Raw genomic sequence first — 57,671 nt, 5'->3', positions numbered from 1 at the left:
CTTGGCCACGTTGCGCGGCTGCCAGTTGACCGCGCTGGTGGAGTGCTCCATGAGCAGCCACGGGTCACCGCCGGCGACGCCCCGGGTGTGGTCGGCGGCGAAGGCCAGCCCGAGGTGCGCCTGCGGGTTGGCGGCGGTCAGGTAATGGTCGTTGGACACCAGGTCCACATCGGACGCCCAGGAGTGGTAGTCCATGTGCTTGACGCCCATGCCGATCATGAAGTTGGTGGTGATCGGCTGGCGGACCACTGCCGCCAGCACCTCGCGTTCGGCGCGCAGTTGGGCGCGCTGCTCGTCGGAGGAGAAGCGCAGGAAGTCGAGCTGCTGCGTGGGGTTGGCGAAGGTCGGCGCGGTGCGCGGCGGGTTGATCTCTGCCCAGTCGCCGTAACGCTGGCTCCAGAAGGCCGTGCCCCAGGCGTCGTTGAGCCGGTCCAGGTCGCCGTATCGCTCCCGCAGCCACCCCCGGAACGCCTCGGCGCTGACGTCGCAGTAGCAGTGCACGTTGTGGCAGCCCAGCTCGTTCGAGATGTGCCACATGACCACTGCGGGATGCTCGGCGTAGCGGCCGGCGACCGCCCGCACCAGCTCCAGGGAGTGCTCGCGGAACACCGGGGAGCTGGGGCAGTACGCCTGCCGCCCACCCGGCCAGAGGATCGCGCCATCGGCCCGGCGAGGCAGCGTCTCCGGGTGCGCGCGGGCCAGCCAGGGTGGCGGGCTGGCGGTGGCGGTGGCCAGGTCGACCTGGATGCCACCGTCGTGCAGCAGATCCAGGACCCGGTCCAGCCAGCCGAACTCGAACCGGCCCGGGGCGGGCTGCAGCAGGGCCCAGGAGAAGATGCCGACGGAGACCAGGTTGACCCCGGCCCGGCGCATCAGCTCGATGTCCTCCGACCAGGTCTGCTCGGGCCACTGCTCGGGGTTGTAGTCGCCGCCGAAATAGATGCCGTTCCCCTGCCATCGCCGCATGACAGCTGAGGGTGCACCCGCCGCCGCACGGAAGTCAACAGGTTCCAACATCGACTTCGTTTCCAACGTTTACCACGTAACAGCCGTATCACGACTGGGTTATCGGAGGCGAACAGACCTCTTGACAGCGGCCTATGGAGGGGTAGCTTGAGGCCCCACTGGCCGATCGTGTTCGCCAATGTGGATTCTCGGTGGATCACGATGTGTATTCACAAGGTCGGACCGCTCTTCACCTCTGACGGCCCTTGGGCGTAGCACCTCTTCATCCGCAGGAGGCACAGATGTCCCGTCCCCGATCCCAAGCCGAGTATCTGGCTCGGCTCGTACCGCCCTCCGTCGCCGGCATCAACCGACGGTCACTGCTGGCCGGCGCGGCCGGCACGGGCGCGCTGCTCGGCACCGGCCTGCTCGCCGGCTGCGGCGACGACGACTCCGGCTCCGGCGGGTCCAGCAAGGACGTCACGCTCGGGTCCAACCAGTCCGACCCGAAGCCCAAGGACGTCCTCGCCAAGGTCACCGACGGGTTCAAGACCTCGTCCGGCGTGCAGGTCGCGACCAACACGGTCGACCACAACACGTTCCAGGAGAACATCAACAACTACCTCCAGGGCAAGCCGGACGACGTCTTCACCTGGTTCGCCGGCTACCGGATGCGCTTCTTCGCGCAGAAGGGCCTGGCCAGCGACATCAGCGACGTGTGGGGCAAGCTCTCCGGCTACTCCGATGCCTTCAAGAAGGCGTCCACCGGGGACGACGGCAAGCAGTACTTCGTCCCCGCGACGTACTACCCGTGGGCCGTCTTCTACCGCAAGTCGGTGTGGCAGCAGCACGGCTACCAGGTGCCCACCACACTGGACCAGTTCACCGCGCTCGGCGCGCAGATGAAGAAGGACGGCCTCACCCCGATCGCGTTCGCCGACAAGGACGGCTGGCCGGCGATGGGCACCTTCGACATCCTCAACCTGCGGATCAACGGCTACCAGTTCCACGTCGACCTGATGGCCGGCAAGGAGGCCTGGACCTCCGACAAGGTCAAGAAGGTCTTCGACACCTGGGCCGGCCTGCTCCCCCTGCACCAGCCGGACAGCCTCGGCCGCACCTGGCAGGAGGCCGCACAGTCGTTGCAGCAGAAGAAGAGCGGCATGTACCTGCTCGGTCTCTTCGTCGGCCAGCAGTTCAGCAACGACGAGCAGGACGACCTCGACTTCTTCACCTTCCCCGAGATCGACCCGGCAATCGGCGCGAAGGCCCTGGACGCTCCGATCGACGGCTACATGATGGCCCGCAAGCCCAAGAACGAGGACAACGCCCGCAAGCTGCTGGAGTACTTCGGTGGCAAGGCCGCCGCGGACATCAACCTCAAGAACGACCCGGCCGTCCTCGTCGCCAACAGTGGCGCGGACGTCGGCGGCTACACGGCCCTGCAGAAGAAGGCCGCCGAGTTGGTCGGGTCGGCCACCGAGATCGCGCAGTTCCTCGACCGGGACACCCGGCCGGACTTCGCCTCCACGGTGATGATCCCGGCGATCCAGCAGTTCATCAAGAACCCCAAGGACATTGACGGTCTGACCTCGTCCATCGAGAACCAGAAGAAGTCGATCTTCACTGACTGACGGCGGAAGGGGGAGGACATCGTGTCCGACCTGCCCCTGATCCAAGCGGATCGCGCCGTGCCGCCGCCGGCCGCGACCACCTCAACGGGTGGTCGTCGCCGGCGGCTACGGCTCCTGTCCCGCACCGACCGCGTGGTCATCACGCTGATGGTGCTCGTCCCGCTGCTGCTCGTCACCGCCTTCGTCTGGCTTCCTGCGCTGGCGACAGTGGTGCTCTCCGGCACCGACTGGGACGGCATCGGCCCACTGAACGAGATCGACTTCGTCGGCGCCCGCAACTACAGCGACGTCGTGAACATCTACCCGCCGTTCGTGCCGGCGATCCAGCACAACCTGCTCTGGCTGGCCGTGCTGTTCGTCGTCGCCACCCCGTTCGGCATGTTCCTGGCCGTGCTGCTCGACAAGGAGCTGCGCGGCAGCCGCTTCTACCAGACCGCGCTGTACCTGCCGGTGGTGCTCTCGCTGGCACTGATCGGCTTCGTCTGGCAGCTGCTCTACTCCCGCGACCAGGGTCTCATCAACGCCGTCTTCGGCAGCAACATCGACTGGTACGGCGACTCGAACGTCAACATCTGGGCGGTCATGGTCGCCTCCGGGTGGCGGCACGTCGGCTACATCATGCTGCTCTACCTCGCCGGCCTGAAGGGTGTCGACCCATCGTTGCGCGAGGCCGCCGCGGTCGACGGCGCCTCGGAGAGCCGGACGTTCTTCCGGGTCGTGTTTCCGGTGCTGCGGCCGATCAACATCATCGTGCTGGTGGTGACCGTGATCGAGTCGCTGCGCGCGTTCGACCTGGTCTGGGTCGTCAACAAGGGACGCAACGGCCTGGAGCTGATCTCGGCGCTGGTCACCCAGAACGTGGTGGGTGAGGCGAGCCGGATCGGCTTCGGCTCCGCGCTGGCGACGATCATGCTGGTCGTCTCGCTGGTCTTCATCACCATCTACCTGGCGACCGTGATGAGGGAGAACCGGGAATGAGCACCGCGACAGTGACCCGGCGTACCGAGGATGGCACGGACATCCCGGTCCGCCGCCGCAAGCTGACCCCGGCCCGGCTGCTGCTGCACGGCTTCCTCATCGTCGTGTCGCTGGCCTGGATCTTCCCGATCGCCTGGGCCGTGCTGACCTCGCTGCGCTCCTACGAGTACACGGCAGCCAACGGCTACGTCTCGTTCGGCGGCTGGACCATCGACAACTACGTCACCGCCTGGCAGACGGCGGAGTTCGGCAAGCACTTCCTCAACTCGGTCTACATCACCGTGCCGGCGGTGCTGCTGACGCTCTTCCTCGCCTCCTGCGTGGCGTTCGTCATCGCCCGGTTCAACTGGAAGATCAACCTCGTCCTGCTCGGGGTGTTCACCGCCGCCAACCTGCTGCCGCAGCAGGCGTTGCTCATCCCGCTGTTCCGGCTGTTCACCGAGGTGCCGCTGCCGGAGTTCATGAGCGACTCCGAGCTGCTCTACGACAGCTACTGGGGGCTGATCCTGATCAACGTCGCCTTCCAGTGCGGGTTCTGCGTCTTCGTGCTCAGCAACTACATGAAGGCGCTGCCCCGCGACCTGTACGAGGCGGCGATGGTCGACGGCGCCAGCGTCTGGCGACAGTACTGGCAGGTCACCATGCCGCTGTGCCGGCCGGCCCTGGCGGCGCTCGCCACCCTGGAGGTGACCTGGATCTACAACGAGTTCTTCTGGGCCACGGTCCTCATGCGCACCGGCGACAAGTTCCCGGTGACCAGCTCACTCAACAACCTGCGCGGTGAGTTCTTCACCGACAACAACCTGGTCTCGGCGGGCAGCGTGCTCGTCGCGATCCCCACCCTCGTGATCTTCTTTATGCTCCAGCGGCACTTCGTCCGGGGCCTGACCTTGGGAGCCTCAAAGGGATGACGATCCTGCACCTGCGCCGCGCGCGGACTCACCTGGTGCTCGACGCGCGCGGCCCGGGGCTGCCCCGGGTCGTGCACTGGGGTGGCGACGTCGGCGACCTCGACGCCGACGCCCTCCGGCAGCTCACCGACGCGACAGTGCCACCCGTGGTGCCGAGCAGCTTCGACGAGCCGCCCGCGCTGTCGCTCCTGCCGGAGGCCAGCGCCGGCTGGAGCGGCCGGCCGGGTCTGGCCGGTCATCGCGACGGGCGGGACTGGTCCACCGCGTTCCAGCTCGACGGTCTCGACGTCGACACGCCCTCCGACGCTCCGGCGCGGGTCACCGTGCGGGCGTCGGACCGGGCCGCCGGGCTGGGCCTGACCATCGAGATCACCCTCGACCCGTACGGCCTGCTGACCATTCGCCATCGCCTGCGCAACGACGGCGACGGCGCGTACGAGGTGCAGGGGCTGACGCCGGTGCTGCCGGTGCCGGCCGTCGCCACCGAACTACTCGACCTGACCGGCCGCTGGTGTCGGGAACGCTCGCCCCAACGCCACCCGTGGCAGCACGGCGCCTGGGTGCGCGAGGGCCGGCACGGGCGCACCGGACACGACGCCACGCTGTTGCTGGTCGCCGGCACCGCCGGGTTCGGCTTCGGCCATGGTGAGGTGTGGGCGGTGCACACCGCGTGGAGCGGCGATCACGTCACCGTCGCCGAGCGGCGTCCCACCGGCGAGTCCACCCTCGGCGGCGGCGAACTGCTGGCGCCCGGTGAGATCCGGCTCGCCCCCGGCGAGGAGTACGACACTCCCCTGCTCTACGCCGTCTGGTCCGACGTCGGGCTGGACGGGCTCAGCGACGTACTCCATGCACACCTGCGGGCCCGGCCCGGACACCCGCGTTCCCCCCGGCCGGTGACCCTCAACGTCTGGGAGGCGGTCTACTTCGACCACGACCTGGACCGGCTGCAGGCCCTCGCCGACCGGGCCGCGCACCTCGGCGTGGAACGGTTCGTGCTCGACGACGGCTGGTTCCGCGGCCGGCGCGACGACACCGCCGGGCTCGGCGACTGGTACGTCGACGAGGGCGTCTGGCCCGACGGCCTGCAACCCCTCATCGACCACGTGACCGGGCACGGCCTCCAGTTCGGCCTGTGGGTGGAGCCGGAGATGGTCAACCCCGACTCCGACCTGTTCCGCGCGCACGCGGACTGGCTGCTGGCCGTGCCGGGGCGGTTGCCGCCGGCCTGGCGCAATCAGCAGGTGCTCGACCTGGGCCGCCCGGAGGCCTACGACCACGTGCTGGAACGCCTCGACGCGCTGCTGCGCGAGCATCCCGGCATCAGCTACCTCAAGTGGGACCACAACCGGGACCTCACCGAGGCCGGGCACCACGGCCGGCCCGGGGTGCACGGGCAGACCCTCGCGGTCTACCGCCTCCTGGACGAGCTGCGCCGCCGGCATCCCGGCGTGGAGATCGAGAGCTGCTCGTCCGGCGGCGCCCGGGTGGACCTGGCCATCCTGGCCCGCACCGACCGGGTCTGGGCCAGCGACTGCAACGACGCCCTGGAACGGCTCAGCATCCAGCGCTGGACCGGTCTGCTGTTGCCACCGGAGCTGATCGGCACGCACATCGGCCCGGAACGCTCGCACACCACCCACCGCGTGCACGACCTGGGTTTCCGGGCGGCCACCGCGCTGTTCGGCCACCACGGAATCGAGTGGGACATCGCGTCGATAAGCGCCGCCGAGCAGACCGAGCTGGCCGCCTGGGTGGCACTGCACAAGCGGCTGCGCCCGCTGCTGCACGCCGGCCGGGTGGTCCGGGTCGACCACCCGGACCCGGCCGTCTGGGCGCACGGCGTGGTCGATCACGACACGACCCGGGCGGTGTACGCGGTGGCCACGCTGGCCACTTCGGTGGCGCAGACCCCGGGCGTGGTACGGCTTCCCGGCCTCGACCCGGCCCGGCGTTACCGGGTGCGGGCGGTGGCGGGCGTACCCGCACCGGCGACCATCGAACGGTCCGCGGCGCCGTGGCTGGCCTCCGGTGTCACGCTCACCGGGGCGGCACTGACCCGCGTCGGTGTGCAACTGCCCGCCCTGCACCCGGAGCAGAGCCTGGTGCTGGAGGTCGACGAGGCCGGCTAGAAATTCTTCCGCCGGAGTGTCGAGAACGGTGCGGCATGCTTCTACCTCAGGGTGAGAGCACCGACGACGGTGCGCGGACGTGAGGGGCGAACCATGAAGTACATGCTGCTGATGCAGTTCAGCGCCACCGGGACCGACTTCCCGAGCATCGACACCTGGACCCCGGACGAGGTCCGGGCCCACATCGCGTTCATGGGCGAGGTCAACGAGAAGCTCACCGCCGCCGGGGAGTGGGTCGACGCGCAGGGCCTCGGCGGCCCGCAGCAGGCGCGGATCGTACGCGCCGGCGAGGGCGGCACGCCGGTGGTCACGGAGGGGCCGTTCGCCGAGACGAAGGAGTTCCTCGCCGGCTTCTGGATCGTCGACTGCGACAGCCCGCAGCGGGCGGTGGAAGTGGCCTCGTACATCTCCACCGCGCCCGGTCCCGGTGGTCGGCCGCTGAACATGCCGATCGAGGTGCACCCGGTGATGTCCGCACCCACCGAGGAGTTGTGAGCGGCTGACCACCGATCCCCACATCGAGGACCTGCTGCGCGAGTTGGCGCCGCAGGTCCTCGGCGTGCTCGCCCGCCGGTTCGGTGACTTCGCCACCGCCGAGGACGCCGTGCAGGAGGCGCTGCTCGCCGCCGCCACCCAGTGGCCGGTTGACGGGTTGCCCGCCAACCCGCGCGGTTGGCTGATCCAGGTCGGCTACCGCCGGATGATCGAGCTGATCCGCGGCGAGCAGGCCCGGCGCCGCCGGGAGGACCTGGTCGCCCGCCGGGATCCGGACGACCGGCAGTACGCGCCGGCAGCGGACGAGGAACTGACCGCCGAGCGGGACGACACCCTGGTGCTGCTCTTTCTGTGCTGCCACCCGGCGCTCGCCCCCGCATCGGCTGTCGCGCTGACCCTGCGCGCGGTCGGCGGGCTCACCACCGCCGAGATAGCGCGCGCGTTCCTGGTGCCCGAGGCGACCATGGCCCAGCGGATCAGCCGGGCCAAGCAGCGGATCCGCGCGTCCGGGCTGCCGTTTCGAATGCCGGAGGAGGCGGAGCGGGCCGAGCGGCTGTCCGCCGTCCGGCAGGTGCTCTATCTGATCTTCACCGAGGGGCACACCAGCACCGCCGGTCCGGCCCTGCGCCGTGTCGATCTCGCGGCCGAGGCGATCCGGCTGGCCCGTGCGCTGCACACGCGACTGCCCGACGACAGCGAAACGGCCGGGCTGCTGGCGTTGCTGCTGCTCACCGAGGCGCGCAGCCCGGCGCGCACCGGCCCGTCCGGGGAGCTGATCTCCCTGGCCGATCAGGACCGCAACCGCTGGGACGCCGCGGCGATCGCCGAGGGCGTCGCACTTGTCACCCGGGCGCTGCCACGCGGCCCGGTCGGCCCGTACCAGGTGCAGGCCGCCATCGCCGCCCTGCACGACGAGGCGCCGAGCACCGAGGCGACCGACTGGCCGCAGATCCTGGCGTTGTACGACGTGTTGGAACGGCTCGCCGGAACCCCCGTGGTGGCGCTCAACCGGGCCGTGGCGACCGCCATGGTGCACGGGCCCGCAGCCGGCCTCACGGCCCTCGACGCTCTCGGCGACGACCCCCGGCTGGCGGGGCACCACCGGCTGGCCGCCGCCCGCGCGCACCTGCACGAGATGGCCGGCGACCGGGAGCGGGCGATCGCGGACTACCGCGCCGCCGCCGCGCGGACCAGCAGCCTTCCCGAACAGCGCTACCTCACCATGCGGGCCGCCCGACTCGCCGCCGGTCCGCCGACCATCGAGGACTGAGGAGCCGCATGGCGTACGTGCTGCTGGGGATCGCCATCCTCGCGGAGGTCCTGGCGACCAGCCTGATCAAGAGTACGGCCGGATTCAGCCGCCTCTGGCCGACGCTGGGGTGCCTGACCGGGTACGCGCTGGCGTTCCTCCTGCTGGCCCAGGCCGTGAAGGAGATACCCGTGGGTGTCGCGTACGCCCTCTGGTCGGGTCTGGGCACCGCGGCCATCGTGGCGATCGGCGCGGTGTTCCTGGGTGAGTCGGTCGGGCTGGTCAAGCTCGCCGGCATCGCCCTGATCATCGCGGGGGTGGTCATCGTGAACCTGACCGGGGAGCACTGACCGCAGCCGCCGCGGTGGCCGGGCCCGACGCGGGCCCGGCCACCTGGCGTCGGTCAGCTCGCCGTGCAGCTCACCTCCGGCTTGGGGTTGGTGCCGGACCAGCCGCCGAGGAACCCGAAGCTGGCGCTGGCGCCGGCAGCCAGCCTGCCGTTGTAGTCCACGTTGCGCGCGGTCACCGTGGAGCCGCTGCTGGTCACCGTCGCGTTCCAGGACTGGGTGACGCTCTGGCCGTTGGCGAGGGTCCACCGGGCGGTCCAGCCGTTGATCGCCGACGCGCCGGCGGTCACCCGCACCTCGGCCTGGAAGCCGCCCTGCCACTGGTTGGTGACGGTGTAGGTGGCCGCGCAGCCACCGGCGGGCGGCGGAGTGGTCGGAGGAGGCGTGGTCGGAGGCGGAGTGGTCGGCGGGGGCGTCGTGGGAGGAGGAGTCGTCGGCGGGGGCGTGGTCGGCGGCGGGGTGCCGCCGAAGACGCTTGCCTCGCGGGCGGTCTGGCGAATGCCGTTGGCGCCGTTGAAGACGCGCTGCCCCCACGTCGTCAGACTGGCCGGGTTGAACGCGGTGGCCATGTCGAGATACTCCACGCCACCCCCGTTGCCGCTCCACGACCAGCCCAGCCAGCCGATCCCGTTGGCCTGGCTGTACGCGAGGATGGTGTCCTCGTCGGGGTCACCATCGGAGTGGTTGAAGCCGAACTCACCGACCACGATGGGCAGCCCCGCCGCCCGGAACCGGCCCAGGTAGTCGGTGATCTCGGCGGCGGTGTCGAAGACGCCGTACATGTGGATGGAGAAGACCGTGTTGCGGGCCGGGTCCGCGGCGAAGACCGAGGCGGCGTTGTCGCGCATGGTGAACGACCAGTCCTGCCCCCAGTTCGGGGCGTCCACCATGATGGTGTGGGTCAGCCCACCGGCCCGCAACCGCTTGATCGCGTTGGCGTTGTCGGTGGCCCAGGAGGCGTAGTTCTGGTTGCCGTACGGCTCGTTGCCGATGTTGACGATGACGTACCGCTCCTGGCCGACCAGCACATCGGCGAGGCTGAGCCAGTAGTCGACGGCCCGGTCCAGGGTGATGGCGCCGCTCTGCTCGCCGTAGCCGGTGGTGTCGTGGACCTCCAGCACGCAGATCAGCCGGTTGGCCTTGCACAGCGAGATGACGTTGGCGACGTCGGCGTTGGTGTTGCGGGTCCACCGGTCGCCGCTGGCGAGCACCACCCGCACGGTGTTCGCGCCGAGCGCCTTGACGTCGGCGAACGAGCTGGTCTGCTGCGGATACCAGGTGTGGGCGTGGTTCACCCCGCGCATGATGAATTCGGCGCCGTTGGCGTCGTACAGCTTGCCGCCCGCGACGGAGAAGCCGGCCGCGGCGTGCGCCGGCTGGCTGAACGCCAGCACGGCGAGGAGCAACGCGAGCAGGGCCCCGCCGGTGGCGGAGAGTCGAGTCTTCATGGCCTTCCTCAGGGAGGACCCCCGATGCCCGACAGGGGTGGGACGTGACAGGGGAAGGCGGCTGCAGCCCGACAGCCACCGCCCGACTCCCGGCGATGCTCGCATCAGCCTAGGGCGATGAATCAGCCCTAGCAACCGGTTCAGTAGCGCGGTCCGGGACCCAGACAGCCGTAACGGCCCGCGCGGACGCGGGCCGTCACGGGGCGGTCATCCCCACCACAGGATGTGCGCCAGACCGTAGGTCTTAACCGGTTAAGACGACCGTAGGCCGGTCTCCGGCATCCGTCAAGCATCGCCCGTCCGAACCGGACGAGAGGGTTGACGGCTGCTGACCTGGGTATCTCGGGACGAACCGTCGGCGAGAAGGAGATACCCGGATGGTGAGCGTCGGCTACACCCTGATGTGCGAGCAGGCCGGTCCGAAGCAGCTGGTCGACCACGCGGTACGGGCCGAGGCGGCCGGCTTCGACCAACTGGTGATCTCCGATCACTACTATCCCTGGCTCGACGCCCAGGGCCACTCCCCGTACGCCTGGTCGGTGCTCGGCGCGGTCGCGCACGCCACCTCCCGCGCAGAGCTGATGTCCTTCGTGACCTGCCCGATCCGCCGCTACCACCCGGCCGTGGTCGCGCAGAAGGCCAGCACCATCGGGGCACTCTCGGACGGGCGGTTCACCCTCGGCCTGGGCGCCGGGGAGAACCTCAACGAGCATGTCGTCGGCGGCTGGCCGCACGTGCAGCAGCGCCACGAGATGTTCGAGGAGGCGCTGCAGATCATCCGGCCACTGCTCAACGGTGAGACGTTGACCTTCTCCGGCAACCACTTCGACGTGCCCGACGCCTACGTGTGGGACCGCCCGGAGCAGCCGGTGCCGATGGCCATCGCCGCCTCCGGCCGGCAGTCCGCCACCCTGGCGGCCGAGTACGGCAACGGCCTCGTCTCCACCGAGCCCGACCGGCACATCATCGAGATGTACGACGACGCCGGTGGCGTCGGCCAGCCCCGCTACGGGCAGGTGGCCATCTGCTACGGCCCGGACGAGGCCGAGTGCCGCAAGATCGTGCACGACCAGTTCCGCTGGTTCGGAATGGGGTGGAAGGTCAATGCCGACCTGCCCGACCCGGACGCCTTCGCCGCCGCCACCCAGTTCGTCCGGGAGGAGGACGTCGCCGAGGGCATCTCCTGCGGCCCGGACGTGGACGCGCACGTCGAGGCGTTCCGCAAGTTCGTCGACGCCGGCTTCACGCACGTGGCGATCGTCCAGGTCGGCGGCGAGAGCCAGCCGATGTTCCTGGACTGGGCACAGGAGCAGCTGCTGCCCCGGCTGCGCCAGTTGTGAGGCTGACGCCCGCCGGTCGGTTCGGGCCGGCCGAACTGCGGCTCGCCATGGCCGCGCCCCGGCCGGCCGCCGGCCTGACCAGCGAGTGGCGGCTGGTCGACGGGCTGCGTACCCACACGCGGCGTGGCCCGGACCCCGGCACCGGCAACCCGCCAGTGGTCCTGGTGCACGGCCTGGCGGTCTCGCACCGCTACCTCACCCCGTTGGCCGTCGCGCTCGCCGAAACCCATCAGGTGTACGTGCCGGACCTGCCCGGCTTCGGCCTGACCGCGCACCCCCACGGCGCGTACGACGTGCGCCGGCACGCCGCGCACCTGGCGGCCTGGCTGGCCGCGTACCGGTTGCCGCCGGTCTGCCTGCTCGGGCACTCGTTCGGCGCCGAGGTGGCCGCCGCGCTCGCGGCGACCCACCCGGAGGCGGTACGCGCGCTGGTGCTGGCCGGGCCGACCGCCGACCCGGCCGGCCGGTCCCGCCGGACCCAGTTCGGCCGGTGGCTGGTGGACACCCTGCGCGAGTCGCCGTTGCAGGCGCCGATCCTCCTTCGCGATGTCTGGAACGCCCGGCCCTGGCGGGTCCTGGCGACGTTGTCGCACTCGGTCCACAACACGATCGAGGCGGACCTGGTCCGGATCACCGCGCCGACGCTTGTCGTCAGCGGCGCGCGGGATCCGGTCGCGCCGGCCGACTGGCGGGCCCAGGTGGCCCGGCTGGTGCCGGACGCCGACCTGGTGGTCATCCCCCGCGCGGCACACAACGTGGCCACCACGGCTCCGACGGCGGTCGCCGACGCAATCCGCCAGCTTCTCGCCCCGACACTCGTGAACAGGTGAAACCCATGCGCTTCGGCAACACGGAGATCCGGCCCCTGGGCGGCGGCCTCGGCTGCCTCCTGATGATCCTCTTCTCGATCGTCGCCTCGGTGCTGCTCACCGTCCTGCTCAACGTGGTGCTCTGAGAGCACCGTGCCGGGTGGGGTGTTCAGCGCCGCAGACCCAGGGCGCTGAGCACCTCCCGGGAGGCCAGCCGGGCCGGGTCGAGCACCGAGCGGCGCATCCAGCGCGCGGTAGGGGTGACCGTGGCCCGCCAGGCTGCCCGTACGCCGTGCGCCACCGGTACGACCGTCACCGACCAGACCCAGCGCACACCCCGCAGCAGTGGGTGCACGGTGTGCCGCCACAGCCAGCGCAGTCCATGCCCGAGCGGGCGCAGGAGCCCCCGGTAGACCAGGCGCAGCAACCAGCCGGCCGTGCGCCAGGCGCCGACCACGGCATAGACGACCAGCCGACCCAGGCCGCGAACCGCCCACCAGATGCCCCGGGCCAGCCCGACGAGCGCCGCGCCCAGCGCACCGACGAGCAGGACGAGACCGCGCACGAGCAGCCGTCCAACGGGTCTGAGCGCCGCGCCCAGCCAGCGCAGCGGCCGCCGGATCAGGTGATCGGCGAGCCAGACCAGCACGCGACCCAGACCCACGACGGGCGGGCGCAGCACGTTGCGGAGCACCCAGAGCAGGGGATCCCACAGCAGACGCCGAACCGCCCGCCCCGCCGCCGAGCCCAGAGCGGCGAGCGCGCCGCCCAGCCAGACCAGCGGCAGCCAGACCAGCGTTCGCGCCACCCACGCGATCCCCCGCCCGAGCCAGACCAGCGGCAGCCAGACGAGCGTGCGCGCCACCCACGCGATCCCCCGTCCGAGCCACACGAGCGGCAGCCAGACCAGCGTGCGCGCCACCCACACCAGCGGCAGCCAGATGAGGGTGCGGGCGACCCACGCGATCCCCCGCCCCAACCACACCAGCGGCAGCCAGACAAGCGTGCGGGCGCACCAGAGCAGGGGCAGCCAGAGCAGCCGGTGCAGCGCCCAGGCCAACGGGGCCAGCAGCCACTGCCGCAGGAACCGACCGGCCGGGCTGATCAGGTGCCGGCGCAGCAGCCGACCCGCAGCCGCGATCAGCTCCCAGAGCAGGCGTACCGGCAGCACCACGACCAGCGCCACGGCACGCGCGACGGCCGCGACCAGCGGAAGCGGGACGACGGCCGGCTCCCCTGGGTGCGGAGTCGGCGCGTCACGGGCGAGTCGCGCGAGCGTCGGCGCGGTCGGGCCCTCGCCGCCCGGCGCGGGCAACGAAGCGCGAACGGTCGGACGGTCGGTCACGGTGGCACCGTAACCGGGCCGCGCCAGCCCGTGGGGTCGGCGGTGCGGGCAGCGTCAGCCGACGCCCAGGTCCAGTGTGGTCAGCAGCGGATAGTGGTCCGAGGCAGTGTCCGAGGCTCCACCACGGATCACCTGGCAGCCACGTACCCGCTCGGCCACCGCGCGGCTGCCGAAGAGGTAGTCCAGCCGCATGCCGGCGAACTCGGCCCCGCCGAAGCGGGTGGGCACGGTAAGACCGTCGGCCTCCGGCGCACCGACGTTTGACGACGGCCACAGGTCGACGAGGTCGGCCGCGAGCAGGCGGGCGATCGCGCGGGTGTCCACGGCGCCACCGCCCCGACGCAGGTGCCGTCGCCGGTAGAGAGCGCTCAGGCCGGCCAGGCGGGCGGTGTGGTCGACCGTCGGGTCCAGCGAGTTGAGGTCGCCGGCGAGCAGCGTCAGTGGCCCCGGGGTGCGGCGCAGCGCCGCCACCAGCCAGTCGACCTCCATCCGCCGGCGTCCCCCGGAGTACGGGTAGAGGTGGGTGCCGAGCACGGTGAGCGGGCCGGCCGAGGTGGACACCACGACGCGGGCGGCGGCGTGGTGGAACGGCCGGCGCACCGCCCCCGCGGCGAGAACCCGGTACGGCGGCCGGACCAGCACCGCCACCGGCTGCCCGAAGCAGGACCGGGCCAGGTGGGGCGTCATCCCCACCCGGCCCGCCACGCCTGCCATCAGCCCATCGGCGTCGAAGCCGCGCAGCTCCTGCAGGGCCAGCACGTCCGGCGTCTGCTCGTTGACGACCTGAACCACCTGATCCAGCCGGTCGGCGCCACCCCGGTCCCGACCGCCGGTACGGATGTTCCAGGTCATCGCCCGCACGGCAGCGCTCAGTCGGCTCGGCCGGCGCGCGCCAGCTCGTCGTCGAGGGTGTCCACGTCCTCGGACTCGATGGCCGGCTGGTTGCCCTCCGCGAGGTCGGCGTTCGGGCGGATCACGAGGTAGAGCAGCCCGATCCAGAGTGCGGAGAGCAGGATCGCGCCCATGAAGTCGGTCGGGTGGTGCATCCCCCGGTACATCCGCGAGGTCGCCACCCCGGCCGGCATGATCACGGCCATCGCCACGAAGATCCACCGCCACCAGCGGTCGGTACGCGGGAACACGATGAGGGTGATCGCCAGCCAGACGCAGATCGTCGCCGCGATGTGCCCGGACGGGAAGGAGGAGGTGGGCATCTGCCCGTCCAGGTTCTCCACCGGGGGCCGTGGCCGGTCGACCACACGCGCCGAGGCGAGGAAGAGGGTCAGCTCACCTACCATCGCCAGCGCCACGAACAGCACTGGCCGCCACCGCCGCCACACCGCGAGCACCAGCGGGCAGAACACCAGCGAGATGAGCAGGATCGCGTGGGTGTCACCGAACTTGCTCCACCACCAGCTCACGTCGGTCAGCACGTCGGTGTGCCGGGCGGCGAACCAGCGGGGAACCTCGGTGTCCAGGGTGTCGAAGAAGGTGTTCTTGGCGTGATAGCTGACGTACATGCCGAAGCCGTACAGCGCGCCGAACACCAGCACCCAGCCGACCAGCAGCTCGGCCACCGCCGAGCGGGGGTGCGCCAGCACGTGCTCCTCGGCCGGGGCGGGCGCGATGTCGTGCCCGGCCTCCGGCTCCAGCCCCTCGCTCAGCGGCGGCACCGGCTTGCCGCGCTCGCGCCGCCACAGCCGGAAGGCGTACGCGGTCACGCCCAGCCACGCGGCGCCGAGCAGCCAGCCGGCCAGCACGTCGGAGACGAAGTGCACGCCCAGCGCGATGCGGGTCAGCCCGATCAGCGCCACCAGCACACCGACGCCGACGATCGCGGGCTTGCGCCAGCGCGGCGCCATCGCCGGCAGGAACACCAGCAGCAACGCCCCGTACGCGACGAACGAGCCGAGCGCGTGCCCGCTCGGGAAGCTGTTGCCGGGCGCGCTGGCGATCGGCACGTCCACCACCGGGCGGAGCCGACCGACAAGCGCCTTGAGCGACGGGTCGAGGATCAGCCCACCGACCCCGGTGATGATCAGGTAGACGGCCAGCCGGGGCTGCCGTCGGATCAGCAGACCGACCACCGCGATGGTGACCAGCCAGATGAGGATCGGCCGGCCGCCCAGATCGGTCACCGCCTGAAGCACGGTGACCAGCGGGTGGTGCGGGGCGACGAGCGAGTTGAACCACTCGGCGACCGCGTGGTCGGCGTCCTGCAACGGGCTCCACCGCACCCGCACGAGCAACAGCAACAGCCCGAAGGCCACGCCGGCGCCGGTGACGGCCACCAGGCCGGCGATGCTCCGCTCGGCGAAGTGACCGATTGGACGCCGAGCCACCTCTTTGACCGCGGTCACCCCGCACCTCCCTTGTTGTACCTGGCGAGGCGCTGTACCCGATCCGGGTCCGGCGTACACCCGGGCGTCGCTCAGAGCGCCGTCATGTCCCCGGTGTCGAACAGCTCGGCACGGTCGGCCTCGGGCTCCCACAGGTCGGGCTGCGCCGGCTCCTCCACACCGATACGCAGTGCCTCCAACTGGGCGGCGAAGGCCAGCCCGCCGAAGAGCGCCATGCCGGTCAGGTTGGCCCAGAGCAGAAGCGCCATCATGCCGGCCAGCGCCCCGTAGGTCTGGCCGAAGCCGTCGCTGAACCGCACGTACGCGGCGAGCAGCAGGCTGGCCAACCACCACAGGGCCGTGGCGATGCCCGCGCCGAAGAAAAGCCAGGACAGGCCGGGCTGGTTGCGGCGGGGCGCGTGCCGGAACAGCACGGCCACGGCGAGCACGGTCAGCGCGAGACTCAACGGGAAGCGGACCACGTCCCAGATGCCGTTGGCGACCTCGCCCCACTCGTAGTGCTTGCGGACCGAGTCGCCCATCGCCCCGCCACCGACGAGGATCAGGAAGCCGGCCAGCGCGGGCAGACCGGCGGTGACGGCCAGGACTGCCGCCCGCAGGTATTTCCACAGGGCCGGGCGGTCCCGCTCGACCCCGTAGATGCGGTTCGCGCCCCGCTCGATCTGCGCCATCGTGGTGGTCAGCGCGACCAGTCCGGTGAGCAGACCGAGGGTGAGCGCCAGCTCGCCGGCGTCCTCGACGCGTTCGCCCTCGCCGAGCAGCTCGCCGACCACCTGGGCGCTCTGGCCCGGGGTGAGCGCCAGCACGGTGTCGGCGACCACCTGGCCGCCCTCCTCGACACCCAGCTCGCTGATCAGGCCGGTGAGGGCGATCAGGAACGGCACCACGGCGAGGCAGAGCTGCAACGCGAAGGCGCGGGAGTGACTGAACCCGTCGCCGTAGCGGAACCGGATGAACGCGTCGCGCAGCAGGTGCCAGCCGCCCTTGCGGCGCAGGGTGTGCCAGGCGTCGTCGGCCGACAGTTCCTCGTTGGCCATCAGCCGGGTCTCCGGCACGATCCGGGTGCTACTCACGGCGCGCTTCCTCGATCAGCTGCTCGCCCCGCTCCCCGGCGGCTTGGGCGTCAACGGACAGGTCGGGGGCGTCCTCGGGCTGCGGGACGCAGAGCCACAGCGCCTGCGGTCGGATCTCGGCACGCAGCCGCCGGCCCGGCGCGATGAGGTCGCCGTCGAGTTCCCTCGGCTGCGCGCGGTTGCTGCTGACCTCGACGGTGCGGCCCCGGAAGACCTCCATCTGCGGCACCTGACCGCTGCGGCGGACCACGGCCCAGCCGAGCGCGAGCCAGTGCCGCAGGTTGCGCGGAGTGAGCACGGCGACGTCGAGCCAGCCGTCGTCCGGCTCGGCCTCGGTGAGCAGGCGCACCCCGCCCTGGAGCCGGCCGACGTTGGCGATCAGCACCGAGCGGACCCGGCGGCGTACCGGTGGGCGGTCGTCGATGCGGATCTGCACCCGCATCGGCCGGTCGCGCAGGTGCTTCACGGCACCCACGACGTACGCCGGCCAGCCGATGCGGGCCTTGGTGGTCTCGTTGGTGGCCTCGAGCATCTTGGCGTCGAAGCCCATGCCGGCCATGACGGTGAAATACTGGTCCTCCACCGCGCCGACGTCGAGCAGCCGCCGACCGCGTTCGACGGCGACCTGAAGCCCCGCCGCGAGGTCGGTGGAGAGGCCGAGGTTGGCGGCGAGCAGGTTGCCGGTGCCCTGCGGGAGCACGGCGAGGGCCACGTCGGTGCCGACGAGCCCGCTGACGCAGGACATCACGGTGCCGTCGCCGCCGCAGGCGAAGACCAGGTCGACGCCGGCCTTGACGGCCTGCTCGGTCTGGCCTCGGCCGGGATCGTCGACGGTGGTCTCGAACCACTGCGGCTCGGGCCAGCCGGCGGCGCTCAGGGCGTCGTTCACGGTGCGGCGCAGCCCGTCGAGATCGTCGACCTTCGCCGGGTTCACCACCACGGCGGAGCGCAGCCCGCCGTCGCCACCTGAGGGGCGCCTGTCCTGTCCAGCATTCACGGCGCCAGTGTGCAGCACCGGGCCGCCTTCAGCGACCCGACGACGCGCCGGCGTCGGAAGTGCCACAGACAGGTTTCAACGCGTACGCGTCCGTCACGCCGCCGTCCGCAGCGCGGTCTCCACCCGTCGGCGCAGATCGTCGAGGTCGACGCCCGCTTCGGTGAGCACCAGCGCGCCCAGCCCCTGACCCTCCCGCAGCACCCCGAGCAGGATGTGCTCGGTGCCGATGTGCTTGTGGCGCAGCCGCAGCGCCTCGCGCAACGACAGCTCCAGCGCCTTCTTCGACCGGGGCGAGAACGGCCCGCCCAGGTAGCGTCGACGCCCCCACCGGCGCCGCGGCGCGGGCACGGCCTCGCGCAGCGCGTCGGGGCCGAAGGACTGCTCGATGCGGGCCACGATGGCGGCCAGGTCGATGCCGATCTCGCGCAGCGCCGCCGCGTCCGCGTCGCCGAGGCCCGCGCCTCCGCCGCTGGTGTGCCGCCGGACCCGTTCGCGCAGGTCGTCGGCGCGCACCCCGGCGTCGGTCAGGACCCGACTGGCCAGGCCGGCCTCGTCGGCGAGCAGGCCGAGCAGCAGGTGCTCGGTGCCGACCGGCCGCTGGCCCTCGGCCCGTGCCTCCTCCAGCGCCGCCCGCACCACGCCGCGCGCCCGCTCGGTGAACCGTTCGAACATCACGCCTCCCAGGATGAGTTGACCGCCGGTCGCCCAGCGTGTTTCTTGTGCACCGCCTGCCGGCTGACCTCGAGCGCGTCGGCGATCTCCTGCCAGGACCAGCCCTGTCGACGGGCGTTGTCCACCTGGACCACCTCGAGTCGCTCGAGCAGCCGGCGCAGCGCGCGGACGGCGCGCAGCCCGACCCGGGGGTCGGTGCTGCCGGCTGCCGCCGCGAGTTCCGTCGCCTGACTCATGCCGTCAACATACGTTGACAGCCTCCCCGCTGTCAACCTTTGTTGACGCCAATCGCGTCGACCCCGACGTGCCGACCACCGCAGGCCCGTCGGCGCGGCCCGAACCGGCCCGCCGTCGTCACCACACGACTACCCTCGGTGAGGAGACAGCGCAGTCGTGCCGGGCGCGACGCCCGGGAGGTGATATCCGATGGCGGTATCCGCCGACGCGGAGGTGCTGGTCGGCCTCGGCTCGGACGGTGACCTTCCGGTCGTGGAGCAGGCCGCGCAGGAGGCCGCCGGGCACGACCGACCCCTGCACGTCATACACACCTTCGACTGGCAGGCGGCCTTCGCGGCGGAGACCGTCGCCGCGCCGCGGGACGAGGCCGAGAACCTGATCACCCGGGCCGCCCAGCTCGCCCACCAGGTCGAACCCGGCCTGACCGTACGCGCCGAGATCGTCGAGAGCGGTCTGCTGCCCACCCTCATCCGCCGGTCCGAGACGGCCTTCCTGCTGGCCGTCGGCGACAGCGGAATGGCCGGCAGCGGCCAGTGCGTCCCGGCCGAGACGTCCGCCGTGCAGTTGGCCGCGCGAGCCAACTGCCCACTGCTGGTGGTCCGACGCGAACCGCCACCGCAGGGCCCCGTCCTGGTCGGGGTGGACGGCTCCCCCAGCTCACACCTCGCCCTGCGGTGGGCAGCGGACTGCGCCCGCGGGCGCGACGCCCGCCTCGTGGCGCTGCGGGTGGTCGAGAGCGACGAGGACACCGACGCGGTCGCCGAACAGCTCAGCGAGGCACTGGCCCGCCACGCCGACCCCCACAGCGGGGTGCCCACCGAGTGCCGGGTCGTCCGCGGCGACCCCGGGCAGGTGCTCGTCGACACGTCCCGGTCGGCCCAGGTGGCGGTTGTCGCCGCCCGGGGCGACGAACCGGGACGAGCCATGCTCGGCGCGGTCGCCCAGTCCCTGCTCTACCACTCCCCCGCCCCGGTGGTCGTCGTCCGCGGTCTGGCTGAAATGCCACTGACCGGGCCCGACACCCGTCCGGCGAGGGACCAACGGCCCTGACCCGGGGCGGCGACACGCAGTCTCAACAAGAGCTGACGCGGGGGCGGACAATTCCGTGGCGGCATGGCTGTGGCGCGGTCACCCGACCGCGCCACAGCACGACGGTCAGGACGATCCCACGGGCTTCACGCAGTTGGACATTCCGCTTTCCAACGCACCGTTGACGGCGGTGACGCAGAATTCGTAGTTCAAGGCACCGTAGACCAGGAACCCGACGCCCCAGGTCGTTTCCATGCTCGTCTGATCACTCGCAGTCATCTCGCTGCCATCGAGAGGGTTGCGGACCCAGACGCGATAGCCGGCCGCACCGGTGGATTTGTTCCAGGTGAGGTAGACGCTTGAGGCGTCGAGGGCATTGGCCTTCAGGCCGCTCGGCGCCGCGGGGGTTCCGCCGCCGACGAGGACCGGGCGGCCGGGATTCGGCACCCCTCCGCCGCCGCTGGTGTCCCAACTCGATACCGAGACGAGATAGCGGTGGCCGACTGTCAGACCGTCGATGTGGGCCGCATGACCCCTGATTCCGACCGCGCTGAGGAATGCGCCCGGATCGTCCTGGTCCCAGTAGATGACGCCGTAACGTTCGACCGTCCCGACCGTTTCGCCCCAGGTGATGTCGAAGCCGGTGCTGGTGGCCCGGGTGACGATCTGCGCCGGGCCCGGAGGAGCCGTCGGGCTCGCCACCACGGGCGCCGTCGGGGACGTCCAAGCGGATTTCTGGTCCTCGGTGTCGCCGTTGTCGGTGCGGACCTGGTATTCCCACTTCAGGCCATGGACAGAGAGCGTGTCGTGGCGGTTGGACGCCGCCCTGGACTCGCTCCAGTCCGCGGAGCCGACAAGACGGGACCGGACGGTGTATCCGTGGGCACCGAAGACCGCATCCCACGTCACCTTGAGACCCTGGGGGCCAGGCTCGACGACGACGTTTCTCGGCACGGGGGTCGGCCGCGCCGGAATGGTGTTGGGGATGGCGGGCACGCTCGAGCCGATGCCGAAGTTGTTGACGAGGGTGCGTTCGAACGCCTGGGCGATCTTGTACTCGCCGCGGGCGTTGGGGTGCAGCCCGTCGTAACCGTCCGGACAGCTGTCGGGCGCGCAGGCGTAGTTCGCCCGCCAGTCGACCAACGCCACCGGGGACTGGCTGGTGCTCCACGACGGGATCGAGGTGGCCAGCAGCGTGTTGTAACGATCCGTCTTGGCTGGCAGATCTGGATTGATACCGAGCCGGGTGCGCTGAGGGATGTTGGCCAGGGCCACCTTGATGTTGGGATTGGCGGCACGGGCCTCGCTCACCAGCGTCCTCATGCTGGCGATGGTCCCGTCGGGGTTGTCGACAAACCAGCCCAGGTCGTTGAACCCGAGCCCGACCAGGAGCAGGTCGGGCTTGTGCTCCGCTACCTGCGTACGGATTTCGTTCTTGACCTGCGCCGCTTGGCGGCCCCAGACCGCGAAGTGGTCGGAGTCGAAGGCCGGCGCTCCTGCGGCGTACTGCCCCCAGACGCGAGGAATGCCCTCCCCAGGGTCGGGAGCCCCTTGCAAACGCGGCGGAGTCGGACCGGTTGCTTCCGTAGGGGGCGTGGTGCCGTAGTAGGGACCGACGAAGTTGACAGCGACATTCTGAGTTCTGAACCAGTCCCACAGCCGGTAGCGCCAAGTCCAGTCACCCTCGGCACCCTGGGACATCGAATCGCCCACCACCATGACCCTGAGAGCCCCGGCTGGCCCTTCTGTCGTTGACCCGGCGCCCCGCCTGAACCGCATGACCGTCTCGAAGATCGTGTCGGCAGTTTTCGGGTTGAGTATGTTGGCTATGGCAGTAAGAGGTGTCTCCCAGAAACGGAACTGAGTCGCCAATTTTTGCAAGAACTTCTGGCCCTCTTCTATAAACGGCCGCGTGCTCTTGGAGAGGATTTGCATGAGACCCCCGGTGATGGCGCCGCCGAGAGCGCCCCACAACGCGGCGCCTGCCGCTTTGCCCCAGACGTCGGCGTCAATCGGATGTCCGTCCACGCCGGCGCTCGTCAACTCGCCGAAGGCTCCGGCGAAGGCTCCAGAGACAGCACCGCAGAACGGTGCAGCGGCGGGAGCACCGACGTTGAAGAAGGCTAGGCAAACGGCACCGATCAGGATCACTGTCGCTGCTTGGACGAGGCCGACCACAAGCGCCTTCCAGAAGCCATCCCAGAAGCCCGCAGCGCCGACGTCCCCCTTGGGCACCACGATCACCAGGCTGTTGCCGAAAGCCTGGATGCTTCCGCCGAACGTGATGTCGCTCCGCGGTGAGTAATAGCCTGCCGCATTTTCTTGGGCTTGGCGCGCGAAAGACTCGCTGAGAAGAAGCCCTGCTTGGGTCTGGTCGCGGTGAAAGACCGCTACCCTTTGCAGCAGTATCTCCTGAAATTGCTCAGGGCGCTGCACAGGATTGAAGTCCAGGATCGCCACGACATCGTCGTCATTGTTGGCCAACTGCCGGAACTGCCCGGAGTCGCGCGCGCAGCCCACGCGCAGCCCTACGCTATCCGCCTCGACCGGCTTGACGTCGAAGGACGAGCCGTGCACGGAGCACGCGGCATCCGCAGGGGCGGCGGCCGCTTGGGTCACGCCAATATTGGTGGAGCCGGCCACGACCAGCACCAACGCAAGGAAGAACGCCGTGAGACGGGTGCCGTGCCGCCTATTTCTGTGCACCCATGATCGACTACGGGAATGAGGCATGGAGGACTTCTCTCTGTCCGATCATGGCGCGCAGGGTGTAATCGGGAAGTCGACTCCGACAGATCATGGCGCCGGACTTCCAGGCCCACCCGCTGTCTGACCTGGGACACGTAGGGGATCCGACACTCGCCTCGACGTACGTCGATGGTCCGTCGTCAGTTGTCGGTCGTCAGTTCTTTACATCAATGATCTTTGTGTAAAGTTCATAGATCCACAAGTCTCGAATCGATCACAATCGTTGGTCTCTCCGGCCCGGCCACGCCACGCAGCGCAAGCCGAGGTGGGCCTACCGACGGGTCCTGCCAGAGCGGACCACGTTCCCCGGCGGCCTTCACGCACCGCCGATCCGACCCCGTCGACGCACCGACGCGACTACCCTCGGTCAGGGAAGAGGGGCGGCGCCGGGAGGTGGGGCCGTTCGCGGACCGGCCTCCATCGCGCCAGGCGGGACACACGTCCGCACCAGTGGGGGTCAACGGCCCTGCCCCATCCTCTCGGCGGCGATGAAGCTGGACGTGGCCGGGAGAACCCGGGACACCGGACGCGACGTCCCCGATTTCGCGAGAGGCTTACGCAGCATGGATTCCGCTATCGACCTGCACAGCCCTCTGACCGAAGACGAGCTGCGCCGACTGGACGCCTACTGGCGTGCCGCGAACTACCTCACCGTCGGGCAGATCTACCTGCTGGGCAACCCTCTGCTGCGCGAGCCGCTGACCCCCGACGACATCAAGCCACGGCTGCTCGGGCACTGGGGCACCAGCCCCGGGCTCAACCTGATCTACGCGCACCTCAACCGGGTGATCGTCGCCCGGGACCTGAACGCCATGCTGGTCACCGGCCCCGGGCACGGCGGCCCGGCGATCGTGGCCAACACCTGGCTGGAGGGCACCTGGTCGGAGCGCTACCACGACGTGGCGCGCGACGAGGCCGGGATGGCCCGGCTGTTCCGGCAGTTCTCCTTCCCGGGCGGCATTCCCAGCCACGTCGCGGCGGACGTGCCGGGCTCGATCCACGAGGGCGGCGAGCTCGGGTACGCCCTGAGCCACGCCTACGGTGCCGCGTTCGACAACCCGGACCTCGTGGTGGCCTGCGTCGTCGGCGACGGCGAGGCGGAGACCGGGCCGCTGGCCGGCAGCTGGCTCTCCAACGTCTTCCTGAACCCGGCCCGCGACGGCGCGGTGCTGCCCATCCTGCACCTCAACGGCTACAAGATCGCCAACCCGACCGTGCTGGCCCGGATCCCCGAGGCCGACCTGCTCGACATCATGCGGGGTTCGGGCTACCAGCCGTACGTGGTGTCCGGCGACGACCCGGCCGTGGTGCACCGCACCCTCGCCGCGACGCTGGACCGGGCGCTGGACGAGATCGCCGAGATCCAGCGGCGGGCCCGTTCCGGTGGTGTCGTCGAGCGCCCCCGCTGGCCGATGATCGTGCTGCGGACGCCGAAGGGCTGGACGGGCCCGCGCGAGGTCGACGGCACCCAGGTGGAGGGCACGTACCACGCCCACCAGGTGCCACTGTCGGGCGTCCGCGACAACCCCGCCCACCTGGACGAGCTGGAGCACTGGCTGCGCAGCTACCGGCCGGAGGAGCTGTTCGACGCCACCGGCGCCCCGGTCGACGAGCTGCGGACGCTGCCGCCCCGCGGCGATCGACGGATGAGCGCCAACCCGGTCACCAACGGCGGCGTGGTCCTGCGCGACCTGACCCTGCCCGACTTCCGCGACTACGGCGTGGACGTCCCCGAGCCGGGCCAGCCGATGGCCGGCGCGACAGGGGTGCTCGGTCCGTGGATCCGTGACGTGATCACCGCCAACCCGCAGACGTTCCGGCTGTTCGGCCCGGACGAGGTCGCGTCCAACCGGTTGGGCGCCGCCTTCGAGGTGACCGACCGGGCGTGGGTCGCTCGCACCGTCCCCGGCGACGACCACCTCTCCCCCGACGGCCGGGTCATGGAGGTGCTCTCCGAGCACCTGTGCCAGGGCTGGCTGGAGGGCTACCTGCTGACCGGCAGGCACGGCGTGTTCACCAGCTACGAGGCGTTCATCCACATCGTCGACTCGATGGTCAACCAGCACGCCAAGTGGCTGAAGGTGACCCGGGCGATCCCCTGGCGCCAGCCCCTTGCCTCGCTGAACTACCTGTTGTCCAGCCATGTCTGGCGGCAGGACCACAACGGCTTCTCGCACCAGGACCCGGGCTTCATCGACCACGTGGTCAACAAGAAGGCCGAGGTGGTGCGGGTCTACCTGCCACCGGACGCCAACACCCTGCTCTCCACCATGGACCACTGCCTGCGCAGCCGGCACTACATCAACGTCGTGGTGGCCGGTAAGCAGCCGTCGCCGAACTGGCTGACGATGCAGGAGGCGATCCAGCACACCCGGCGCGGCCTGGGCATCTGGGAGTGGGCCAGCAGCGACGGCGGCAGCGAACCGGACGTCGTCCTGGCCTGCTGCGGTGACGTGCCCACCCTGGAGACACTGGCCGCCACCGAGCTGCTGCGCGAGCACCTGCCGGAGCTGAAGGTGCGGCTGGTCAACGTGGTCGACCTGATGCGCCTGCAGCCGGACACCGAACACCCGCACGGCCTGCCGGACAAGGAGTTCGACACCATCTTCACCGCGGACCGGCCCGTCATCTTCGCCTACCACGGCTACCCGTGGCTGATCCACCGCCTGACCTACCGCCGCTCCAACCATGACAACCTGCACGTGCGCGGGTACAAGGAGGAGGGCACCACCACCACTCCGTTCGACATGGTGATGCTCAACGACCTGGACCGGTTCCACCTGGTCATCGACGTCATCGACCGGGTGCCCGGCCTCGGCGCCCGCGCCGCGCACCTGCGCCAGCAGATGGTCGACGCGCGCCAGGCCGCCCGCGACTACACGCGCGAACACGGTGAGGACGACCCCCGGGTCGCCGAGTGGCGCTGGGTCCGCGAGACCGACCCGATGAACCCCTGAGGAGGACGACGTGCGGGACGCGGAGATCCTGGTCGGCTACGACGGCTCCACCGACGCGTCGGTGGCCCTTACCTGGGCGCTGGCCGAGGCCGAGCACAGCGGCCAGCCGGTGCGGCTGGCGTACGTCTTCGAGTGGCTGACAGTTGCCAGTTGGGTCGGTCCGGGCGTGGCGCCCGGCGTCTGGCCGGACGACACCGCCCGGCGGCAGGCGGACGACCTGGTCCGCAAGGCCGCGGCGGACGCCACCGCCGCGCACCCCGGCCTGACGATCACCAGCGAGGTGTACGACGGGCCGCCGGCCCTGGTGTTGCAGGAGCGCTCGACCGACGCGGGGCTGCTGGTGCTCGGCAGCCGGGGCCACGGCGGGTTCGGCGGGCTGCTGGCCGGGTCGACGGCGGTGGCGGTCGCCGCGCACGCGCACTGCCCGGTCGTGGTGGTCCGCGACGGGACCGCCAGCGGGCCACCGGCCCCGGTGGCGGTCGGGGTGGACGGTTCGGAGCCGTCGCTGGTGGCGCTCGGGTTCGCGGCCGAGCGGGCCGCCCAACGTCGGGTGCCGCTGCGCGTGCTGCACGCCTGGACCCCCGGCCCCGGTGGGGCGGCCGGAGCGCCGGACGAGCAGGCCGCCGTCGAGGAGGCGCTGGAGCCCTGGCGGCGGACGTTCCCCGAGCTGGACATCACGCTCGACCTCGTCGCGGGCAGTCCGGCCGGGACGCTCATCGAGTCGAGCCGGTCCGCGCAGTTGGTGGTGGTCGGCAGTCGGGGCCGGGGTGGGCTGGCCGGGATGCTGCTCGGCTCGGTCAGCCAGCAGGTGATCCAGCACGCCGGCTGCCCGGTCGCGGTCGTCCGCGAACGCTGAGCGGCAGCTCTCAGCGGCGTTCGGGCACCGGGTCGGACGGGTCGAGCGAGAAGAACTCCTCCTCTTCCTGGGCCAGGTGCAGACGCAGCACCGCGTCCAACCCGTAGAGGGTGGCGAGCAGGTCGGGCACCTGATCCGGGCGCAGCCGGCCGTCGGCGGTCTGGGCGAGCTGCGCGCCCAGCAGGTCGACCTGTCGGCGGATCTCCACGTGTGCCCGGCTCATCGTCGAGGTCGCCTCGCCGCTGCCCAGCGGGTCGGCCAGGGCGGGATAGAGCTGCCGTTCCTCGGCGGCCTCGTGCGGCAGCACCCGTTCGGTCAGTCGGCGGTGCGTCTCGCGTACCGCCGGCAGGCACCTCGGGGAGGCCGGCTCGGTGGCGACCAGGTCGGCGGTGTCGCGCAGCCCGGCCAGCACATCGCGTACCTCCTGGTGTTCCCCGGCGTAGCGGGCGAGCAGCTCCCGGGTACGCGGCGGGACGTCCCGTCGGCGCAGCCCACCACCGAGGGCCCGCAGCGCGTTGAGGATCACCAGCACGTCGATGCCCTCCTGGAGGAACGCGCCGGCCACCGGGGGCAGCCGGCCGACCGCCGCCACGAGCATCGCCAGCACCGCGAGGCCCATCCCGACGGTGGCGCTCTGCACGGCGATCCGGCGTGCGTAGCGGGCGATCTCGACCGCGTCGGCGAGCCGGTCCAGCCGGTCCACGGTGAGCACCGCGTCCGCCACGTCCGCGGAGGCGCTGGCGCCCGTAGCGCCCATCGCGACGCCGACGTGCGCCTGAGCCAGCGCCGGGGCGTCGTTCACCCCGTCACCGACCATCACCGTGACGGCCCGGTCGGCCTCCGCCCGGACCCGGCCCACCTTCTCCTGCGGCGTGCAGCGGGCGAGCACGTCGTCCACACCGACGGCCTCGGCGACCTGCGCGGCGGTCGCCGGCCGGTCGCCGGTGACCATCACGATGCGCCGCAGCCCCGCCGCGCGCAGCCGGCGTACGGTCCGGCGGGCGTCGGGGCGTACCGGATCCTCCAGCAGGATCGCGCCGAGCGGGCCGCTGTCGTCGCTGACCCACACCACGGACCAGCCGGCCAGCTCGGTGCGGGACCGCGCCCGGTCGGCCCACTCGGGCAGCGCGCCGGCGAGCTGCCCGACCCGGATGAGCCGCCCGTCGACCCGGCCGCTGACGCCGCGCCCCGGCTCCTCGGTCACCCCGGTCGGCTCGGTCAGCGCCAGCCCCCGCTCGCGGGCGTGCCGGACCAGGGCGCTGGCCAGCACGTGCGGGGAGAGCTGCTCCACCGACGCGGCGAGCCGCAGCACCTCGTCCCGGTCACCGCCCGGCGCGACCACCGTCTCGGCGGTACGCGGACGGCCGGCGGTCAACGTGCCGGTCTTGTCCACCAGGAGGGTCCGGGCCCGTCCGAGCAGCTCCAACGCGCCACCGTCGCGGACCAGCACCCCGCGCCGGGCCACCCGGGACAACCCGGACACGATCGCGATCGGGGTGGCCAGCAGCAGCGGGCAGGGGGTGGCCACCACCAGCACCGCCACCGCCCGGACCACGTCGCCGGAGAGCAGCCACGCCAGCCCGGCCAGCACCAGCGTGAACGGCACGAACGCGGCGGCGTACCGGTCCGCGAGCCGGACCATCGGGGCCCGCTGGGCTGTCGCCTCCTCGGCCAACCGGACGATCCCCGCGTACGTGCTCTCCGCCGCGTTCTTCGTCGCCCGCATGCCGAACCCCGCGCCGGCGTTGACCACGCCACTGGCCACCGCCTCGCCCGCCGCCCGCTGGACCAGCCGCGACTCGCCGGTCACCACCGACTCGTCCAGCGTGGCCGCCTCGTCGACGGTCCCGTCGACAGGCACCACGTCACCGGGCCCGACCAGCAGCCGATCCGCCGCCGCCACCCGGTCCAGCGGCACCACCTCGATCGTGCCGCCCGGCCCCCGCCGACGCGCGGTACGCGGGGCCCGCTCCAGCAGGGCCCGCAGGTCGCGCGTCGCCCGGCGCTGCGCGTACGCCTCCAGCGACCGTCCGGTCGCCACCATCACGGCGATCACCGCCCCGGCCAGGTACTCGCCGACGCCGAGCGCACCGGCCAGGGCCAGTACGGCGATCACGTCCACACCGAAGTGCCGGTGCCAGAACGCCCGCAGCATCGACCAGACGGCGGGCAGCAGCGCGGCCACCGTGACGGCGGCCCAGATCAGGTCGGCCGCGCCGGGGCGGCCCGCGATCCGCAGCGCCGCGCCCGCCAGCACCGCGACGCCCAGCCCGACCAGCGGCGTCCACGTTCCCCACCGCCGGATGCGGCTGCGGGCCGGCCGCTCCGGCACGCACTCGGTCGACTCGGCTGCCACCTGCGCATCGTCGCAGCCCACGACCCTCCTCGACGGCACACCGCAGGGTTTTTCCCGCCCTGGGCGGCGGCGCGACGAGTGTCGGCCGGCCCGTCCGGGGAGGCGCAACGACCCGCCGCGGTCGGGACCTCTGGCCCCTGCACGCCCCCGGCCGATGCCGCAGGATGGAGCGGCAACACACCGCGCGACCACGCCAGGTGAGGCACGATGGGCAGAGACGGAAAGGTCGTGACGATGAGTCAGGACAGTCAGCTGACGACCGCGCTGGCGGAGGCCGCCACCACCGCCGGCCACGCCCCCTCGGTGCACAACACGCAGCCGTGGCGCTGGCGGGTGCTCCCCGACGCGCTGGAGCTGCACACGGTCGCCGACCGGCAGCTCACCGCCAGCGATCCGGAGGGACGACTCCTGGCGATCAGCTGCGGCGCCGCCCTGCACCACGCCCGGCTGGCGCTCGCCGCCGAGGGCTGGCGCGCGGTGGTGCAGCGCCTGCCCGACCCGAGCGACCCCAGCCTGCTGGCACGCCTGACCGACCTGAGCCGGACGGCCGCCGACCCGGACGCCATGCGCATGGTGCAGTGCATGTCGGTGCGGCACACCGACCGGCGGCCGGTCAGCGACGAGCCGGTGCCCACCAACGCGATCGGGGAGATCGCGCGAGCGGTCACCGCCGAGGGCGGCCGACTCCAGGTCCTCGACCGCGACCAGGTGCTGGAGTTGGCCTCCACGGCCGGGCACGCCGACACGGTCGAGGCCGAGGACCCGGAGCTGCGCGCCGAACTGGCGTACTGGACCAGCCGGGCTGGCGCCGGCACCGGCCTGCCGGCCGAGGTGCTGCCCGAGCAGCCGCCGCAGACGACCGTGCCGGCCCGCGACTTCGGCCGCCCCGGCAGCCTGCCGGTCGGCCCCGGTCACGACCGCGCGGCGGTGTACGCGCTGCTGCACGGCGACGAGGACGAGCGGGACAGCTGGCTGCGCGCCGGTGAAGCCCTCTCCGCCGCCTGGCTGACCGCCACCCGACTCGGCGTGTCGATGGTGCCGCTCAGCGCGGTGGTGGAGGTCCCGGGCACCCGGCAGACCCTGCGCCAGATGCTTGCCGGCATCGGCTACCCGTACCTCGTGCTGCGCATGGGGATCGCGGACCCGGCACACGCCGGCCCACCGCACACCCCGCGACTGTCCGGCGAGCAGGTGGTGGACACCTCAGCGGTGCGCGGCGAGCGGGCCTGACGGGGGCAGATCGACGGTGTACGCCGGCGCTACGATCGCGCGGTGACCAGCAGCGTTCCGCAGCCCCGCCCGGAGTCCCCGGTGACGCCGTCGCTCGGGCTGAGCCCCCTGTCCCGGGTCCGCCTCGACGAACTGCTCCAGGAGATGCTGGACCGGGTCGGCGAGGTGATGACCAGCCGGGAGCGGCTGCGGGCGCTGCTCGACGCGGTCGTCGGCATCGGCACCAACCTGGATCTGCGCACCACCCTGCGCCGCATCGTGCAGGCGGCCTGCGAGCTGGTCGGCGCCCGGTACGGCGCGCTGGGCGTGGTCGGCCCGGACCATCTGCTGCACGACTTCATCGTGCACGGCATCACGCCCGAGCAGCACGCGCAGATCGGCGACCTGCCGCACGGGCGGGGCGTGCTCGGCCTGCTCATCGACGATCCGCGCCCGCTGCGCATGCCGGACATCACCCAGCACCCGCGCTCCTACGGCTTCCCCGCCAACCACCCGCCCATGCACAGCTTCCTGGGCGTGCCGGTGCTCATCCGGGAGCAGGTGTTCGGCAATCTCTACCTGGCCGAGAAGCAGGGCGGCGCGCAGTTCACCGAGGACGACGAGGAGATCGTCGTCGCGCTCGCGGCCGCCGCCGGTGTGGCCATCGAGAACGCCCGCCTGTACGCCCTGGCCCACCGGCGGGAACGCTGGCTCGCCGCGACCGCCGAGATCACCACTGTGCTGCTCGGTGAGGTACGCCGCACCGACGCGTTGGCGCTTGTCGCCCGACGCGCCCGGGAGGTCGCCGAGGCGGAGCTGGCGCTGGTGCTGCTGCACGACAGCGAGTCCGCGCAGTTCACCGTGGAGGTCGTCGACGGCGTCGACGAGCGGGCCCGGGCGCTGGTCGGGGCGGTCCTGCCGGCCGCCGACACCAGCTTCGGGGCGGCCGTCGCCGAGGGCCGGCACGACCAGGTGGACGACCTGGCCCACGCCGCGCCGTGGCCGGCGCTGCTGCACACCGGCCCCGCGATCGTCTCGCCGTTGGCCACCGCCGACACTCTGCACGGCGTGCTGATCGTGGCGCACCGGCCCGAGCGCGGCGGCGGCGCCAGCGACGAGGACGTGGCGCTGCTCGGCAGCTTCGCCGGTCAGGCGGCGCTGGCCATGGAACGGGCCCGCGGCCAGGAGGAACGAGAGCTGCTGGTGGTCCTGGAGGACCGTGAACGGATCGCCCGCGACCTGCACGACGTGGTGATCCAGCGACTCTTCGCCACCGGCCTGCAGTTGCAGAGCGCCGCGCCGATGATGACCCGCCCCGAGGTCGCCAGACGGATCAACGCGGCCGTCGACGACCTCGACGCCACCATCCGCGACATCCGGCGCACCATCTTCGAGCTGCGGACGCCGATGACCGCCGCGCTGCGCACCGAGATCCGCGAGGCCATCGAGCTGGCCGCCGAGTCGCTGGGCTTCAAGCCGCACCTGGAGGTGACCGGCCCGGTGGACAGCGCCGTGCCGGACACCATCCGCCCGGATCTCACCGCCGTGCTGCGCGAGGCGCTGTCCAACACCGTCCGGCACGCGCGGGCCACCCGCGTCGACGTGGCCGTACGCGTCGATGCCGGTCAGGTAAGCGTGACGGTCACCGACGACGGGGTGGGCTGCGACCCGGCCGCCGCCCGAGGTGGCCTCGTCAACCTGCGGGAACGCGCCGACCGCCTCGGCGGCATCTTCACGATCCGCCCGGCCGTTCCGCACGGCACCGAGCTGTGCTGGTCGGTGCCCCTGCGGGACTGACCGGCGCGGGCCGGGTCAGGGCGTCTTACCCAGCAGCCGGGTGGCCAGGACGGCGGCCTGGGTGCGGCGCTCCAGGCCGAGCTTGGCCAGCACACTGGAGACGTAGTTCTTCACCGTCTTCTCGGCGAGGAACATCTTTCCCGCGATCTCACGGTTGGTCAGCCCCTCGGCCACGTACTCCAGGATCCGCCGCTCCTGCTCGGTGAGCGACTTCAACTCGCGCGGCTGCTCGACGCCGTTGCGGATGCGCTCCAACACGCGGGTGGTGATCGCCGGGTCGAGCAGGGACTGCCCGGCCGCGACCCGGCGCACCGCGTCGACCAGGTCGGTGCCGCGGATCTGCTTGAGCACGTACCCGGCGGCCCCCGCCATGATCGCGGCGAACAGCGCCTCGTCGTCCTCGTACGAGGTGAGGATCAGGCCCTTGATGGACGAGTCGACGGCCCGGATGTCACGGCACACGTCGATGCCGTTGCCGTCGGGCAGGCGGGCGTCGAGGATCGCCACGTCCGGCCGCAGCGCCGGGATGCGGCGGGACGCCTCCTGCGCGGAGCCGGACTCGCCGACCACCTCGATGTCCCCGCTGCTCTGCAGCAGGTCGGCCAGGCCACGGCGGACGACCTCGTGGTCGTCGAGGAGGAAGACGCGGATCATCCCTCGTTTCTACAGGTGCCGAGCGACGGGTGCACGGGCCGAAGGTCCCGACCCGCCCGGACTCCGGGTGGTCCCGGCCCGGGTGGTCCCAACCCGGGGTGGCCTCGGCCCGGGCGGTCGGGCCCGGTGGATCGGGACGTACGGCCCTGCTCGGCGCCCACCCGGTGGGCGGACCGTGGGGGTGCGCCAGCCGTCGCGGCTCGACGGCCGGCCCACCGGAAGGGAGCACCGCCATGGACATCGGCTACACCACAGCCCACCTGCGGGCCGCCGCCGCGGACGCGGTCCGGGCGCCGTCACTGCACAACACGCAGCCGTGGCGGTTCCGGCTGCGCGACGGCGGCATCGAGGTGCTGGCCGACCCGACCCGCCGGCTGCCGGCGACCGATCCGAGCGGTTGGGGCGTACGGGTCGCGTGCGGCGCCGCCCTGTTCAACCTGCGGATCGCGCTGGCCGTGGCCGGCGTTCCCGCCCAGGTGCGGCTGCGCCCGGACCCGTCCGAGCCGGATCTGCTGGCCCGGCTGGTGCCGGACATCCCGCGCCGGCCCACACCCGCCGAGCAGAGCCTGCACGTGGCCATCCCCCGCCGGTACAGCAACCGGCTGCCGTTCTGGCCGGACCCGGTGCCGTCCGACGCGCGGTGGCGGCTCGGCGACGCGGCCCGCGCCGAGGGGTGCTGGCTGGAGCTGCTGGTCGGCGTGAGCGCGGTGAACGCGTTCGGCGAGATCGCCCGCAGCGCGCACCGGGTGCTGGAGCGCGACCCGGCGTACCGCGCCGAGCGGGAGCTGTGGCTGCGGCATGAGCCCGCGCCGGACGGCGTACCCACCTCGGCGGGCGGCCCGCAGCACGAGCCGCAGGACGTGCTGCCGGCGCGCGGCTTCGGTGGGCGCGACCGCGCGCCGGGGCGCGACTTCGAACCCGAACCGCTGGTGGGGGTGCTCGGCTCGGTCGGCAACACCGCCATCGACCAGGTGGTCGCCGGGCAGGCCCTGCAACGGGTGCTGCTCACCGCCACCGACTCCGGGTTGAGCGTGTCGATGCTGTCCCAGCCGATCGAGGTGCCGACCGCGCGGGAGCAGCTACGGGTGTCGCTGGGGCGGTTCGGCACGCCGCAGATGGTGCTGCGCATCGGGTACGGCCAGCCGGGCCGACCCACCCCGCGCCGGGGAGTCGACGAGGTGCTGGTCCAGCCCGTCGGCAGCCGGTGAGCCTGCGGTTCAGGCTCGCACCCGACGGTGATCGGTCGGGTGGGCTCGCTGACCACGAGAGCCCACCCGACCTCACCGACCGCTGCTCCGGTCGCCGCACGCCCGCCGGGCGAACAGCCTCCCGAACCCCACTAGTCCGCGATGAGCTCGTCCAGCTTGTTGATCGACTTCAGCGTTCCCAGTTCCTTCGCGGCTGACACGAGACGCTCGTAGTAGGCGGAGGTGATCGGGAGATCATCCTCGTACAGCCACGAGCACATCGTGTCGAAGGCCAATTCCTCCTCGCCCACGCTCATCAGATGACGGACATCGGCGATGACCTCCGTCGACGTCAACGGAGATTCGTCGAGAAGACCCGAGATGAGAGAACGCAGGTATTGGTATCTCTCCATATTGCCCTCATCATCTCGGGAAGGCGGTGAGGACCTTACCGGTAAGTGGTTCGAAACGGACCTCGATCACCACTCCTCGCACCTCCCCGATTATCTCCTGAACGGCGGGATCACCCTTCCTCGTACGGAGGGTCTTCTCAGCGTAATGGGCGGACCCGGTCTTCCAGCTGCGCGTACTCTGCGGGTCGGTGAGCACATCTGCGACGGCGTCCAGGACCTCATCGTCGCTCCACTCCTTGGGGAAGGCAGACTTCCCCGGCAACCCCGGCCACGCATGCCCCTCAAGGATGTGGTCGGCATCATTGCCCAGGAGATCCCGTCCCACGCCGCAGTTGTGCACGAGGACTGGCGTGGCACCGGCCACCACGTAGTACGTGTGGATGTCGGCGACCGTGAGGTCGTGCATCGCCTCCAGTCCGGCGTACGAGCGCACGGCCTGGACCGTGATCGCCGTGCCGCCGAGCGCGCGCAGCGCCTCACCGACCTGGACGTCGGCCGCGTCGATCCAGTCCTTGCGGTCCTCGCTCCAGAACGGGTGGTGCTGGGTGGTCTTGATGACCGTCGCCTCGGCGCCGTCGGCCTTGACCGTCAGATCCGTCAGGTCCGCGTCCTCGTTGCGGTGTGTCCTGGTGACCTCGCGAGCCTCGGTCCTCCCGGTCTCCGGGTCGGTGGCGAGGACCAGGTCACCCTCGCGCAACTCCTCGATGGCCTTGTAGCCGCCGTTGGCCAGCACCACCTTCGTCCCCGGCGCGAAACTGTGCCGTTTCGTCAGGCAGCTCTCGGCCGCCTTGAGGACGTCGTCGGCCCACTTCGTCTCCTGGGTCCACTTCAACAGCGCCCTGCCGGCCTTGGTGATCGTCTTGGCCATCGGTTTGGCCTTGCGCAGGAACTGGAGGGCCTTACCCACGGGCAGCATGCCGGCGAGGGTGAAGGCACAGGCCATCAGATCGCCGTGGATGCAGTCCAGGATGTCGTTGATGCCGAAGAAGTCGAGCAGCAGCTCACCGCCGGCCTGGATGATGATCGAGATGGCGTTCTGCTTCTTGACCTCCTTGGCCCGCTTGATCTCCTCGTCGGTGGGGCCACCGTTCTTGCCGCCGCCCTTGCCGCCCTTGCTGCCGCCGCCGTTGCCGCCACCGGCCTCGTGCGCGGCGCGGGCTTCGGCCCAGTCGTCGTCGCCGCAGCTACCACCGCAACCGTCGTTGTCGCCCTTGACCTCGACGTAGTTGCCGTACATGTCCTCGTAGTCGGCGCCCGGACCGCAGGCGTCGTCGGAGCAGGCCCGCAGGCCGCTCGGGTCGGAGAACGTGATCGGGTTGTTGTTGCTGTAGGCGTACGCGTTCCACTGCTGCGGGTCGGCGAGGTCCTGCACCGGGTCGACGGAGATGAACCGTCCGATACCGGCGTCGTACTGGCGGGCTCCGACGTTGGTCAGACCCGTCGGATCCTTGTCGCCTCCGACGAAGCCCTTGCTGTTCGTCCACTGCGGCTGGGTGCCGCGCGGGTCACCGTACGGTGTCTGCCGGCGGACGGTGACCGCCTGGGACGCCGCGTTGACGCCGGTCTGCTGGGTGCCCTGATGGTCCGAGTAGAGCCAGGTCAGGGCGCTCGGCGTACGGTTGGCGACCATCCTGCCGGCGAAGCTGTAGTAGCGGGTGCCGGTGACGACGGAGTTGTTGTCGCGCCGGATCTCCTGGCCCGGCAGGTAGAGCGTGCTTCCGGTGGCGTCGCGACGGATCAGACGCGCGCCCTCGGCGTCGTAGATGTTGGTCTCGACGGTCTGCCCGCCGGCGCTCACCGAGGCGAGCTTGCCCTCGGTGTTCCACTTCAGCGTCTGCGAGTTGGTCCCGTTGGCGCAGTTGTTCGCCGTGGCGGCCGCCGGCCGGCAGGTCATGTTGCCGACGTTGTCGTAGGCGTACTGGGTGGTGACTGCGGCCTGACCGGGCGCCTCGGTGAGAACCGAGGTGACCGAGTGCGGCCGTACGGCGTTCTTGCCGCTCGCCGGCGACGTGTAGGTACGGGTGGTGTCCCCCGCCGCCGTGTGCACCTTCTCCGTGCTGCGGTTGCCGACCGCGTCGACGGTCCACTCGTGCCAGTAGGGCGCCGGTCCACCCAGGTTGGCCGTGCTCGGAGCCGTCTTGCAGTCGACACCCGCCTTGGGCGTCCACGCGTTCGTCATCCGGCGCAGGTCGTCGTAGCGGAAGCACTGGGTGTCCGCGGCGCCGACCTGCGGGGTGTCCTTGATCCAGAGGATGTTGCCGGCGGCATCGTGTTCGTAGTCGGTGTCGACCACCGTGCCGGCGGCGGTCTCCGGCGTGACCGTCACCCGGTCGACGCGCCGGGTCGTGAGGTCGTAGTAGGTGTTGTCCTCGACGTACACGCCGCCGTCGGTCTTGCGGGTGGTGAGCGTCGGCTCGCCGTACTGGGTGTACTGCTGGCCGATCACGTACCGACCCACGTTGATCAGGTTCGTGGTCAGCTCGGTGGGCAGGCCGGTCGTCGAGTCGTACGTGGTCTGCACCTTCTCGGTGGTCAGACCACCGCCGGCCGGATAGGTGACAGCCGTCGGACTGCCGTCGTAGGGCGAGTACTCGTAGCCGTAGGTCCAGGTACCGGCGAGACTCGCCACCTCGTTGGTCGGGATGACGTAGTTGGTGCCGGTGGGCTGGTAGCGGTCACTGAAGCCGCGCACCTGCCACTTGTAGGCGTTCGAGGACCCGGCCGACTCGTAACGGATGGTCTCGGTGAGCTGCCCGCGAACCACCTGACCGGTGTAGAGCTTGTCGTACTTCCACTCGGCCAGCTTGTTGGCGGCGCTCACGCTGCCGGCGTAGAGACCCTTGCGCCGCCCCGACGAGTCGTACTCGTTGACGAGCACACCGTTGGCGTCGGTGACCGTCTCCACCTGGTCGTACTGGGTGAAGGTGGTCGTGGTGACGCCCTTGTCCGGGTCCTTCGCGCTCGTCTGGCGACCCTTGACGTCGTACGTGTTGACCCACTCGTTCCCGGCGGTGTCCTTGACGAGGGTGAGCTGACCCTTGCGGTTGTAGGCGTAGGTCGTGACGTGGTCCGGCGTGACCTGCGTCCGGTCGGTCTGCTGCCGCAGCTCCACCGTGCGGCCCTGCACATCGGTAGTGGTGGTGGTGACGGTGCCACCCGTCGGCGGGGTCACCTTCGTGGCGTCGCCGAGGTACTCGGTCCTGGTCCGCCACTTCTCGACCAGGTTGGTGACACCGTCGGTGCCGAAGAACATCTGGTCGGTGGGGCGAGAGGCGTTGTCGTAGAGCGCCTTGGACAACGCCGGCACCGACCACTCCGGCTCCCACCAGAGCGCGCCGTCGGGCGTGCCCGGCTCGGCGTGGGCCTGGTAGGAGGTCACGGCCCGGCCGGTCGCGTCGTAGAGGGTGTCGGTGACGACCCGGCCGCCGCCCACCCCGGCGGCCTGCGTCTGGCGGGGCCGCAGGAAGGCGTCCTTGATCTCGTACGACGTCAGGTACCCGCCGCCGGCGTTGAGAACCCGGCTCTTCGTGTACGGGTAGGCGTCCCGGTTGGGCGCGTAGTAGTACGTGTACTCGACCGACGGGCTGTTCGGGTGATCCGCCTGCGGCCAGCCGACCTTCCAGCCCTTGGCGAGCCGACCCATCGGGTCGTACACCAGGTCGGCCTGCTTGCCGTTGTAGTCCCTGGTGCGGATGGGCTGACCCCAGTAGGGGCGTACCTCGATGGTGTTCTCCCAGTCGACGGTGCCGCCGTTCGGGTCCGGCGTCCGGGTGGTCACGCTCGTGACGGGTCCACCGGTCGCGGGGGTGTACACCGTCTTCACCGTGCGGCCACGGGCATCGGTGGCGGTCGCCGGACGCCCGTAGGCGTCGAAGGTGGCCTGGCTGATGGTCTGCCAGACGGTGCCGCCGGCGGCGGACCAGTCCCCCAGCCGGTCGATCCGGGTGACCTCACCCCGGGTCGGCGCGGCGTCGACGCTCGTCGCGCCGTCGTAGAACTTCCGCTCGTCCGCGACGATGTCGTCCTGGCTGGTCGGCGCGGTGGCACACGGCAGGGCCTTGACGGTGATCTGCTTGACCGTCTCGAGCAGGTTCGCGCCGGTGTTGCGGTTGTAGAGGTAGGTCGTGCACGTCTCGTCACCGGTCTTGCCGACGTCGCCATCGGACTGGACCGACTTCGTGCTGCCGTAGTCGTCGTCGAAGTCCGTCACCGTACGTCCGGTCCGCCAGCCGGATGCCCCGTTGACTCCCAACGCCACCGCCTCGTAGGTGACCCGGGTGTTCGTGTAGTGGGCGGAGACCACGTCCTTGTTGATGGTGCGGGTCGCGAGCGCCTTCGATCGCCAGGGCACGTTGACCGTCTTGCTGACCGGCTTGTTCTCGACGCCGTTGTAGACGACCTGCTCACGGACCATCCCGGCGAACTGGTCCTCGTCGTACACGGTCTCGCTGCCGAGCGAGGCGCCGACGGTGACGCTACGGGTGCCGCCGGACGGCGCCGCCCGGTCACCGTGCATGCCGCGCAGGAACGTCGTACGCGTCAGCGTCTGGGCCGGCGCGTCACCCTTTCGGACCTCCACCTGACCGAAGCCGCGGAACTGGTTCCAGGTCTTGCGCTTCGGCTGCACCAGCCCGTTGTCATCGGCGTAGTGCCAGGCGGGAGCGCCCAGATAGGTGTAGTAGGTGTTCTGCACCGGCTGGCCGTGGTCGGTGCCGCCGGCCATCACCTTGATGTCGGACTCGGACACCTGCGTGACGACGTACTTGTGCCAGTACTCGGTGAGCTCCGTGCCGGGCAGGTACGGGTCGGGGCCGACCACCGGGTAGCAGAGGCGCGTGTTGGACGACGGGGACGACGGAAGGCTGTTGCTCTTGCAGTCGGCCTGGCTGTACGTGACCTGGATCTGCCCTCCGGTCTCGGTGAAGATGTTGCCGATGCGCATCCGGTTGTTGCTGGTGTTGTTCTTGGTCAACACCCGGTTCGGCATCGACACCGGCTCAAAGGTCACCGGTGGTATGACGACGGTGCCCCCGACCAGGCCCCTGTGCACCAGCGAGGTCAGCCACATGCCCGCGTGATCGCTGCCGTCACCGACCGGCGGGTAGGAGTGCGTAAGCGTCCACGAGTCCACCGGCTGCCAGTCCGGCGTGGTCTTCGTGGTGTCCCAGACGCGCGTGGTGACCGTCGAGAGCCGCTTGGTCGTCCAGAACGTCGGACCGTAGTTCTCCTTGCAGTCCGCCGCGGCCGACGTGCACTCCTGGTCCCAGGGGACGTCCTTCCAGTTGCCCCGGTTCGAGCAGTCGGTCACGCAGCGGTCCGCGACGTCGAGGACGACCTGGGCCAGGGGCTTGACCGAGCGGTCGGTGGAACTGCGGTCCCAGGTGCCGTAGTCGATCCGCCGCAGCGATCCGCCGCGGACGTAGGACGCCTTGTTGGTGGAGGTGGCGAGCTTGGCGTAGTAGTTGGATTCCTTCTCGTACCAGTACGACAGGGTGTTGCCGCGCGGGTCGACGACGTAGTCGAGGTTCCACCGCCAGGTCTGATTGCAGAACGACGAGGCGAACGAGGAGCCGTTGCACGGTTCGTTCGCGTGGTTGCCGGCGACCGGGACGGTCCAGGCGGACTCGGTGGTGGCGCTCTGGCCGGGCAGCGTGTTGCGGCCGAAGAAGTACTGCGTGCCGTCGGGCGTGGTCGCCTTCCAGTACTCACCGTCGTCGTCACCGTTGGCGGTGCCGGTCAACTTCTCGATCTTCGTGCCGTCCTCGTTGCGGCTGTGCCAGCCCTTGCCGGCCTCGAAGATCAGTTCGCCACCCCGACCGTTCAGCGACATCGTCGCGTTGTCGGAGCGCCAACACTGGTCCCCGGTGCGGTTGGAGCTGTTGTTGCCGCCGCTCATGTCGTCGGCGCACGGCACGTAGCTGCGCTCGATGTAGCCGGACCAGAGGCTGAAGCCCTCACCGACCCACGACGGCTGGCTGTTCGACGCGTCGGACTGGCCGTCGACCGCGTCCGAGCTGTAGGAGAGGCCGAGGCTCGGTGCCGGGCCGCCGATGCCCGGCGGCATCCGCATGGGGTACGACCAGGAGAAGCCGCCGGTCGACGTGCCCGCCGACCAGGTGGCGCTGGCCGCCATCGGGGTCGCGGAGAAGTCACCCTCCGGACCCGAGCTGCCCGCGGCGAGCGCGACGAGCGTCCCGGCCTGCCCGGCGGTCCGCGCCGCCGCGCTGTCGGCGGCCACCGGCACGTCGGCGGTCACCGAGGCGCCGTCGTTCGTGGAGATCAGGGGCTTGGCCGCGCACTCGGCCCGCTGCGGGTCGCGCAGTGCGCACTCCGGGACCTGCCACAGCCGCAGCCGGGATGCCCAGTCGCCACCGAAGGCGTCCCGAAAACCGCGGTAGTCCACCGAGACGGTGGCCGCGCCGGGCTGAGCGGGTGTCGTTGACCGGGCGGCGGCCTGACCGGCGTCGCCGATCCGCAACATCAGTCCGTCGCGCCACCGGGCCGGCACGGCCGCGCGGTCCAGCAGTTGAACGGAGACCGCCGAGGTCCGGGCGCCTGCGGGGCCGGTCGCCCGCTGGACCGACACCGGCAGGGCACCAGCGGGCACCGCCGAGGACGAGGAGCGGCGCTGACCTGCCGCGCCGTCCGTCGGAAGGGTCACCGTCGCACTGCCCGGGCCGGGCCACACGGGCGCGGCAGGCTTGGCGTTCGGTACGGCCTTCGTCGTCCGGGCACGACCGACCGCCGGGCCGCCGTCCTTGTCGAGCTTCTCTCGTTGGCCGGCCCCGGGCTTGGGGCCGCCCGGCGCGGCCTGCGCCGGAACCGACGCTCCCATGATCACCAAGGCGGTGCTGAGCAGTCCGGCCAGGAGGGCCTTGCCGACGTTATGCGGCATATGCAGAGTTTGACGACGAGTTTTTGGGTAGGGGGTCACCATGCCTCCACGGACGAGGTCGACGTGCGGGGTTGGGTCAGGGGCCGGAGTGCGGTCAGTCCTCGGGTGCTTCCACCGACGCCGGCGACTCCGCGTCGAAGAGCGTCTTGACCGCCACGTCGGTAAGCGCGCCCTGGTAGAGGCCGAGCTTGTCGATGTCGCCCCGCCAGAGGTCGGACCACCGCGGCGTACTTCCCGACGGAGTGAAACGGGCGGCACCGACAACGAGCGGACCGGTCGCGTCGAAAGCACCGGTGAAGGTGCCGGTGCTGAAACTCTTGATGCCCTCCTGCTTCCCGTTGACATACAGCCGGATCTCGCGTCGGGACGCGTCATAGACAGCGACCAGATGCGTCCACCGAGCCCAGTCGTCCTCCGTCAGGGCCCTCGACGCCATCGGAACCGCCGCGGTCTGACCCGTGGTGACATCGGAGTCGACGCCGAAGACGCTGACACACCACCGGTACTCGGTGGTGGTGCCGACCGCGATGGCGCGCTGGCCGAGGTAGAACGCCGACTGCTTGGTGCCGGCCTGACTGACGGCGGTCATGGTGCCCAGTGCCTGCGCGTCGGGTCGCACCCAGACGGACACCGAGAAGGACTGGTCCGTCCGCAGCACCCGGCCGTCCTGCCAGATTGGGTTCTGCGGCTCGGCGAGATTGTCCTGCGAGCGCCCGTACTCCACGGTCTCCTGGGCTGGGTCGTCGATGCCCTGCCGGTCCAGCGAGAGGAACTTGTCATCGGAGAGGGAGCCGAAGTCGGCGCCGGCAGTCAGGGCCAGCCTGCGGCCGAACTGGCCGTCCTCCGGCGCGCTGCACAGGGTGGGGTCCGTCGACTCCACGTAACACGCCATGCCGTTGCCGAAGCCCCAGTCACCCACCTTGATCGCCGACAGCATTCCCGGCTCGTCGAAGCCCCCGGAATCCGGATCTTCGGCGAGCTGACCGGTGAAGTCGTGGTCGACCAGGACACGGTCGTACACCTGCACGTCGGCCAGGTTGCCCTTCAGCCAGTTCACCGGGGCACCCGAGGCCCAGCCCCGCCCGAGGCTGAACGGGCCGCCGGCGCTCCACGCGGTCGCGGTCCGATCCGTCTCGGCGGTGAGTGTGCCGTTGACGTAGAGCCGGATCTTCCCGGCGGTCTTGTCGTAGACACCGGCGAGGTGCGTCCACCGTCCGACGTCAGCAGTTGTCAGGGCGGAGCTGACCGCTGCACGGGTGGAACTGGTCTGCAGGTCGCTGTCCTTCATCATGAACGACCAGCGCGGCGTCGCCGGGGAACCCTCCAGCCGGGTGCCCAGCTGGAGCCCGACGGTGCTGGTGCCGGCCTGGGCGGCGACCGCCATGTCCGCCGTGGTGGGAAGCGCCCCGAGGCGCACCCAACCCGCGACGCTGAACGACTTCGTGGTGTCCACCACCGGTCCGGAGGTGGCCAGGTTGGACGAGGTGCCGTTGAACGAGGCGGTCTCGCCACGGATCAGCCGCAGGTCACCGGTCCAGGAGACGCTGCCCGAGGACAGCGGGGTCCTGCCGGAGGGCGGCGACTGCTGCCGGTCATCGAGCGCCTCCGACGCCGTGACACCGGGGTAGGTCTCCAGACCCCAGCGGGCCGCCGCGGGCGCCGGCCGAAGCGCGGTGAACTCCCGCGAACCGTGGCCGACATTGCCGGCGCCGTCGGTCGCCGACACGAAGAGAGTGTTCAATCCGTACTTGGGCACCACGAGCGACACCGTCGCCTGCTTCACGTTGACAGTGGGGTTCGGCGGATCCGTCCACGTGCCGCTGCTCGCCGCGATCTCGGTGACGGGCGGGTCGACCCAGCCGTACCGGAATTTCGTCACAGTGGTGTCGGTGGACCTGATCACGAAGGTCGCCGTGCTGCCCGGCATCGCTGTCCCGGAGGTCAGCGTCGCGGTCACCGGCGGGACCTTGGTGTCCGCCATGAACTTGCACCAGTCCGACCAGACGCTGGTCCGGCTGTACGGGGCAGGGTCGGTGGCCTTGGCGCGGAACGCGTACGTCACACCTTCGCTGGCGGTCACGGCGGCAGTCGTCGATCGGCCTCCGGCGGGGACGGATGCCCCGGCGGGAGCCGACCGGCGCGGGGTCGACGCATCGATCACGCCGTTGCTGGGCACCTGGACCCACTCGTACCCGGTCGACAGCGCCTGGGTGCTGTCGGCGTCCGGGAAGATCGCGGAGAACGTCGGCTTCAGGGTGCCGATGACGAGCGTCGTGTTGACCGGGCAGGCGACACCGGCGGCCTGCAGATTGGTCGGCTTGCCCGGGATGGCGTCGAAGTCGACCACCAGCTTGGCGTTGCCGGGGAAGAACTTCTTCCACCGGTCGGTGGTGGACTCGCCCGACCCGTCAGTGGCGCTGCACGCGCAGAAGCCGAAGGTGATGTTGGTGGCGTTGCTCGTCGCGGAGGACTGGATCACGCTGGTCACCGCGGACCCCTGGAAGTTGACGGTCATGTCCGGCTGCGGCGAGTCGGAGCATCCCGAGCCCTCGTTGGCGTGTGAGCTGACCGAGGACTTCAGGCCGATCAGCTTCGGCGCCCAGTTGGTACGCGGGGTCGAGGCGATGCCGCCCGAGTGGTACATGTAGGTCGGCGTGTTGCCGCACGACCAGGAGTGGTCCAGCTTCATCTGCACGTACGCGGACTCGATGTGCTTGCCCCGCACGCTGGTCAACGGGAAGTCGAAGTAGGACCGGTACAGCTTGCCGGACTCCGGGTCACGACCGACCCGGGCCACCGAGGTGTCCGTGTTGTTGCTGTTGTTGTTCGTCGAGTACGCCCACCGCGACTTGCCGGTGGACCAGGCCGGGTCGATGTAGACCGGGAAGGTGGCGCCGGCCGGCGCCAGCAGCGCGGCGTCCGGGCGCAGGACCAGGTCACCGCCGTCGACGCCGACGTTGACGGCCGCGACGCGCGCTCCGTCACCCGGCGCCGCCGACGACGAGAGGTCGGACGACGACCCACCCGCGGACGTGGCGTCCCCGGCCGAGGCCGTCGCCGATCGCTGGCCCGACGGCGCGACACCGGCGCGGGAGTCCCACATGACGGCGCTGTCGGCGGCGGCGAGAACCTCATCGCCGGCGAGGGCCGACAGACGACCGTCCCGACCCCGCACCACCCGGGCGTCGCCGCCCAGGTCGAAGCGGAGTTCCCGCAGACGCGGGTTCGCCGCCGCCTCCGGAGTCTTGACCACGAGGACGTGGGTGAACCCGGTCCGGGTGGCCCGCAGCACCAGGTCCGTGCCGGGCAGCACGTCCGCGTAGGTGGCCGAGTCACCGGACACCGAGGGACGGGGTAGACCACCCGGCCAGGACAGGGAGAACGACCGGCCGTTGCGGGACAGGACCACCGCGGCGGCATCACCACCGTCGGAGAACCGCACGTCCGCTACCGACGCCGTCGGCCGCCAGCCGTCCGCACCCCGACGGAGCGCGAGGTCGACGACCGCCCACGAGCCGTCGGGGCGCTTGACCTGCTGCGGCACGACCGCCAGTTCTGCCGTGAAGCCCCCGGACGGGTTGGCGAACACCTGCGTCAGTTCGGTGCGCGCCGACGCGACCTCCACCCGCTCACCGGAGCGGCGGGCGGCGGCGGAGGCCGAGACGGAGTCGGCCGCCTCGGAGATGCCTGTCGACGGCTTCGGCGCCGCGGCCGGTGCGGCCTGCGCGGGCACCGCGACGGATGTGCCGACAAGCGCGACCGCGCTTGCGACGACGAGTAGGGAGCGTCTCTTGAGGTGGGCAGGCAGCAGCCAGCGGCCAGTGGTCATCACGTTTCCCCCGTGCTGATGAGAACTAGTCGGCCGAACTGTAGGACTGGCTAAGAGGTTTGTCTATGTCCGCTACCGCCCGTGATAACAAATGGGGTACTAGCCCGCAATGATCACTGCGGCCGCACCCGCCGTCACCGGACAATGGCCGTCGATCGCTTCACATAAATGAGCCGGCGACCGCCGGTCAGCTCGCCGCCGGCTCGGTGGCGGCGAGCAGCGCGGCCTCCCGGGCCGGGTCCAGGCCGACCGAACCGCGGCCGGGCCTGCCGGCGCGCGGCGGGACCGTGCCCACCTCCCGCAGCCACCGCCACGTGTCCGCCACCGTCTCGGCCACCGGCCGGCAGGTCAACCCCGCCGCGTGGGCCCGGCTGGTGTCCCGCTCCAGCAGCCAGCGGTACGGATGCCCGAGCGGCAACCAGATCGGCAGCTCGTTCCACGGCTCCACCCCGGCGGCGAGGATGGACTCGGGGTCGGTCCAGCGCAGCCGGGCGCCGGAACCGGTGACGGCCACGCACTCGTCGAGCAGCTCACCCATTGTGGAGTGCCCGGGAAGGCTGACCGCGTTGAACGTCCCGCCCCGCCGTCGGGCGCCCTGGTCCAGCATCCAGCCGGCCAGGTCGCGCACATCGATGCACTGGATCGGCAGCTCGGCCGGGCCGGGGGCGAGCACGTCGCCGCCCCGCGCCATGCGGCTCAGCCACCAGGGCAGCCGGCCGATGTCCTCCCCCGGCCCGAGGATCAACCCGGCCCGGGCGATCAGCGCGCGGTCACCGAAGACCTCCCGCACCGCCCGCTCCGCCCCCGCCTTGAGGTGCTGGTAGTCGCCGTCGACAGCGTCCGGGTCGGCGTCGGCCACCGGCGCGGTCTCGTCCGAGCCGGGCACCACCGGGTCGGCGTACACCGAGCCGCTGGACACGTAGGTGTAGTGCCCGACGGAGTCGACCAGGGCACGGGCAGCGTCGCGCGCGGCGCGCGGAGCGCCGTCCCAGGTGTCGACCACCAGATCCCACTCGCCGTCCGCGAGCGCCGCCAGCCCGTCCGGCGCGCTCCGGTCACCCCGCAATCGGTGTACGCCCGGCGGGACCGCCCCGTGCATCCCCCGGTTGAACACCGTCACCGACCAGCCCCGGCGCACAGCCTCGGCGACAGTCGCCCCGCCCACGAAACCCGTACCGCCCAACACCAGCAATCTCATGTGCTCCACCCTGCCGGGTGGCTGCGTCGCGTGGCGTTCCTGTTCACCGCGAGCGGATCTGCCCTCGGCAGAACCCCGCCCCGACGTCCAGGCGCGGCCGGATCGGGCCGGCACCCGAGCTCGGGCCGGTCAACCGGGCTCGGGCCGGCTACCGGGCTCGGGCCGGCTACCGGGCTCGGGCCGGCTACCGGGCTCGGGCCGGCTACCGGGCTCGGGCCGGTCAACCGGCGAGCAGCAGGTCCAGCGGGCGGGGCACGGCGCCCGGGTCGAGAGCGCGCACGAGCGCCCCCGCGTAGCGGGCCTTGCGGCCACTCATCGTCCCGAGGAAGCGCCTCAGTTGCCGCTCGACCGAGCGCCCACGCTGGGCGGGCTGGTTCTGGAACACCCGCAACCGGGCCAGGTCGCCCTGCTCGGCGATGACCCGCTCGACGCCGTCGCTGCCGAGCGCGCGGATCAGCTCGTCCTCCAGGTCTGTCACGCACACACCGAAGCCGAGCGCCTCCATCGCCGACCGGCTCAGGCCGGCACCGAAACCCGCCTGCTCCAGGCCACGCCGGAAGAAGCCCTCCTCGGCCTCGTCACACAGCCCCCGCACGGTCACGGCGAGGCCCTGCGCGCCGAAGAGCCGCAGGTACCGACCGACGCTCATCGCGCCTCCGAGCGGCACCACGCACACCCCCTCGGCGGCCAGATCGCGGTGCCGTCGTTCGGCCAGCGCCTCCACCGCGCGCTGGTCGCTGACCCCCTCGACGAGCACGACGGTACGCAGGCCGGCCGCCGACTCCCGGGCCGTGTCGGCGGCGGTCGCGGCGTCCGGACCGCCGGCCGCCCAGACGCGTACGGCGGCGCGGAAGCGGTCTGACTCAGGCACGGGACCGAGTCTCGCAACGACCCACCGGCGTCACAACCGGATTGTCGCGGTCTGCCGGGCATCGGGGTCCTGGTGGTGTCACCACGGCAACAACGGCTCGTCATCGAGGATGCGATGACGAGCCGTTGTTTACTGGTGGGCGATACTGGGTTTGAACCAGTGACCTCTTCCGTGTCAAGGAAGCGCGCTCCCACTGCGCCAATCGCCCGTGGTTTCCGCCCGACCCGGGAACGCAAGCCCGTCGAGGCGAATCGCGAGCGGACGACGGGATTCGAACCCGCGACCCTCACCTTGGCAAGGTGATGCGCTACCAGCTGCGCTACGTCCGCACGTCCCCGACGAACGTCGGCGACGCGGCAAACTCTACCCGATGCCAAGATCGGCGGACGCACGACCCTGGGCGGCGACGATTGCGCTGGTCGCCGCCGGGGTACTGAGGGACCTCGACAGCGCACCACACCCCCTAAGGAGGCTGTCGTGGGTATCGGCACCAGCATCTTCCTGATCGCGCTCGGCGCGATCCTCACCTTCGCGCTCGACGCGAGCGTCGGCGGCATCGACCTCGACGTGGTCGGCTGGATCCTGATGGGCGCCGGCGTGCTCGGCCTGATCATGACCACGCTGATCTGGGGTCGCCGTCGCCAGGCGGTTCCCGTGGCCACCGAGCAGCCGGTGGAGTACCGCCGGGTCGAGGAGCCGGTCGAGTACCGCCGGGTCGAGGAGCGGCGGGACATCGCCCCGCCGCTGTGACACGACACCGGCGACCACTGACGGAATTAGCGGAACATCCGGGCCGGCCACCTCGACAGAGGCGGCCGGCCCGGCGTTGTCCGTGCCCCCCGCGCCACGGGAGACACCTGACGCTGCCCGCCCCGTTCACCGCATGAGGGCGTTGAGCGTGCCGTAGTCGAGGGCGTCCGCCAGCGCGTCGTACGTGCCCGCACCGAGGGCCTCGTCCGCCGCCCGGCGGGCAACCGTGTACGCGGCCTGCGCGATCGACGAGCCGAGGCTCACCCGGGCCACACCGAGCCGGGCCAGGTCCCCCACCGGCGGCGCACCCGGCCCGGAGAGCACGTTCAGCGGCGCCGGCACCGCCCGCACCAGCGCGCCGATGGTCGCCGGGTCGACCACCCCGGGCACGAAGATGCCGTCCGCGCCGGCGGCGAGATAGGCGGTGGCCCGGTCCAGGGTCTCGGCGACGTCCCCGGCGCCACTGAGGAACGTGTCGATCCGGGCGTTGACGAACAGCGGCAGACCCGCGGCGTCGGCCGCGCCGCGCACCGCGCCGATCCGGGCGCACTGGTCGGGCACGTCGCGCAGTGGTGGGCCGCCCTCGCGTCGGGCGTCCTCGATGTTCACGCCGACGACACCGGCGTCGAGCACGGCCCGGGTGGTCACGCCGACCTCCGCCGGTGTCGTCCCGTACCCGGACTCGATGTCCGCGGTGACCGGCAGCGACACCGAGGCGGTGATCCGGCGGACCAGGTCGACGGCCGCGTCGCGGCCGAGGATGTCTCCGTCGGACGCCCCGAGACTCCAGGCGACGCCGGCGCTGGTGGTGGCCACCGCGCGGGCGCCGGCGGCGGCAACGACGCGGGCGCTCGCGGCATCCCAGGCGTTGACCAGGACCAGCGGTGACCCGGGGGTGTGCAGGGATCGGAACAGTTCGGCTCGGGTGTGGTGTTCGCTCACGCGGCAAGTCTCGGCCGGCCCCGCGACCGCCGGTAATGTTTTAGCGCCAGCTGAAACCACCGGGGGGTGCCGTGGTCGCCATCAGCATGTCGGCGGGCGCCGTCGCCCGCATCCGGTTCGCCGTCTCCTGCCTGTGGGAAGTCGTCGCGAGCGTCCGCGTGCTGCGCGACCCCGGAGACCACGCGGTCCACCTGCCCTGGGTACGCCGGGTACGTCGACAGCTGGTCGAGGCGGGTCTGATCGAGGCGGACGGTGGGCTGCTCTGGCAGCTCGTGCCGACCCCGCCCGGCTACCTGGCCGACTTCCTCACCCCTCCGCCGGCCAACCTCAACCCCGATCTGGCCGCCGAACTGACCGCCCTGCGGGCCACCCCGGCCAGCGTCGTCCGCGCCCACCTGGACCTGTATCCGGGCGACCGGACGCCGGCGCTGGCCGCCCTGTACGTCGACCCGCCGGCTGGGCTGCGCCGCCTCAGCGAGGAGATCGAGGCGTACTGGCGGATCGCCCTGGCCCCGCACTGGCCGCGACTGCGGCTGCTGCTCGACGCCGATGTCACCGCACGCGCCCGGCTGCTCGCCGAGGACGGCGCTGCGGTGCTCCTCAACGATCTGCACCGGCAGGTCCGGTGGGAGGGCGACACGCTTGTCGTCGCGCAGCGGCACTGCCTGGCCCCGGACGTCGCGGACGGCCCGGGCCTGGTGCTGGTCCCGTCGGTCTTCGTCTGGCCGTCGGTGCTGAGCGTGTCCGCCGGGGACGCGCCGCAGCTCGCCTACCCCGCCAGTGGGCTGGGCACCCTCTGGGAGCGGCCCACCGGCGTCCCGGACGCGCTGGCCGTGGTGCTCGGCCGCGGGCGGGCCCGGCTGCTCACCGAACTGATCGGGCCGGCGAGCACCACCGAGCTGGCCCGTCGCAGCGGGATGTCACCCGGCGGCGTCTCCCAGCACCTCACCGCGTTGCGCGCGGCCGGTCTGGTGGTGACCCACCGGCGGGGCCGGAGCCTGCTCAGCGCCCGCACCGACCTCGCCGAGGCACTGCTCTCCGCAACGGCATAGCCGACATCGGCGCCCGCTCACCTCGTCACCCATTGCCGAGGCGGTCTACCGCCGCCTCGGTTTCCGGCCGGTGGCCGAGGTCCGGCTGCTGATCTTCTGACCGGGCCGCCCGCTCGCTGACACGTTCCCGGAGCAGATGCTCACCCGGAACGCAGAAAAGCCGCCCCGGGGCATGGTCAACGGAGCCGCGGATTGCGAAACTGCTCGCAATGTCCAGCACACCGCTGTCCCTGCCGCAACCATCCGCGCGTACGCCCGAGTTCGGCCGGGACGCGCTCATCGTCTGCGAGAACCTGGTGCGGATCTACCAGACCGGTTCGATCGAGGTGCAGGCGCTACAGGGCCTGGACCTGGCCGTGCAGAGTGGTGAGCTGGTCGCCGTCGTCGGCGCCTCCGGGTCGGGCAAGTCGACGCTGCTCTCCATCCTGGCCGGCATCGACGCCCCCACCGCCGGGCGCGTCCGGGTCGAGAAGTGGAACCTGCTGGCGATGTCCCGCGCGGACCGGGTGAACTACCGCCGGCACACCGTCGGGTTCGTACGGCAGCAGACGGCGAGCAACCTGATCCCCTACCTGACGGCACGGGAGATGGTGGACCTGCCGATGACGGCGGCCCGGACCGCGAAGAAGGAGCGCCGGGAGCGCGCGGCCGAACTGCTGGACAGCCTCGGAGTCGCCGACTGCGCGGACCGGCGCCCCGGGCAACTCTCCGGAGGGCAGCAGATGCGGGTGGCGATAGCTGTGGCGCTGGCCAACCAGCCGCGGGTCCTGCTCGCCGACGAACCGACCGGCGAACTGGACGCCGCCACGTCAGCGGAGGTCTTCGGCGTGCTGCGGGACGTCAACAGGCGCTACGGCGTCACAGTTGTCGTGGTGACCCACGACCCGGAGGTCAGCGGCCAGGTCGAACGGACCATCGCGATCCGGGACGGGCGCACCAGCAGCGAGGTGCTGCGTCGCACCACCACCGACGCGGAGGGCGACACCCACGTGATCGCCGAGGAGTACGCCGTGATGGACCGGGCCGGGCGGGTCCAGGTGCCCCGCGAGTTCCGCCAGGCGCTGGCGCTGACCCGACGGGTCCGGCTGGCCCTGGAACCCGACCACATCACGATCCGTCCCGACGCGGGAAGCAGCGAATGAGCGGCGAGCCGCTGCTGCGCGTGCGCGACGTACACCGACGCTTCCGCACCGGCCCGACGGTCGTCCACGCCCTGCGCGGGGTGTCGTTCGACGTGGCCGCCGGTTCCATGGTGGCGCTCGTCGGCCGGTCCGGCTCGGGCAAGACCACACTGCTCAACGTCATCGGCGGCCTGGACCGCCCGGACGCCGGCTCCGTGCACGTCGACGGCGCCGACATCAGCGCGCTCGACGAGGACGGCCTGTCCCGGCTGCGGCGCGAGAAGGTGTCGTACGTCTTTCAGAGCTTCGGACTGATCCCGGTGCTGTCGGCCGCGGAGAACGTCGCCGCCCCCCTGCGGCTGGCCCGCGCCGCCCCGGCCGAGCGCGAGCGGCGGGTGGAGTTGCTGCTGGATCTGGTCGGCCTGGCCGATCACGCCCGGCAGCGGCCGACCGAGCTGTCCGGCGGCCAGCAGCAGCGGGTAGCGATCGCCCGCGCGTTGGCCGCCTCGCCCCGGCTGCTGCTCGCCGACGAGCCCACCGGGCAACTGGATGCCGAGACAGGTCTGTCGGTGATGGCCCTGCTGCGCGGGATAGCGGAATCCGAAGGCGTCACAGTGCTGGTGTCGACGCACGACGCGGTGATGATGGCGTTGGCCGACCGAGTGATCCGCATCCACGACGGACACCTCGACGAACAGGCGACCGGGCAGCCGTACGCGCCCGTGCCGGACGCCAGGTAACGCGACGATGCTGAGGCTGGTCAGCCGGCGTGCCCGCGCGCAGTGGCAGTTGCTGGCGGCCCTCCTCGGGGTCGTCACGATCGGCGCGACACTGCTGGGCACCTGCACCCTGCTGGTCACCCACACCGCCGAGCGGGCGCTGGAGGTCGCCGTGGCCCGCGCCGCCCCCTCCGCCGTCGACGTGACCGTCTACACCGGAGCCGTGGAGGGTCGGGACACGCGGTCCGTCGCCGCCGACACCCGTACCGTGGTGACCTCCGCGCTCGCACCGTTCCCGGTGACGACCACCGCGCGGGCGTCGACGGTGCTGCGGGCGCTGCCGCCCGCGCTCGCCCCGGGCACCACGGTCCCGCCCCAGGCGTACCTGTCGGGGCTGGACGACCTGCCGGCCCGAGCCGAGCTGATCACCGGGCACTGGCCACAGCACCCCGGCGACGCGGTGCTGCTGGAATCCACAGCCGGGCTCCTGCACCTCACCCCCGGCAGCCGGGTGCGCCTCGGCGCCGAGCTGGCCCACCCGCCCGTCCCGGCCATCGACGTGACAGTCGTCGGCGTCGTACGCCCGCTGCCCGGTCGCGGCTGGGACCGCGACCCGCTCGCCGCGGCCGGCTCCGCCACCGGCTACCGGGACGGCCGCTTCCTGCAACCCGTCAACGCCTACGGGCCGTTCCTCGTCGACCTCGCCGACCTGCTCACCACCGGGGCCACCGTCGACCGGATGGAAATCACCGCCCATCCGGACCTGTCCCACCCCCACCGTCGCGACCTCGAAACCATGGCCGGGGCCGTCCGCAGCGCCGACCGCCGGCTGGCCGGCACCCTCGGCGACCGGGTCACGCTCGCCCGTGTCTCCTCCGACCTGGCGCTGACCCTGGGGAACGCCGACGACCAACGGCGCGCGACAGCCGCCGTCGTGCTCGCCATCGCCGTCCTCGGCGGGGTCCTGGCCGCGACGGCACTCGTCCTCGCCGGCCGGCTCACCGCGGGCATCCGCGCGGACGAGACAGCCCTGCGGTCAGCCCTGGGCGCCAGCCGTGGCCAACTCGCGGCCACCGCGACACTGGAGGCAGGGCTCGTCGCCGCCGTCGCCACGGCGCTCGCCATACCTGCCTCGTCGGCCCTGCACGCCGGCCTGACCCACCTCTCGCCGCTGGACGATGCCGGGCTGACCGTCCGGCCGGCCATCACCGGCGCGCAGGTCCTCGCGGTGGCCGGCGGCGCGCTGGTGCTCACCGCCGTGCTCACCGTCCTGGCGATCCGGCCCGTGCCGGCACCCGGCGACCGGCGTACCCGCCGCGAACTGCTGGCCCGATCCGGCGCCGACCTGATGCTCGCGGTGTTCGCCGTCGCCGGATGGTGGCAGCTGCACGCGCAGCCCACCGTCGCCAGTCCACGCGCCGACGCGGTCCGGATGCTCGCGCCGGCGCTGCTGCTCACCGCCGGCGCCGCCCTGGCGCTGCGGGTGGTACTGCCCGCCCTGCGCGGCGCCGACCGGCTGGCGTACCGCGCCCGTGGGTTGGCCCTCCCGCTGGCGGTGTCCGAGAGCGCCCGCCGGCCCCAGGCGGTCGCCGCCGGGCTGCTCGTCGGGCTGGCCTGCGCGGCCGGAACGTTCGGCCTCGCCTTCGACGCCACCTGCCACCAGTCGCAGCGCGACCAGGCCGCGCTCTCCGTCGGCACCGACCTGGCACTCACCCTCGGTACGACGCCGGTGCCCGGAGACGGCGCGGTCGTCAGCGCGGCCACCGCCGGGGCGGTGAGTCCGGTCCTCAACCGTGGCACCGCCGTCGGCCAGTGGCTCGGCACCGCCGGCGACGCGCCACGCCTGGTAGCCGTCGACACCACCCGCGCCGACGCGCTGCTGCGCGGGCCGGTGGACAGCGACCGCGGATGGGCGGACGTCGGTGCCACCCTGGCACCACGTACCCGGGTCACCGGCCTCGCCGTCGCGGCCGGCGCCCCGCTCGTCCTGAGCGGGACGGCGGCCGGCGGCGCCTCGCTCGCCGTGACGCCGCGGCTGCTGCTGCAGGACGCCACCGGACTGCGCACGTCCTGCACCGGTCCTGCCATACCGCTCGACGGCCGGGAGTTTCGGCTCCCCGCCTGCGCGACAGCTGACGGGCTGCGTCTCGTCGCGGTCGCCCTGCCGGTCACCACCGACGTGGGCGACGAACCCGTGGCCATCACCGGACCCGTCGCCATAGCGGTCACGCTCACCGTGCCGCCCGCGGGCTCGCCGGAGCGGCCCACCGACGGGTCGGACTGGACCGCCACCTCCGCGCCGCCGGTTCCGAGCAGGATGCGCGACCTGACCGTCCAACTGTCTCCCGCGCCTACCGGAACCGCGCTGCGGATGGCCGCGACAGTAGACCTCGACAGCGCCGACGACGCCGCCCGGACCCTCGTCGCCACCGCCTTCGCGGACCCCGGGCCGGTGCCCGTCGCCGTGTCCGCCCGCTTCGCCAGCGAGGTGGGTGTCGCCAGCGGCAGCACCCTCAGCGTCACCGTCGGCACCACGCCCGTCCCCATCGTCGTGGCCGAGGTCGTGCCGACCGTGCCCTCCGCCCCCGGTGCCGTCGCCGTCCTTGCCGACCTGGACACGCTGTCCCGCGCACGCGCCGTCACCGGCGACCTGACGTTCCCGGTCGACGCCTGGTGGGTGGGCCACCCCGCCGGTCCCGACGCCGCCGAACGGGCCACAGCCCTGCACCTGGGCACCGTCACGAACCGCGAGGCGGAGACCGCCCGCCTCACCGGCGGCCCGCTGCGCGCCGGGCTGCCCGCCGCGCTGCGGCTCATCGTCCCGGCCGCGGCCCTGCTGCTGCTCGCCGGCGTCGTCCTGCACGTCACCTGCGATCTGCAGGCCCGCGCCGTCGAGGTGGCGCGGCTGCGCGGCCTCGGGATGTCCCGGCGCGGCATCCGGGCCGTGCTGCTCGGCCAGCACGTCGGCGTGCTGCTGCCCCTGCTCGCGGCGGGCGCGGCCGTCGGCGCGCTCGCCACCCGCGTCGTCGCCCCCCTGCTCGTGCGCTCCGACACCGGCGCCGCGCCCATCCCGGCCGCCCAGCCGCAGTGGCCGTGGCCTGCCGAGACCGCGCTGCTCGCCGTACTGCTCGCCGGATGCCTGCTGGCAGTCGCCGTCGTGGTCACCGTCCAGGTCCGCCGGGCCGACGCCGCGCACCTGCGGGTGGCGCCGTGAACCGCTGGCTGACCCGCCGGTGGCCGGCGCCGCACTGGCCCAGCGTCCGCGGCCGTGGCCGGACCGACGCCGGACCGCTGCTGCTCACCGCCGCCGTCATCGCTGCCGTCGCGCTGCTCGCCGGGGCCGTGCCGGGGCTGCTCCGCGCCGCCGCCGACAAGGCCGTCCAGGACGCGGTCCGCCGCTCCGGCCAGGACTCGAACGTCCTCGTAGGCGCCGACTGGGAACGCGACGACGGCCCGACCGGCGGGCGGGTCCGAACCGCCCACCTCGCCGATGACATCGACAATTTCCGGGACCGGGCGACCTCCGCGCTCGGGCCCGACCTGGACGCCGTGCTGCTTTCGCCCATCGCCGTCGCCAGCGGCCCGATCCTCACCGTCACCGAGGGCAACGCGCCACGTACCTTCCAGTTCACCTACCTGGCAGGCGATGGCGGCGGCCCGGACGTGACCTGGATCGCCGGCAGCGCGCCCGGGCCCACGGTCACCGACGAATACGTCGTGACCCCCTACCAGGGACCGCCCTGGCCGGTGCAGGTCGGCCTCTCCGAGGCGGACGCCACAGAACTCCACCTCGGCCCCGGCGATCGGATTCCGGTCAAGGACGGCCACGGTCGCAAGAAGGACGTCCGGATCAGCGGAATCTACCGACCCGCGGACAGCGCCGACCCCGCCTGGCGACTCGCCCCGGCGCTCCTGCACCCGGTGCCCGGCGCCGACGGCGTGGGGATCACCCGGATCGCCGGCCTGCTGTCACGCGAGTCGGTGCCGGACGCCCGGCTCGCCGTCGGCGAGAACGAACTGCGGCGCACCGTCCACTTCGCACCCGTCCCCGATGCGCTCACCTGGGACACCACAGCGACGCTCGCCAGCCAGGTGGTCAAGCTCAAGGCAGCGTCCGGCTCGTCGGCCGCCCGTGACGAGTCCCTGAAATGGGAGTCGCGGCTCGACGTCACCCTGCGCGAGGTCCGCGGACGGATCAGCGCCGTGTCCGCGCAGGCGGCCGTCCTGCTCATCGGGGTGCTGACCGCCACGGTACTGGTCCTGCTGCTCGCCGCCGACCTGCTGGTCCGCCGCCGCACCCCGGCGCTGAGCGCCGCCCGGCAGCGTGGGGCGGCGCTACCCGACCTCGGTGCGGAACTGACGATCGAGTCCACTGTGGTGTCCCTCGCGGCCGCCGCCGTCGGGCTCGCGCTCGCCCGCGCGGCGGCTCCGGGCGTCTCCTGGGCCTGGGCCGTTCCCGCTGTCCTGGCCGGTGCCGTCGCCGGGCCGGCGTTCGGCATCCTCGCCGCCGCGCGCGCCAGCCGCGACAGGCGTCAACCCGCCAACGCGGCCGCTCGGCGCTGGATCCGGGCGACCGGCCAGCTGCGCCGCGCCGCCGTGGAGGCGGCCGTCCTGATCGCCGCGGTCGCCGCGTTCGTCACCCTGCACCAGGGCGGGCTCCTGCCCGTCGCCTCCGACGGCGACACCGGCGAGCTGACCGGCGACACCATCCTGCCGATCAGCGCCCCCGCGCTGGGCGTGCTGGTCGGTGCGCTGGTCCTGATCCGGCTGCTGCCCCTCGGGGCACGGTTCGCGCTTCGACAGGCCCTGCGCTCGCGCCGCCCGCTGGCCGTGTTCGGTGCCGCCCGGGCCGCCGCGACCGCCGGGCGCGCGCTACCGCTGCTGGTTCTGGTGAGCGCCACGGCGCTCGCGTCGTTCGCGTTCATCCTCGGCACCACGGTCAGCCGGGGCCTGGCCGACGGCGCGTGGAGCAGCGTCGGCGCCGACGCCCGCCTCGACGTCGGCGCCGAGGCCGGGGCCGGGGCCGCCACGCCTGCGGTCGCCGAGCGCATCGCCGCCGCACCGGGCGTCGGGCAGGTGGTCGTCGCGCAGGTGACCGACTCGGCGCGCGTCTTCAGCGAGTCGACGCTGTTCACCCCACGCCTGGTCATCGTGGACACCGCGGCGTTCCAGCGCCTGCTGGCCACCACCCCGCTGCCCGACGCGCCGGACCTGGCCCGGCTCCGGACACCCGGCCCCGGGGACGTCCCGGCGCTGGTCCGGTCGAGCGACGGTGAGCTGCGGGCCGGTACGCGGTTGCAGCTCCCCCGGGACGATGCCCCGGCGATCCGTCTCACCGCCGTCGGCACCGCGCCCTCCGTCGGTGGCGCCGGTGACGTCGTCATCGTGGACGCCGCGGCCCTCGCGAGCGCCGGGCTGCCCGCCGTCCCGAACACCGTCTGGGTGACCGGCCCCGGCGCGGCGCGGGCCGTGTCGAACAGCGGCGTCGCCGCCGACGTCGTACTGCGCGCGGACGTCCTGCGGGCGCAGCGGGTGGCGCCGCTGACCGCAGGGCTCCTCCGGCTGGCGTGGACGGCCGCCGCGATGCTGCTGGCGCTGGGGCTGCTCGGCCTCACGCTCGCCGCCGCCGCGGGCGCGGCGGAGCGGTGGCAGACCCTGACCCGGCTGCGGACCCTCGGCCTGCGGCACCGCGACGCCCGCTGGGTCGCCGCCGGAGAGGTGCTACCGCCGGTAGTGGTCGCCGCGGTGTGCGGCCCGCTGCTCGGGGCCCTGCTCGCACGCCTGACGCTCGGCCCGCTCGACCTGCGGCTGCTCACCGGCCAGGCCGCCGATCCGGGGGCGGTCCTGCCGTGGTGGCTGCTCGCTCTGGTGAGCGTGGCGCTGCTCGTGGCCGCCGCGACGGTCGTACCTGTCGAGTCGGCGCTGCGGCGACGCGACCGGCTGAGCGAGGTGCTCCGCGCGGGCGAGTAGGACGGCCCAGTACGACTGAGGCCCGCTACCGGTTGTCCGGTAGCGGGCCTCAGTCGTACGTCCACAGCTGGTGGGCGATACTGGGTTTGAACCAGTGACCTCTTCCGTGTCAAGGAAGCGCGCTCCCACTGCGCCAATCGCCCGTG

Annotated in this window: 39 protein-coding genes and 3 tRNA genes (1 of these 42 running past the window's edge); 21 read left to right on the top strand and 21 right to left on the bottom strand. The window is 71.9% G+C overall.

Translation table 11 applies throughout. The features are described 5' to 3' along the window. On the bottom strand, positions 1-966 hold the beginning of the coding sequence (locus ACLQ27_RS28520) for a beta-galactosidase (protein ID WP_425869595.1). It extends 1,026 nt beyond the left edge of the window; the window shows 966 of its 1,992 coding nt (coding positions 1-966); the start codon lies at positions 964-966; the stop codon falls past the left edge of the window. 281 nt (positions 967-1,247) lie between these two features. Between ACLQ27_RS28520 and ACLQ27_RS28515 the strand changes: the two genes are divergently transcribed. From ACLQ27_RS28515 to ACLQ27_RS28485, 7 genes are all read left to right on the top strand, one after another. After that, entirely contained in the window at positions 1,248-2,579 is a 1,332-nt protein-coding gene (locus ACLQ27_RS28515; RefSeq protein WP_357495601.1) for an ABC transporter substrate-binding protein, read from the top strand. A 21-nt stretch (positions 2,580-2,600) separates the two neighbouring features. Next, the gene (locus ACLQ27_RS28510) at positions 2,601-3,557 is read left to right on the top strand and encodes a carbohydrate ABC transporter permease (protein WP_357495603.1); all 957 of its coding nucleotides are present in this window, start codon (positions 2,601-2,603) and stop codon (positions 3,555-3,557) included. Next, entirely contained in the window at positions 3,554-4,468 is a 915-nt protein-coding gene (locus tag ACLQ27_RS28505; RefSeq protein WP_357495605.1) for a carbohydrate ABC transporter permease, read from the top strand. Before ACLQ27_RS28510 ends, ACLQ27_RS28505 begins: the two co-directional genes overlap by 4 nt. Then, positions 4,465-6,600, top strand: coding sequence for an alpha-galactosidase (locus ACLQ27_RS28500; protein WP_425869592.1), 2,136 nt, complete (start codon positions 4,465-4,467; stop codon positions 6,598-6,600). The genes ACLQ27_RS28505 and ACLQ27_RS28500 overlap by 4 nt, the downstream gene beginning before the upstream one ends. A 93-nt stretch (positions 6,601-6,693) precedes the next feature. After that, complete coding sequence (locus ACLQ27_RS28495) at positions 6,694-7,095, top strand: YciI family protein (protein WP_425869591.1); 402 nt, start codon at positions 6,694-6,696, stop codon at positions 7,093-7,095. Between the two features lie 4 nt (positions 7,096-7,099). Further along, a complete protein-coding gene (locus ACLQ27_RS28490; protein ID WP_425869725.1) occupies positions 7,100-8,365 on the top strand; it encodes an RNA polymerase sigma factor in 1,266 nt (421 codons plus the stop codon). Between the two features lie 8 nt (positions 8,366-8,373). Beyond that, positions 8,374-8,694: a DMT family transporter gene (locus ACLQ27_RS28485; protein ID WP_234581628.1), complete on the top strand. Its 321-nt coding sequence runs from the start codon at positions 8,374-8,376 to the stop codon at positions 8,692-8,694. Between the two features lie 53 nt (positions 8,695-8,747). Here ACLQ27_RS28485 and ACLQ27_RS28480 read toward each other — a convergent pair whose 3' ends face one another. Beyond that, entirely contained in the window at positions 8,748-10,139 is a 1,392-nt protein-coding gene (locus tag ACLQ27_RS28480) for a cellulase family glycosylhydrolase (protein ID WP_425869589.1), read from the bottom strand. A 377-nt stretch (positions 10,140-10,516) separates the two neighbouring features. Between ACLQ27_RS28480 and ACLQ27_RS28475 the strand changes: the two genes are divergently transcribed. Together ACLQ27_RS28475 and ACLQ27_RS28470 are read left to right on the top strand one after the other, a co-directional pair. Further along, entirely contained in the window at positions 10,517-11,479 is a 963-nt protein-coding gene (locus ACLQ27_RS28475; RefSeq protein WP_425869588.1) for a TIGR03557 family F420-dependent LLM class oxidoreductase, read from the top strand. Continuing rightward, positions 11,476-12,309: an alpha/beta fold hydrolase gene (locus ACLQ27_RS28470; protein WP_425869586.1), complete on the top strand. Its 834-nt coding sequence runs from the start codon at positions 11,476-11,478 to the stop codon at positions 12,307-12,309. Before ACLQ27_RS28475 ends, ACLQ27_RS28470 begins: the two co-directional genes overlap by 4 nt. A gap of 148 nt (positions 12,310-12,457) precedes the next feature. Here the strand turns inward: ACLQ27_RS28470 and ACLQ27_RS28465 are convergent, their stop codons facing one another. The 7 genes from ACLQ27_RS28465 to ACLQ27_RS28435 all read right to left on the bottom strand — a co-directional run bounded on the left by ACLQ27_RS28465 (position 12,458) and on the right by ACLQ27_RS28435 (position 18,971). Continuing rightward, positions 12,458-13,633 (bottom strand): hypothetical protein, encoded by a 1,176-nt coding sequence (locus ACLQ27_RS28465; protein ID WP_425869584.1) that lies wholly within the window; start codon positions 13,631-13,633, stop codon positions 12,458-12,460. A 54-nt stretch (positions 13,634-13,687) separates the two neighbouring features. After that, positions 13,688-14,485: an endonuclease/exonuclease/phosphatase family protein gene (locus ACLQ27_RS28460; protein WP_425869582.1), complete on the bottom strand. Its 798-nt coding sequence runs from the start codon at positions 14,483-14,485 to the stop codon at positions 13,688-13,690. A gap of 17 nt (positions 14,486-14,502) precedes the next feature. Next, positions 14,503-15,993, bottom strand: coding sequence for a phosphatase PAP2 family protein (locus ACLQ27_RS28455; protein WP_234581622.1), 1,491 nt, complete (start codon positions 15,991-15,993; stop codon positions 14,503-14,505). Positions 15,994-16,064: 71 nt separating this feature from the next. Then, positions 16,065-17,066, bottom strand: coding sequence for a YihY/virulence factor BrkB family protein (locus ACLQ27_RS28450; protein ID WP_234581621.1), 1,002 nt, complete (start codon positions 17,064-17,066; stop codon positions 16,065-16,067). Further along, complete coding sequence (locus tag ACLQ27_RS28445) at positions 17,059-18,063, bottom strand: diacylglycerol/lipid kinase family protein (protein ID WP_357495621.1); 1,005 nt, start codon at positions 18,061-18,063, stop codon at positions 17,059-17,061. The genes ACLQ27_RS28450 and ACLQ27_RS28445 overlap by 8 nt, the downstream gene beginning before the upstream one ends. Positions 18,064-18,156: 93 nt before the next feature. Continuing rightward, complete coding sequence (locus ACLQ27_RS28440; protein WP_234581619.1) at positions 18,157-18,735, bottom strand: Clp protease N-terminal domain-containing protein; 579 nt, start codon at positions 18,733-18,735, stop codon at positions 18,157-18,159. Continuing rightward, positions 18,735-18,971: an HTH domain-containing protein gene (locus ACLQ27_RS28435; RefSeq protein WP_007457155.1), complete on the bottom strand. Its 237-nt coding sequence runs from the start codon at positions 18,969-18,971 to the stop codon at positions 18,735-18,737. Before ACLQ27_RS28435 ends, ACLQ27_RS28440 begins: the two co-directional genes overlap by 1 nt. A 190-nt stretch (positions 18,972-19,161) precedes the next feature. Here ACLQ27_RS28435 and ACLQ27_RS28430 point away from each other — a divergent pair, with 190 nt between their 5' ends. After that, entirely contained in the window at positions 19,162-20,022 is an 861-nt protein-coding gene (locus ACLQ27_RS28430; RefSeq protein ID WP_357495623.1) for a universal stress protein, read from the top strand. A 105-nt stretch (positions 20,023-20,127) separates the two neighbouring features. Here ACLQ27_RS28430 and ACLQ27_RS28425 read toward each other — a convergent pair whose 3' ends face one another. Further along, positions 20,128-22,653: a GDSL-type esterase/lipase family protein gene (locus ACLQ27_RS28425; protein ID WP_425869580.1), complete on the bottom strand. Its 2,526-nt coding sequence runs from the start codon at positions 22,651-22,653 to the stop codon at positions 20,128-20,130. 659 nt (positions 22,654-23,312) lie between these two features. On the opposite strand from ACLQ27_RS28425, the gene ACLQ27_RS28420 reads away from it, so the two are divergent. After that, positions 23,313-25,706 (top strand): phosphoketolase family protein, encoded by a 2,394-nt coding sequence (locus ACLQ27_RS28420; RefSeq protein WP_357575570.1) that lies wholly within the window; start codon positions 23,313-23,315, stop codon positions 25,704-25,706. 10 nt (positions 25,707-25,716) lie between these two features. Further along, on the top strand, positions 25,717-26,562 hold the full coding sequence (locus ACLQ27_RS28415; protein ID WP_234581616.1) for a universal stress protein: 846 nt from the start codon (positions 25,717-25,719) through the stop codon (positions 26,560-26,562). A gap of 10 nt (positions 26,563-26,572) precedes the next feature. On the opposite strand, the gene ACLQ27_RS28410 is transcribed toward ACLQ27_RS28415, so the two are convergent. Next, complete coding sequence (locus ACLQ27_RS28410; RefSeq protein WP_425869577.1) at positions 26,573-28,918, bottom strand: heavy metal translocating P-type ATPase; 2,346 nt, start codon at positions 28,916-28,918, stop codon at positions 26,573-26,575. A 234-nt stretch (positions 28,919-29,152) separates the two neighbouring features. On the opposite strand from ACLQ27_RS28410, the gene ACLQ27_RS28405 reads away from it, so the two are divergent. Both ACLQ27_RS28405 and ACLQ27_RS28400 read left to right on the top strand, forming a co-directional pair. Further along, a complete protein-coding gene (locus ACLQ27_RS28405) occupies positions 29,153-30,148 on the top strand; it encodes an Acg family FMN-binding oxidoreductase (RefSeq protein WP_425869575.1) in 996 nt (331 codons plus the stop codon). A gap of 99 nt (positions 30,149-30,247) precedes the next feature. After that, entirely contained in the window at positions 30,248-31,924 is a 1,677-nt protein-coding gene (locus ACLQ27_RS28400; protein WP_425869723.1) for a GAF domain-containing protein, read from the top strand. 15 nt (positions 31,925-31,939) lie between these two features. On the opposite strand, the gene ACLQ27_RS28395 is transcribed toward ACLQ27_RS28400, so the two are convergent. Continuing rightward, positions 31,940-32,578, bottom strand: coding sequence for a response regulator (locus ACLQ27_RS28395; RefSeq protein ID WP_234581614.1), 639 nt, complete (start codon positions 32,576-32,578; stop codon positions 31,940-31,942). Positions 32,579-32,811: 233 nt separating this feature from the next. Here ACLQ27_RS28395 and ACLQ27_RS28390 point away from each other — a divergent pair, with 233 nt between their 5' ends. Beyond that, complete coding sequence (locus ACLQ27_RS28390; RefSeq protein ID WP_357495636.1) at positions 32,812-33,786, top strand: Acg family FMN-binding oxidoreductase; 975 nt, start codon at positions 32,812-32,814, stop codon at positions 33,784-33,786. Between the two features lie 131 nt (positions 33,787-33,917). Here the strand turns inward: ACLQ27_RS28390 and ACLQ27_RS28385 are convergent, their stop codons facing one another. The 7 genes from ACLQ27_RS28385 to ACLQ27_RS28355 all read right to left on the bottom strand — a co-directional run bounded on the left by ACLQ27_RS28385 (position 33,918) and on the right by ACLQ27_RS28355 (position 47,300). Next, positions 33,918-34,178, bottom strand: a complete 261-nt coding sequence (locus ACLQ27_RS28385) for a MafI family immunity protein (RefSeq protein WP_357495638.1) — start codon at positions 34,176-34,178, stop codon at positions 33,918-33,920. 10 nt (positions 34,179-34,188) lie between these two features. Further along, positions 34,189-41,073 carry a polymorphic toxin-type HINT domain-containing protein gene (locus ACLQ27_RS28380; RefSeq protein WP_425869572.1) on the bottom strand — a complete coding sequence of 2,295 codons (6,885 nt, stop codon included), beginning with the start codon at positions 41,071-41,073 and terminating at the stop codon, positions 34,189-34,191. Positions 41,074-41,167: 94 nt separating this feature from the next. Next, positions 41,168-44,902: a LamG domain-containing protein gene (locus ACLQ27_RS28375; RefSeq protein WP_425869571.1), complete on the bottom strand. Its 3,735-nt coding sequence runs from the start codon at positions 44,900-44,902 to the stop codon at positions 41,168-41,170. A gap of 187 nt (positions 44,903-45,089) precedes the next feature. Next, complete coding sequence (locus tag ACLQ27_RS28370) at positions 45,090-46,100, bottom strand: NAD-dependent epimerase/dehydratase family protein (protein ID WP_425869569.1); 1,011 nt, start codon at positions 46,098-46,100, stop codon at positions 45,090-45,092. A gap of 220 nt (positions 46,101-46,320) precedes the next feature. Next, complete coding sequence (locus ACLQ27_RS28365) at positions 46,321-46,971, bottom strand: TOPRIM nucleotidyl transferase/hydrolase domain-containing protein (protein WP_425869567.1); 651 nt, start codon at positions 46,969-46,971, stop codon at positions 46,321-46,323. A gap of 133 nt (positions 46,972-47,104) precedes the next feature. Beyond that, positions 47,105-47,179 (bottom strand) — tRNA-Val (locus ACLQ27_RS28360). Positions 47,180-47,227: 48 nt separating this feature from the next. Then, positions 47,228-47,300 (bottom strand) — tRNA-Gly (locus ACLQ27_RS28355). Between the two features lie 148 nt (positions 47,301-47,448). On the opposite strand from ACLQ27_RS28355, the gene ACLQ27_RS28350 reads away from it, so the two are divergent. Further along, complete coding sequence (locus ACLQ27_RS28350) at positions 47,449-47,721, top strand: DUF6458 family protein (protein ID WP_234581604.1); 273 nt, start codon at positions 47,449-47,451, stop codon at positions 47,719-47,721. A gap of 126 nt (positions 47,722-47,847) precedes the next feature. On the opposite strand, the gene ACLQ27_RS28345 is transcribed toward ACLQ27_RS28350, so the two are convergent. Then, a complete protein-coding gene (locus tag ACLQ27_RS28345) occupies positions 47,848-48,663 on the bottom strand; it encodes an isocitrate lyase/PEP mutase family protein (RefSeq protein ID WP_425869565.1) in 816 nt (271 codons plus the stop codon). Positions 48,664-48,734: 71 nt separating this feature from the next. On the opposite strand from ACLQ27_RS28345, the gene ACLQ27_RS28340 reads away from it, so the two are divergent. The 5 genes from ACLQ27_RS28340 to ACLQ27_RS28320 all read left to right on the top strand — a co-directional run bounded on the left by ACLQ27_RS28340 (position 48,735) and on the right by ACLQ27_RS28320 (position 57,525). After that, the gene (locus ACLQ27_RS28340; RefSeq protein ID WP_425869563.1) at positions 48,735-49,715 is read left to right on the top strand and encodes a DUF5937 family protein; all 981 of its coding nucleotides are present in this window, start codon (positions 48,735-48,737) and stop codon (positions 49,713-49,715) included. Between the two features lie 209 nt (positions 49,716-49,924). After that, the gene (locus tag ACLQ27_RS28335) at positions 49,925-50,857 is read left to right on the top strand and encodes an ABC transporter ATP-binding protein (protein ID WP_425869561.1); all 933 of its coding nucleotides are present in this window, start codon (positions 49,925-49,927) and stop codon (positions 50,855-50,857) included. Next, positions 50,854-51,576: an ABC transporter ATP-binding protein gene (locus ACLQ27_RS28330; RefSeq protein ID WP_357495654.1), complete on the top strand. Its 723-nt coding sequence runs from the start codon at positions 50,854-50,856 to the stop codon at positions 51,574-51,576. The genes ACLQ27_RS28335 and ACLQ27_RS28330 overlap by 4 nt, the downstream gene beginning before the upstream one ends. A 7-nt stretch (positions 51,577-51,583) precedes the next feature. Beyond that, positions 51,584-54,769 carry an FtsX-like permease family protein gene (locus ACLQ27_RS28325; RefSeq protein WP_425869558.1) on the top strand — a complete coding sequence of 1,062 codons (3,186 nt, stop codon included), beginning with the start codon at positions 51,584-51,586 and terminating at the stop codon, positions 54,767-54,769. Then, positions 54,766-57,525, top strand: coding sequence for an FtsX-like permease family protein (locus ACLQ27_RS28320; protein ID WP_425869556.1), 2,760 nt, complete (start codon positions 54,766-54,768; stop codon positions 57,523-57,525). The genes ACLQ27_RS28325 and ACLQ27_RS28320 overlap by 4 nt, the downstream gene beginning before the upstream one ends. A gap of 68 nt (positions 57,526-57,593) precedes the next feature. Here ACLQ27_RS28320 and ACLQ27_RS28315 read toward each other — a convergent pair. Beyond that, positions 57,594-57,668 (bottom strand) — tRNA-Val (locus ACLQ27_RS28315). Between the last annotated feature and the right edge of the window lie 3 nt (positions 57,669-57,671).

The organism is Micromonospora sp. DT63 (assembly GCF_049841615.1).
In the GTDB taxonomy this organism is placed as follows: domain Bacteria; phylum Actinomycetota; class Actinomycetes; order Mycobacteriales; family Micromonosporaceae; genus Micromonospora.
This window is presented reverse-complemented; position numbering and strand designations above follow the sequence as displayed.

What these genes read in the sequence shown, in the direction of transcription:
- ACLQ27_RS28515 (WP_357495601.1), top strand. Translation starts at nt 1,248, where the DNA reads ATGTCCCGTCCCCGATCCCAAGCCGAGTATCTGGCTCGGCTCGTACCG.
- ACLQ27_RS28505 (WP_357495605.1), top strand. Translation starts at nt 3,554, where the DNA reads ATGAGCACCGCGACAGTGACCCGGCGTACCGAGGATGGCACGGACATC.
- ACLQ27_RS28500 (WP_425869592.1), top strand. Translation starts at nt 4,465, where the DNA reads ATGACGATCCTGCACCTGCGCCGCGCGCGGACTCACCTGGTGCTCGAC.
- ACLQ27_RS28495 (WP_425869591.1), top strand. Translation starts at nt 6,694, where the DNA reads ATGAAGTACATGCTGCTGATGCAGTTCAGCGCCACCGGGACCGACTTC.
- ACLQ27_RS28485 (WP_234581628.1), top strand. Translation starts at nt 8,374, where the DNA reads ATGGCGTACGTGCTGCTGGGGATCGCCATCCTCGCGGAGGTCCTGGCG.
- ACLQ27_RS28480 (WP_425869589.1), bottom strand. Translation starts at nt 10,139, where the DNA reads ATGAAGACTCGACTCTCCGCCACCGGCGGGGCCCTGCTCGCGTTGCTC.
- ACLQ27_RS28475 (WP_425869588.1), top strand. Translation starts at nt 10,517, where the DNA reads ATGGTGAGCGTCGGCTACACCCTGATGTGCGAGCAGGCCGGTCCGAAG.
- ACLQ27_RS28460 (WP_425869582.1), bottom strand. Translation starts at nt 14,485, where the DNA reads ATGACCTGGAACATCCGTACCGGCGGTCGGGACCGGGGTGGCGCCGAC.
- ACLQ27_RS28440 (WP_234581619.1), bottom strand. Translation starts at nt 18,735, where the DNA reads ATGTTCGAACGGTTCACCGAGCGGGCGCGCGGCGTGGTGCGGGCGGCG.
- ACLQ27_RS28435 (WP_007457155.1), bottom strand. Translation starts at nt 18,971, where the DNA reads ATGAGTCAGGCGACGGAACTCGCGGCGGCAGCCGGCAGCACCGACCCC.
- ACLQ27_RS28430 (WP_357495623.1), top strand. Translation starts at nt 19,162, where the DNA reads ATGGCGGTATCCGCCGACGCGGAGGTGCTGGTCGGCCTCGGCTCGGAC.
- ACLQ27_RS28420 (WP_357575570.1), top strand. Translation starts at nt 23,313, where the DNA reads ATGGATTCCGCTATCGACCTGCACAGCCCTCTGACCGAAGACGAGCTG.
- ACLQ27_RS28405 (WP_425869575.1), top strand. Translation starts at nt 29,153, where the DNA reads ATGAGTCAGGACAGTCAGCTGACGACCGCGCTGGCGGAGGCCGCCACC.
- ACLQ27_RS28395 (WP_234581614.1), bottom strand. Translation starts at nt 32,578, where the DNA reads ATGATCCGCGTCTTCCTCCTCGACGACCACGAGGTCGTCCGCCGTGGC.
- ACLQ27_RS28390 (WP_357495636.1), top strand. Translation starts at nt 32,812, where the DNA reads ATGGACATCGGCTACACCACAGCCCACCTGCGGGCCGCCGCCGCGGAC.
- ACLQ27_RS28385 (WP_357495638.1), bottom strand. Translation starts at nt 34,178, where the DNA reads ATGGAGAGATACCAATACCTGCGTTCTCTCATCTCGGGTCTTCTCGAC.
- ACLQ27_RS28380 (WP_425869572.1), bottom strand. Translation starts at nt 41,073, where the DNA reads ATGCCGCATAACGTCGGCAAGGCCCTCCTGGCCGGACTGCTCAGCACC.
- ACLQ27_RS28375 (WP_425869571.1), bottom strand. Translation starts at nt 44,902, where the DNA reads ATGACCACTGGCCGCTGGCTGCTGCCTGCCCACCTCAAGAGACGCTCC.
- ACLQ27_RS28370 (WP_425869569.1), bottom strand. Translation starts at nt 46,100, where the DNA reads ATGAGATTGCTGGTGTTGGGCGGTACGGGTTTCGTGGGCGGGGCGACT.
- ACLQ27_RS28335 (WP_425869561.1), top strand. Translation starts at nt 49,925, where the DNA reads ATGTCCAGCACACCGCTGTCCCTGCCGCAACCATCCGCGCGTACGCCC.
- ACLQ27_RS28330 (WP_357495654.1), top strand. Translation starts at nt 50,854, where the DNA reads ATGAGCGGCGAGCCGCTGCTGCGCGTGCGCGACGTACACCGACGCTTC.
- ACLQ27_RS28325 (WP_425869558.1), top strand. Translation starts at nt 51,584, where the DNA reads ATGCTGAGGCTGGTCAGCCGGCGTGCCCGCGCGCAGTGGCAGTTGCTG.